This window comes from Pedobacter sp. BS3, assembly GCF_008274585.1.
GTDB lineage: Bacteria > Bacteroidota > Bacteroidia > Sphingobacteriales > Sphingobacteriaceae > Hufsiella_A.
In genome coordinates, this window is record NZ_VTRT01000001.1 from 288,358 (window position 1) to 346,028 (window position 57,671).

Sequence of the window (57,671 nt, forward strand, 5' to 3'; positions counted from 1 at the left end):
AACTATTTCAACGGTCGTAGCATGGATGTATTTCTAAGCAAACTGCGAAAGTACCTTAAAGAAGACGATAAAGTAGAAATTGTAAATGTTCACGGCCGGGGTTACAAGCTGCTGGTAAGCTGATGATATTATGCCACTAAAAGACACAACGGTTTATCTTTGATACAGCCAAACGCAGGCAGCGTTTTGAACGCTGCCTGCGTTGATAAATTACAATCTTATCTTTGCGACTTTGTGGCCAACATAGGTAGATGCAGGGATGATGTTATTTCTTCTCTATTGCACCGGAAGGCTTACTTTCCTGGTTATCAACGTTTAGAGTTGATACACTATAATACCCCGGAGTGTTGACCGAAATACTATTTTCTTTCGTTAATGCATATACCTGGCCTTCTTTCTTCAAGTCAGAAAAATAATACACAACCGATCGTACGTTTCCGGATGTAGACCATTTCAGCAAGCCGTTTTCTATCCTTACATTGCTGGCCTCAGCAGGTGCAGGGGCTATTGCCCGGCCCAGAAATGGTATAACAGATGGCGTATTGAATATAGTAGCAAGCTTGTCGGTGATGCCGATGTTATTCAGCATAATATATTTTGCGCTATATAACGCGTTCCCTACTACTTTTTTGTTTTTCCTGGTCAGGTTGAACTGCTTTTCCAATTCCGCGGTAGACTGGAATGCGGAAGACGCGGCCGGGTCGCCAAACTTGTAATAACCATACGCTATCATCAGGGCTGCTTTGTAATTATATTGCGACCACCAGCTAAGATTGGATTGAAAATCGTTAGACTGATTGCCGATTTCCTGGTATAACTGCGGCATAACCATATCAAGCCACCCTTCCTGGCACCACTTGGTTACATCGGCATATAACGTGTTATAATTATAATTTTGATTGGGCGTTGGTGAAATAGAGAATACTACGGCCGGCTTTGTAGCCAGAATAGCATCGTGTACCGCTTCAATGGTTTTGTTAACGTTTGCTCTTCTGAAATCCTGAATAGAACTATAGCCTGAACCATATTGCTGGAAATCTGTTTGGTCTGAAACCATCTGCCCGGCAGTTGAAGGGTCGGGATAAAAATAATCGTCGAATAGTATGCCATCGACATCGTATTTAGTAATAATGTCTTTAACGATGTCCGCAAGGCGCTGCCTTACCTCGGGTACCGCCGGGTTATAAATCTGAATTTTTTCGTGGCTAACTACCCATTCGGGTTTAACGGATGAATGAAGCGGCGGATAGGCAGTGCCAGTACTTGCCCGTGTAGCAATACGATAAGGATTCATCCAGGCATGAAACTCGATATCCCGTGCATGAGCCTCATCAATCAAAAATTTCAAAACATTATATCCCGGATCCTTGCCTCTTACGCCGGTAATGGCAACGCTCCAGGGCTCGTAAGGTGAATTGTAAAAGGCATCTCCCATAGGCTTTACCTGGAAAAATATCGCGTTAATGTTAAGCTGTTTAAACTTATCAAGATACTGGATATATTGCTGTTTTTGTGATGCAACATTATAGTCTTCCTGGGGCCAATCCAGTCCCCAGGCTGTTGTAAGCCAAACGGCCCGCATTTCTTTTTTGGGATAAACCAGCTCGTTTCCTGTGGTTGGGGGATTTGGCTCAGGATTTTCCGGGGCAGGCGAATCTTTTTTACAACCGTTTACTAACAAGATTATTAGAATTGCGCTTAAGACTGATCTCGGGAATCTTTTCATGTTGTTTTTGTTGAGAAAGAAATGGATGAGACCGGCTTTATTACAGCCTCAATCCATTTTTGGTTAATTTTCGTGGGTAGATTTAATCTTCTAAAACTTTCTTCGGAACTTCAATAATAGCAAATCCGGCATCTGTAGCGGCTCCGAATATTAATAACGACTTATCTTTTCCATCTTCGTCTTTCACCACAGCCCACCCGGTTTGAGAAGCGGGAGCGGTATTGGTATTACTGGATAGTGGATAACTGTATAAAGGCTTCTTATCCCCCTGTTCAAAAATGGTCAGGGCATCCACAATATTGCTTCCACGGGTAATGTCATAAAGCTGGATCACCGTTGATTCACCCGCAGATCTCGCTACGGTAATTACCAACAAATAACGTTCGCCATTGAAGGTAACAACCCTGGCATCCGAAGCATTCTTAGGTATAGAAGTTGCATTCATGGTGTACGATATGGAGCCCGAGGAGTTAACAACAGATATCGGCGTTGTATTGCCAGTTAGCAAATAAGAATCGGCATTCCCTACCTGTAAATAAGAAGACCATTGCCCGTAAGCCGTTGCGCTGTTGATGACATACGGGTCAGAAACCTGATTGTAATTGGTGATTTTTAATCGAAGAATTGGTTTATCGGTACTTATAAAATAAACATATCCGTTTCCTTCATCATCTAAATTGAAAGAAACATTATCACCGTGACGGGGGCCTGCTCCGGCAATGGTTCCTATATTGATATTGGCAATTACTTCGGGTGCAGCGGCAGGGTCTGTCCAGTGATAAATTTTCAATGGAGATGCAGCAGCTCCTGAAAGGCTCGCTATATAAGTATGGCCATTTATCTGTGCTCCCATATTCATCGTATAGGTTCCGCCGGTAACCCCCGTTGTATTGATCGGAATTCTTGTAATGATATTATTTTTCAAATCACTTACTTTCAACAAATGCGCACCTGTTGCTCCCCGGCTTATTATAAGCACATGCTCGCCATCAAATCCTGTACCCCGGGTTAATTGGCCGGTGAATGCTTCGTAAGCAGGATTACCTTGCTCATTTGTAGAATAATCATAAACTGTTGCTTTGCCAAAATCAGCCCCGAAAACAGGTACCCGCAAGCGAAGCTTTACGAAATACTCGCGGAAGCGGGGCGTATTAACTACTTTGATCTCAATGGTTTTTTCAGATTGACCTTCTTCAAAACTAATATTATATGTTTCTTGCTCTAATTTAGCGCCATCAGAAAGTGTTGCTTCAAACCGTAGCTTTGAAAAGTCCGTTAGCGTATCTAAACGTGGAAACGAAACTTCTTTTTTGTCTTCATCGACTGTTCCTTGCAAAACGGTATTGCCGTCTTCTCCGGCGTTCATTATTTTAATGGATTTTAAAACCGTTTCTTTTGAAGAAGTATCCATTGCTTCCGGGAAATCATCCTTGCAGGAAGAGAACATCAGTAATCCTAAAAAAGCGATCAGGAGCCCTGTTGTTGAAGTATTACATATCTTTTTCATCTGTTTATTTTTAAATTTTTATGATCAGATGGAAACCTGATGACTAAATCGGTGACAAATACTGATTTGATCATTTCGGTTTCATGTTTATTAATTCTGTGGCCAGCCCTCGGTTTGCTTCAATTGATAACCTTTAGCGGCATAATCGTCTATCTGAACCTTTCCAACCGGAGAGAGATATGGATTTACATTCACCTGGTTCAGAAATGGCAGTCGTCCGTTGTTACTTCTGCTTCTGTAGAAACCTTGCATGGCAGATGCATTGGCCCCGTTGTATGCTGTAATCTGACCATCTAAAGAAACAACAGACAAATCTGTAGTAATCAATGCAGGCAGTTCTGCGGGGAAATTAACCCAGGATCCTGACAATAGATCCGGATTAGCATCGGTATCCATATAATCCAGCTTGTGCCAGCGTTCCAGGTCGCCGATACGGGAATATTCAAAAGCGAATTCCATTCTGCGTTCTCTCCTGATCTCCCATAACAATTGCGAAACTCCCGGATCACGGTTAGGATCATTGGGCAAAGCCGCTAAGGTTAAATGAGCGGTTTTTACAACGCCACGGGCCGTGGCTTCTGCCGCTATGGGCCTGTCCCTGATCTTATTAATAGTATGATCCAGGTCATCCTGGCTTACAGCAGCGCCACCAAGCGAAGCCAGTTCAGCTTTTGCTTCAACCCAGTTTAAAAGCACTTCTGCATACCGTAATACCGGGCAATCGGTTTGATTATTGGTACTGATATATTCGGTTGGGGGAGCTCCCTGGTCTTCAACAATTTTTTCAATCTCTCTTGGTAAAAATTTGATAATATACAGTAAGGAGCCTTTATTCCGGGCTTGCGGCTTTCTGTAAAACGAGGCTTCAAAACGGGGATCACGTGTTTTAATGAGATTGGTTATTTCGAAGTTATTGGCATTGCCTACGCCGGAGTTTTGCCAGGCTTTTCCATCGGTGCAGATATAGGATTTGATCAGATCTGTAGACGGGCCAAATATCAGCGACTCTGCTAAATTTGAGTTTGTTGCAATAGAATGGGTAACGCCTACCGCAGCGTCGTAGTGCCGGTATAAGATACAATCTTTATTTCCTTTAAGATCTTTAGAAGTAAATAAGGCACGGTATTCTGTTACAATATTATATTTGCCACTGCTCATCACCATATCACCTGCTTCCATAGCCAGTTCCAGGAACTTTTTGGCTTGATCATTATTTTTATAATAATATTTCTGCCAGGTTCCCTCGTAAAGCGCAATCCTGGAAACAAACCCGGCAACTACATAGCGATTTACATTTTGCTCACCATCATCCAGGCGGACATTTTCTAACGCATATTTAAAATCGTTATATACGGCATCCATTACTTCATTACGTGGTGTTCTGGGTTTGTACAGATCGTCAAAGTCTACGTCGCTTACTACATGATCGTAATAAGGTACGTCGCCATAGGCAAACACTAACTGGGAGTACCGAAAGCCTCTGAAAAAACGACCGATACCCATCCAATGTGCATATGCTTCATCGGATAGTACGCCTTTCATCCGGGTTTCTATACGGTCAAGCATAATGTTCATGGATCGCAGGGAGGTCATACTCCATATAGCGCTATTGGGAACAGACCGGGTAAAGTTCTCCTGGTTACCGAGGTTAACAATGTCATCGCTAAACCGGTATCCCATTAAAGGCGTTGAATCGTAGTTGGTTAACGTACCATAACCAATAAAAAAATCAGTATAATATTTATTGGCATACATACGCACATTATCTTCACTGGTCCAGGCCGTTTCATCAGTTAAGGCAGTTAACGGCGGGCGATCTAAATACTTTTTACAGCCGGCAAAAGCGAGGGCTAAAAAGCTGATTATGAATGCATATCTGAGTTTCATTGTCTTATCTCTTTTATGTTATAAACCTATTTGAACTCCAGCGGAAGCTGACTTGAACGGAGGGTTTGATGTTCCTGTACGACCTAAGTTATAATTACCATCGGTTCGTAATATAGAATAGCCGCTAATGGTTTCGGGATCGATAGGCAAACCTCTCAAATGATCGAAGGTGAACATGTTTTCCAGGGATACATAAATTCGGGCGCTGGATAAACCGGCCTTTCTCAATAAATTACGGGGAAGGCTATACCCGAAGGTGATATTCTTTATTTTCAGGTAAGCCATATTAAGCATATAGCGTGTTTGAGGACGCATTACATAACCGGAGTTAGAGCCGTTCAGGTTCCATGCCCGTGGATAGAATGCATCGGTACGATCTTCTTTCCAGAAATCGCTGGCAATGGCCTCTGGCATAGCACCTTCTTTTGCATAGTATCCCGGTATGGCCAGTTGCCCGTCTCCCCAGATACTTCTTTTTCCTACACCCTGAAAGAAAACAGAAAGGTCAAAAGCCTTGTAATCGGCTCCTAAACGGAACCCATACTGATACCTTGGTGTTGAATTGCCGATAACCACCTGATCTCCCGGATCGCCAAAGGTGCTTTTACCCGGCGTAATGTAGCCGTCGCCATTAACATCAACGAACTTTACGTCGCCAGGACTGATCAAAAGCACCTGGTTACCATCCTCAAAATAGGTTTGGTAAACCGGGTTGTTGCCTGCCAACATGTTGGTTACTTTGGCTGCTCCATCGTATATAATGGTTGTTTGTTTGATCTTGCCGTCCGAACCGTACACAAAATCCTCTTTCTGGAATAACCGGTCGGTTACATAACCATAGATATCGCCGTATCGTTTCCCTGTAGTAAATGTGTTATTGATATTTCTGTTCTCCCAGGGCGTATTCCAGTCGGCTCCTTTGGTAATCATGGTTGTTGCATCGGCGATATTCGCATTGATGGAAAGCCTGAGGTTTTTACCAAATTGATGGCTGAAATCAACAGCCAATTCCCATCCACGGGTTCGTAAGTTTCCGAAATTTCCGTTAGGAGCGCTTGTACCAAAAGTAGCCGGTAAAGCATCTCCGGGGATGATCATATTTTTGGTATCCCGCTGAAACCACTCGGCTGTTATACCCAGGCGGTCGTTAAAGAAACGGAGATCTGTCCCGATATTGAGGTGCTGGATATCCTGCCAGCTTATATCCTGCGACACTGCACCTGGTGTGCCTATTTGAAAATACTGTACTCCGGAACTGGAAAGCCATGAGTTTTGATTTATTGCCATTGTTGGCAGGTAAAGGGAATTGGGTACCGATTGGTCGCCAATACTTCCCCACGAGCCTCGCAGCTTGGCAAAGCTTAACACCGGGTTAAGCGATTTCATGAAGCTTTCGTTAGATAAAACCCAGCCGGCAGAGAAAGACGGATACCAACGCCATTGCAAGTAACTTGGGAATTTAGAAGTACCATCGTAGCGTAGATTCGCTTCGAAAAGGTATTTATCCATGAACGCATAATTGGCCCTTCCAAAGAAACCCACCTGCGAATCCCAGTTAGCATCTCCGGTAACATCAGGTATGCCAACAGTATATTCAAACTGCGGATTATCCCTGTTAATAAGCTCTGATCTTTCTGATGAATGACTGTTCCATTTATATCCTACGATATTGGTACCCAGCATAAACTTGAGATCGTGCTTATTTTGCAATTTCAGATTATAGGTTGAATAGGCATTAAAGGTGTGTCTTGCTGACAGATAGGTATCCTGATGAAAATAGCTTTTATCTTTTGTAATATATTCTTCTACGGGGAACCTGTAAGCCGGCACACCACCCGTATCTGTTATATTACCTTCTTCATCTACGTAAATCTGGTTACCTGAATCATCTTTCCAGGCAACCGGGGTATACCAATGCCAGGCACCGGTGAAGGTTGGCATAGAAGAGGTAAATGAATTTGTTTCTGTAGAATAAGAATAATCAGCTTTTAAATCCCAGTTTTTGGTAAAGTTTATAGTTGAACCAAGGTTCAGATTCATGTACCTTTTCTGGTTAATTGCATCATTGGCATTTTTGGTATCGAAATAAGGGTCTCTTACGTCAACGCCATGCTCTTGCGCCCCAATTGGGAACAGGCGGCTCCAGCGGTAGAGGTATAACCAGGGGTCTGCTCCAAAACCGGTTGCTGAATTGGGATAACGTTTGGTGGCATCAGCATACATAGCGCCTCCGCGAAGCGTTAAAAAATCGTTGACTTTGGTAGAAACGTTGAGGTTAGAGGTAAATCTTCTGAAATCGTCATGTTTGGCGGGTTTCATCATACCTTCCTGCCCCAAATATCCAGCGCTAAAGTTGTAATAGGTATCGCCTTTTCTGCCATTTAACCCAATGTTATGTTTTTGCGAAAAGGCGTTGTCTTTGATCATCATACTTACCGGATCGTATATCCGAAGTCCGTATTTATCTGTACCGTCAAAATACCAATCCCGGTTATACACTACCGGATCGCTCGGTTTTACTGTGCTGCCATATTTGGCCTGCCATTCTTTTATCTTTTCGAAACTTTCCCTGCTAACACGCCAGAAACCGCCGGCGGGGCCGCTCGATTTCATATTCTCATGGGCTTCTAAGGTGTATTCTAAACCGTCTATACCGGCAATGTCAATATCCTTAAAAGGAGCCTGCCACGACAGGTTATTTGAATAGGTCACTTTGTTGGATTCTGTTTGGGCGCCTTTTTTGGTTGTTATTAATATCACACCAAATGCGGCCTTTGATCCGTAAATGGAACTGGAGGCAGCGTCTTTTAAAACCGAAATGGATTCTACATCATCGGGATTGATCAATTCAATACTGGGTATTTCCACATTGTCAACCAAAATCAAGGGGTTGGATGATCCTAAAACGGAACCAACCTGACCACGTATTTTCATAACCGGGTCGGAGCCTACTTCGCCGCTGGGCACAACAATTGACAGGCCGGGAACAGTTCCCTGTAATCCCCGTCCTACATCGGGTATAGGACGGCTGCCCAATACTTTGTTTACATCTACCGAAGAAACTGCACCGGTTAAATGGGCTTTCTTTTGTGTGCCGTAACCTACAACCACTACTTCATTCAGTTGGTTGAGATCTTCTTTTAATACAATGGTAACCTGGGTACGTCCGTTAAGCGCAACTTCCTGCGATATAAAACCGGTATATGTAATTGATAAAGTGGCATTTGCCTGTAAATTTTTCAGGCTAAACTCGCCGTTTATACCGGATACTACAGCTTGACCGCTTTCTTTCACACGGATGGTAGCACCGGGCAGCGGCTCGCCTTTTTCATCGGTAATAACGCCTTTAATGTCTATTAAAAGTACTGGAGCCGCTGATTGCTCTTTAAGTGGAACAATTACCACGGTTTTATTCTCAATAGAATAAGTAAAGGGCTGGTTTTTGAAACATTGGTCTAATGCATCTTTAAGAGGGATATTTTGTACATTAATATCAATGGGCTTACTGTTTTTAAGCATCTCGTATTTATACACAAAATCGTATCCCGTTTGCCGTTTAATTTCTTTGAAGATGGCAGTTAAAGTACTTTGTTTTTTAACAAGAGAAACATACTGTGCATTGGCGGCCAGAGAAACCTGTAAGGCAATGGTTAGAAGAATAATAAAGGTTATATTAATCCGCATAAGCCATCTTTTTAAAAAGGGGTTGTTTGTAATATTAAGCCATGTTTTTTCAGATGGTGGATCTTGTACATAGCAGGCCTTGCCGCTAGCATTTTTAGCATAAAAATTGTACATTTGTTAGGGTTTTATAGGTTAATTATTGGTTCGAAGCAATAGTTATTATAATCATGAAGACCCAAAAGACTTGTCGGGGGCGCTGGAACGCTCCCGATATCTTTTTATACGCAATGTATACTTATGGCATAACCAGAATCCTCCTTTCTTCATTAGTGTGCCCTGGCATAATCTTGAAATGAACGCCCTGGGTCATTTCAAGAACTTTTAATACCTCACTTATATTTTTATTACGGGATATTGAACCGCCAAATTTTACATCGGCAATTGTGCCCTGGTAATCTACCTCCACATCGTACCAGCGGCTTAACTGGCGCATAATGGTTCGTAATGGTGTGCCTTCAAAGGTAAAATCGCCGTTGTGCCAGGCTATTGCCTGATCGGTATCGGTTTGTTCTACAGTAATATCATCGTTTTGCAGCGTTGCCTGCTCTCCGGGTTTCAGTATTTTTGAGATGTTGCTGCTATTATGTATCCGTATGCTTCCTGTAAGCAGGGTAGTTTTCGTAGCATCTTCATCCGCGTAAGCGTTAATATTAAAATGTGTACCTAAAACTTCTACCGTTTGGCCTGCAGATACTACTTTAAAAGGACTGGCTTTATTGTGGGCTACTTCAAAATAAGCTTCACCGGTTAGCTGTACTACACGCTCATTACCGGTAAATGCCACGGGGTAACGCAAGGATGAAGCCGCATTAAGCCACACTTTGGTTCCATCGGGTAAATTGATCTGATACTGTCCTCCACGTGGTGTTTCAATAGTATTAAAAGCGTTGGCTGCTACAGAACCGGCATTTTTATCTACTTCATAAATGAGCTGGCCATTGGTTGCTTTAATAATCCTGATACCGGCTTGTCTGGCAATTTGTCCACTGTTACTGTCGGTCAATACTATTTTTTCTCCATTCTCAAGCGTCAATATAGCTTTATTGCCACCGGGCTTTATATCGTTGGTGTAATGCTGTTTAGCATTATTGCTAATAATATCATGACGACTATAGAAATAAACCGCGATGCCCAGAAATGCCATAGCTGCAATTGCGGCAGCCCATCTTAAGGGTAAGGATATTATTTTAGTGTTTTCACGCTGACGAATGGTATCCGTAATCTGTGAATAAACACGGTTGCGAATGATCCGTTCATCCGGATTTAGCTTATTCCCGGCATCTTCCTGCATCCGGAATTTGTCCTGATAATCCAGCAATAACCTCTCTTCTTCGGGGCTACATGTTCCGGCAGTGTATTTTTCGTATAAGGCTATATATTCTTCAGGGGTCATAACAGGTTAAATCAGTTCTACTTTTAAAGAGGATAATTAACCCGGCTTACACACATACATTGGAAAATATTTTTTAATGGGACAAAAAACTATTTAATAGTTGACCATCTGTAGCTAAATAATTACTTTTAAAATCAGATATGGCCAGTAGTTTCTTATCGGATAAAGACATTTGGCTTGCCGTTGTAAACGATGATCACCGGGCTTTTGCCGTTTTATACAACCGGCACTGGAAAAAACTATACAAAACCTTCCTCTATTATCTTAAAGATGAAACCGCTGCCGAAGAGATTTTGCATGATGTTTTTGTTGTATTGTGGCGACGGCGGAAGCATCTTAACATAGAAAATTTCAATAATTATATTTATATCACGGCCCGCTATCATGTATTTAAATACCTGAAAGCATTAAAGCTATCTCCCATAGAATATATTGAGCAATATACTGAAGAAGCCTGTCCGTGCCAGGTTAGTGAGGCGGAAGAGCGGTTAGATTATCATGATTTTGAAATTCAGCTTACTCAAAGCCTCAACGGTCTGCCAAAGCGATGCCGCGAAATTTTCTGGTTAAGCCGGATCAAAAATCTCTCTAATGAGGAGATTGCACAGCAATTGAATATTTCAAAACGTACGGTTGAAAACCAGATCACTCATGCCTTAAAGCATCTCAGGGTATCTTATGGTGAGTTTTCGGCTACTGCAGTGGGTGTATTGTTTGTTACCTTATTCTGGTAATTAAAGGGATGTTAAGATGGAAAAACGATATTCCGTCTGTAACGGGCAATGAACTTATACACTAATCGACCCAGCCATATAAAGGGAGGCAGTTGCAAAACAGGAACCAGAAAACGGCTCCAGTGTCCGCTGGCCTTCCAAATGTTGAGCATGGCATCCGCACCGCGGGAGATATTGCCTTGCAGATCAATTACATGAATTTCCTTTTCGCATTGTGCCGGGTCAATTTCAGGATGCCGACTTAAAAAATCACTATCCTGATAAGGCACCAGCAAAAACTGGTCTTTATATACTATACGACTAAGCCAGCCGGTTACACCTACGCACATGCTGCAGCCGCCATCGTACAAAACAACCAGTTGATCCGTTTTTGTCACAAAATTAATGTTCCTTAATCAGGTATTGAGTGCTGCGTAATGAAGAGGGTGGTTTCCGATTTTTGTCTTGTCTCTTGCTTCTGCAACAATACGTGCTTAATAAGTTTCACTATAGGGCGGTATACCGTAATCTTTAACAGGTTGAGAGCGATCTTTTTTCTTGAAATTCAGTTTCTGGAAAAAGGATTTAACTTTTGAAACCACATCGGTAAGTACATTTGAATCGATGTTTTTAGCGGCCTTTTGCGAAAAAAGCGTAACCAAAGCTTTTATTATAAAGTTTGATTTCCTGAAAAATACACTGTTTAATAATGTTGGAAGCACAAAGCGTGAAATGGCAGTAACAAAATCTTCGTGAATGATTTCCTGTAAAAAAGACTGGTTGCCTTTGCCTTTAAATAAGGAAAGTATGGTAGAAAACGTGGCTGCCGGACTGTGGAATTTTTCGGCAATGACACGTTCCTCTACCTCGGTTTTTAACCGGAGCACCTGGATTCTCTCCTGTAAATCTGCAAAGGTTTTAATGGAGTTTGCCATCTTCTTTTCTATGACGGAAAAAACGTTTAACAGTGAAATTATGCAGGTGCTTTTCGATGTGATTATCCTTAATCAGTATAACGATAATGGCTATAATGAGATATAACAGGGCAATTAATCCAAAACCACCTGCATACGAGTTTAAAAGTTCTGAAAAATAAAAGCCTAATGCCATGGACCCGAAAAATAAGGTCACAACAAGCAGGAGAACTACCAGCCCGTCTGTAATGAGGTTTGCTACAATAAGTATGATACGTTCAATAATGGTTAAACGTACCAGCTCTACTTTATCAGAGACGTATTCTTTTAACAGGGTAATAATATCCTGGTTGTTATTTTCCTGATTTTCTGCCATAGGGTATAAGCTTAGGATACGCAGATTAAACCTGGTCTGTTGCGCCTGTAAATTCTTCCTGAGGGTGATTGTTGTTTATTTTTGATTTGATATTTTCTATCACCTTATCTTTCAGGGCGCTAAGCTTATCAATTTCTTCGGCAGCGCTGTCTTTTATAGAATCGCCAAGATTTTTTAAGGCATCGTTTAATTTATCGCGGGTTTCAGTTCCTTTTTCGGGAGCGAATAAAATGCCTAAAGCGGCTCCTGCGGCTAATCCGGCTAATAATGCTACTGCAACTTTTGCGTTATCGTTCATGGTTATAAGATTTATGTTTATCAATATGCTATTTCAGTTCAAAAACGTAAAATGGACTAAAAGTGTTTTTATAAATAATTCTTTTCGTCGGGATGCTTCATTTTTTCCAGGCGTTCTGTAGCCATACGGCTGGTTTCATAAATGCGTACGGTTAGTATGAAATACGACAGCAGCAAAGGCCCGAATACCAGTCCGATAATACCAAAAGCCGGTATACCGATAATTACGCCAATAACGGTAATGATAGGATGCGTGTCGGCTACTTTTCTGGCAATAATAAAGCGGATCACATTATCAATGTTGGTAATGAGTATAAGTCCCCACAACAGCAATCCTACACCGTTAAAAGTATCGCCCTGTACAATGGTAATAACAGCTGCAGGTATAAATATTACCGGTGCACCGATAATGGGTAAAAATGAGAGGAATGTGGCTATTACGCCCCAGAAAATAGCATCGGGTATACCGAAAATAAAAAAGCCGATACTAAGCAGTGCGCCCTGTACAAAGGCAATAAATCCCTGGCCCAGTACATTAGAATAGGTGGTATTTTTTAATTCCTCGGCAAATCTGCGTGAGTTTTGCTCCTGGAAAGGAGAATATTTGAGCAGCGAGTTCTCAAATTCTTCATGGCGGATAAACATAAAATACAGCAGGAAATACATCACGGTAACGCCTAATGCAATATCAAAAGCGCCGCCAAGTATGGAAGGGAACAGATCGCCGATAAAATTTTTGAACCGGGCTGTCAGGTTATTGAACAGATCGGGCTGCTTGAGCTTGGAGCCCATAAAATCGTCTATGCGACTCAGGATAATACGTATTTTAAATGAATCGCGTTGAAAATCGTTGATCTTATTGATCACCATTAAGGTTAAGGTGAGTATGGGTAGCACGATGATAACAAACGAGCCGGCTATAAGCGAAGCGGCTGCCCCGATACGGCGCCAGTGCCATTGCCGGGTCAGGTGAAGGTACAATGGCCGTAAAATGGTGTACATAACCACCGTGGTAAGCAATGTCCCGGCAATTATCCGCAGCGAATAGATAATAAATGCCGCCAGGATAATTAATATGGCCAGTACAATGTTGTTGCGTTGTTTATAATTAAATACCGACATGCCCGGGTAAGTTAAAACTAAATAGTTGAACGAAGCAAATCCCGGCATTTGTCCCGGGTAATTCGAGGTTCGGGATTAAAAGTCAAAACCAGCAATGGCCTTATTAGCAACATACAAATAAATTTATTTGCGTCAATTTATGGTCTGGCATTTATTCCGGCACAGATTATTTTTTACTCAGGTTGATAGACTTCATTTTATTGTACAATGTTTTTCTATCAATGTTTAGTAATTGAGCAGCTTTTGTTTTATTGAAGTTAACCTCACGCAGCACCTGGATAATGGTGGCATATTCTGCCTGTATGGTGGCATCTTTCAGGTTGTGCGAGTTTTCTTCTGAAAGCGGTTTAAGCGCATAAGCCTTTTCGGCAGCAAATGTGTTTGAATAGTTGGCAATTTCAAGCGGTAATGATTTGATTTGAACAATGTTGCCTTCGGTTAGCAAAACGGCCCGCCTGATCACGTTTTTAAGCTCCCGGACATTACCGGGCCAGTTATAGCTTAGAAAACATTTTTGCACGTCCTCCGAAAAACCGGCTACGTTTTTACTAAGCTCGGCATTGGTGCTTTTTAAAAATGCGTCGGCAAATATTAAAATATCATTTCCGCGATTACGCAATGGCGGTAAGTGGATGCTGAATTCGTTAAACCGGTGATAAAGGTCTTCCCTGAACCGGTTATTTTGTATAGCCACGTGCAGGTTTTCATTAGTGGCAACAATGATGCGCACATCCAGCTCAATTTCTTTGAGACCGCCAATACGCTTTACCTTGCGCTCCTGCACGGTTCTCAACAGCGCTGCCTGCGTTTCGTACGACAGATTGCCGATCTCATCCAAAAATAAAGTACCTCCGTTAGCCATTTCAAAATGACCGGGCTTGGCAAACAGCGCACCGGTAAAAGCGCCTTTCTCATGACCAAAAAATTCGCTGCCGGCAAGCTCTTTGGTTAACGAGCCGCAATCCATAGCAATAAAGGGTTTGTCTTTACGACCGCTGTTCAGGTGAATGGCTTTGGCGATAGACTCTTTACCTGTACCGCTTTCGCCGGTTAAAATAACGCTGTAGTTGGTTGGGGCTATCAGCTTAATGTGCCGCATAAGCTCCATAGACGTTGCGCTTTGCCCGATGATGAATTCTTCGGGCATGATCTGACCGCCTTTTTTTATAACAGGCGAGCTATTATCTGCCGAATAATCTTTTGAAAATGCCTTTTGGGTCTCCAGCGCTTTATTAATGGTGTTTAATATCTCGTCCGGATAAAGCGGTTTGGTGATATAATCGTAGGCGCCAAGCTTGATCAGCTCAACGGCGAGCTTAATATCTGAATAGCCGGTTATAATAATTACGCCCGTTTGCGGATGCCTGACTTTAATTTTTTTGAGCAATTCACGGCCGTCGGTATCCTGAAGCCTGAAATCGCACAGCACCAGGTTATAATCTTCTTTGGATAAAATTTCCATTGCCGATGAACCGCTTGTCGCCGTATTAACCTGGAAGTTATGTTTACTTAAAAAGCGGGACAGCAGTAAACCGATATTGATTTCGTCGTCGACAATTAAAATTTTTTTCATTCCTTAAAGAAGCGGTCTATTCCACTAATGTAGGATGAAAAATTTATTTTGGGAAAAAAATTCCACAAAAAGCAGAAGATTTATTTTCCGGAGAACTTCGCGGGTCTTTTCTCAAGGAATGCGTGTATGCCTTCTTTCACATCGTCAGTATCAAAACAATTGCCAAATTCGGCAATTTCTGTCTGGAACCCGGTCTCGCTACCTGAGGCATTAATGGCCCGTATAGCTGCCGCAACTGCAAGAGGAGCCTGCAGCATAATTTTTGACAATAGCTCTTCGCAGGTTGCAATCAGTTGTTCGGGCGATACTACATAATTGACCAAGCCTATTGTAAGCGCTTCCTGTGCGGATATCATCCCAGCAGAAAGTATCATCTCGAAAGATCTGCCTTTACCTACTAATTGGGTTAAACGTTGCGTACCGCCGTAACCGGGAATAATGCCTAAGCTCACTTCGGGGAAACCTAACTTAGCGGTTTGCGATGCGATACGGATATGGCAGGCCAAGGCCAGCTCTAACCCGCCGCCCAGCGCAAAGCCGTTAATAGCGGCAATAACGGGTTTGGGCGATTGTTCAATAACATCAAATACTTTGGTATGGCCTTCGCGGGACAGGTCTGTTGCCTGTTCAGCATCGAGGGTTACAAGTTCGCTGATATCAGCACCAGCCACAAACGATTTTTGTCCGGCGCCGGTTAAGATTATAGCACTGACCCGGTTATCGTGATAAGCATTGGTAAATGCCGTATGCAGCTCTGCCAGTGTAGCTTTATTTAACGCATTGAGCTTATGCTCGCGGTTTATGGTGATGTATAATACCCGGTTTTTAATTTCCAGGATGAGATTAGCATATTCCATGATATGTTTTTTTAATTCTGAAAGGCAGCTCTTGTATTTATCTACGAAGCTAAGTAATCTCAGAGATAAACATATCTTTTGTGGTAAAATATGTATGTGACTAAACCTGTTTAAAGCGATGTAATTGCTGTTCTCCATCGTCCACGTTGCAAACGTGGACGATCTGCTACTATTTCTAAAATCCTCCACGTCTGCCGCCGCCGAATCCGCGGCTACCGCCATTACTTCTGCCGCTTCCACTTCCCGGAGAATCAATATCGCGTGTACGCTCTTTATTGCCAGATTCGTTGCGACGCTGGAAACCGCTGCGGCCTGCGAATTTCTGCAACCTGAGGTTAAATGTTAACAGGAAATAACGTCCTAAACGGTTGTTCTGGCTGTCAATAACCCGTGTACCGTTTACAGTACGGGATATGCCTGTATTCTCGTTGAGCAGGTCAAACGCCTGTAAACGTAGCGAAGCCATGTGCTTTTTTAAGAAACGGTATTCAATAAAACCGCTTAATAGTGTTGGATTAGCATTATTGGTATACAGGTATCCATAATTTAGTTCCTTAGAGAAACTATATCCCAGCGTCCATGCATCATCAAAGAAATAGTTTTTACCATCAATACCCATATTTAATGTCCGGGTGCTTGTTTTTTGAATACCAGGGGCAGAATATTTGGTAATAGTGTTATTGATATTATACGAAACGCTGAAATCGGCATCGATAATATTCTCAAGGTCGAGCCTGAAACGTGCTCCCGGCCGGATATTCCAGTTTTGCCCGTGATTTTTCAGATGGTCGGTAAATGATATGTTGTTATCATAGCTTCCTGATGCGCTAACGGTTACCGTATATTTCCGTTCAGAAAAAGGCTTGGTATAAGCTACATTACCGTTCAGGCTATAAAATCCATTCGTGTTACGGTACGTTGTAGTGTCGCCTGTACCATTTTGGTTATTGATACGATCGTTAACAATACGGTTATTGATTTGATTAAAGCTCAGGTTACTGAAAAATGAATTGCCCGAGGCAATATCGAACCGGTTATATTGCAGGCTTAGCCTGTTGGTAAATTCGGCCTTCAGGTTAGGATTACCGATAATGATATTTTTCACGTTAGAGCTGTCTACAATAGGTTGCAGTTGCGAGAAACTGGGCTCGTTGCTGGAACTGCCATACGTTGCTGTAAAATAATTGCTTCGCGAAAACTTGTAAACGAACCGGGCTCTGGGCCTGAAATGAAAATTAGTAGAAACCGTAGAAAAATTACGGCCAATATCTTCTCCGTAAAGGCGTGTTGGCTGCGCTACTACGCCAATGGTATAGTTGTAGGTTTTCTTGTTATCAAAGATATAGTTGAGTGTAAAATTGTGCGTGGTGAACTGGTAATGATAATTATTGCTTTGGTCGGTATTCCAGTTTTCATTGCCGGTAATGCGGTCAATATCGTTTACATCGCGTAAGCTTTTTGAGCTTGAATTAGTCCATTTGTAGCCTATTTCAAGACGGGTTTGCTTACCAATGGGTTCTAAGTATGATATTTTAGCGCTGAATCTGATGTTGGAGTTATCGGTACCGATATGCTGGTATCGATACGTAGTATCGCTAACGGGAATGGCTCCGGTGGAGTCGATATTCAGATAACTGTTATCAGGATTCGAGCTTCTGTTCCGGCCCGAATAATCAATACTTCCGCTTAAGCTGATGTTGCGGCCCGGCTTACTGAAACGGTGGTTAAATAAAAAGTCGGTACCGGCGCTCGGTGTTGATGAATGTGTATTATTGCTGGTATTGGATAAAGTATAATAGTTTTGTTTCTGTATCTCTGAAATGCCATGGGTTCCGCCATCAGATGATGCGTACGAAAAGTAAGGTGTTATTTTTACGAAGTTAGCCGTATCTGGCGTGTATTCCATATTCCAGGTGAGCCGCTGATTATTTTTGGTAGTACGACTGTCTGAATTGCGGCTGGTTGTGCTGATATTATTTGGATTAAAATCGGTGGTAAAAGAGCGACCCGTAACGCTATTATTTGCTCCTGAAAGGCTGTAGCTGCCATATACGCTCAGCTTTTTACCCCACTGGTCGCGGTAGTTTAACCCGATAGATTGTGTGCGGGTTAAGCCGTCGCTGTTTTTGCTGCGTTCATCGCTTCCGTAGTTTGCTCCTCGGGCTCCGCCACCACGACCGCCACCGTTAAAATTAAATACGTTGGAATTGGTATTATTGATGGATCCAAGAACCGACAATTGCCGGTCTTCTTTAAATGAGTTGCCCATAATACGCCCGACATAACGGTCGTTACTACCACCGCCAACGGTTCCGCGTCCAAAATATCCCTTGCGTTTGTTAGGCTGGATGGTAATGTTCAATATTTTTTCAGGCTCTTCGGTTTTAACGCCGGTACGGTTTGCCTCGTCGCCGTAATCGTCAATAATTTGCAGGTTTTCAATAATATCAGCCGGAAGGTTTTGCGTAGCCGTTTGCACATCGCCGCCAAAAAAATCTTTACCGTTTACCCGCACCCGCGATATTTGTTTTCCCTGGGCCGTAACATTTCCATCCTTATCTACGGTAACTCCGGGTAGCTTTTTCAATACATCTTCTACCGGAGCGCCTTCCTGAACCGGGTAAGCGCTGGCATTGTATTGTATAGTATCTTCCTTTACAACAATGGGGTTAATACCGATAACCGTAACCTCACTTAACTGATTAAACTGTATGCTTAATTTAATGGGATCCAGCTTGAACGTTTTGCCGTTATTATTACTGACCGTATAAGCCTGGCTATAGGTTTTAAAACCGATAAGTGCTGCTGTTAAGTTGAATTGGGGTGATTTTACCTGTGCAAACTGAAATCCTCCGTATGCATTACTGGCAGTAATAAGGGTATCAGACGGAGACGTAATTTTGATGTTTACTCCTGCCAGTGGCACGCCCGTAGAGTCTACAACACTGCCTTTAACCTCGTATGTTTGAGCAACAGCCCTGAATTCGCACAATAATAAAGTAACAATGGTAATAACAGGAAGAAATTTAAACATACCGTAAGGTTAAATAATTTGTCAACGTTAGAGTGTACAAAGGTAATTAAGTTTAACGGTTAAGGAATGTATCTAAAAGGTTACTTTACAAGAGAGTTCTTAGCGTGGCTTTTTTTCACGCATAGGCCGCAGAGTTTTTACGCTAAGTTCGCAAAGAGAGAACTTGGTGTTCTTAGCGTGAAATGAGATCCCCGATTAAACTCTTATCTTTGCGGATTGTTGAACATACATGCCCAGACAGAAATTTTTTGATACCGCTATAAAGCCAGAAAAAGCCGTTCTGGTAGGCATTATTACTCCGGCAGAAACCGAGCAGCAGGAGCGTGAATACCTGGAAGAGCTCGAATTTTTAGTAGATACAGCCGGGGGCGAAGTTATCGGAACGTTTACCCAGAAAATGCAGCGTCCCGACAGGGCAACATTTGTAGGCACTGGTAAGCTGGAAGAAATAAATGCTTTTGTTAAATCCGAAGAGATTGATATTGTGGTATTCGATGATGAGCTGTCGCCATCGCAGTTGCGCAATATTGAAAACGAATTACAGGTAAAAATACTGGATCGCAGCAACCTGATATTGGATATTTTTGCCAGACGGGCACAAACCGCACAGGCTAAAACACAGGTTGAGCTTGCACAATTGCAATATCTGCTTCCGCGTTTAACGCGATTATGGACTCACCTTGAACGGCAAAAAGGTGGTATTGGTATGCGTGGCCCGGGAGAGTCACAAATTGAAACCGACCGAAGGTTAATTCTCAATAAAATAGCCCTGCTGAAAGACAAGCTAAAAAGTATTGATCGCCAGAATGAAACGCAGCGCAAAAATCGCGGTCAGCTGGTGCGTGTGGCATTGGTAGGCTATACCAATGTGGGCAAATCAACCATTATGAACATGCTGTCAAAATCTGAGGTATTTGCAGAAAACAAGTTGTTCGCCACGCTGGATACCACTGTGCGTAAGGTAGTTATTGAAAACCTGCCTTTCCTGCTGTCAGATACCGTAGGTTTTATCCGAAAGCTGCCGCATCACCTGGTAGAATGCTTTAAATCTACACTTGATGAGGTTCGCGAAGCAGATATACTGGTTCATGTGGTGGATATATCGCATCCCGGTTTTGAAGACCAGATAAACACTGTAAACGAAACATTGAAAGACCTGGGAGCGGTCGATAAACCCACTATCACGGTATTTAATAAAATTGATGCCTATAACCCTCCTGCAGAAAATGAGCACGAAGCATCGGAACCGTTAACATTAGCCGATTTTAAAAAAAGCTGGATGGCCAAACATAACAGCCCGGCAATATTTATTTCGGCGCTTCAGAAAAACAACATCGAAGAATTCAGAACATTACTTTACGACAAAATAAAGGCTATTCACACGCAACGCTATCCTTACGATAAGTTGCTGTATTGATTTCAAAAAGCAATACGCTGAATATCAGTTGGGCTTTTTACTTTTGACTTTTCACTTAACACAGCATGGATATAAATCTTAGCGAAAAAAGAGCATTGGTTTGTGGCAGCACACAGGGCATTGGTCTGGCATCGGCCAAAGAGCTTGCCTCAATGGGAGCCAGCGTTACTTTACTGGCACGTAACGAAGAAAAGCTAAAGGAAGTGTTGGAACAATTACCGGTTTCGGGGGCTGCGTTACATCATTACCTGATAGCAGACTTTAGTGATTATGAACAGGTAAAAACGGTAATCAGTCATTACACACAAACACATACGGTTGATATTTTAGTCAATAATACCGGTGGCCCCAAGGGTGGCTTAGCCATTGATGCCGATATAACAGAATATCAGCAGGCATTTTCAAGTCACCTGATCTGCAACCAGGTATTGGTACAGCACGTGGTTCCGGGCATGAAACGCAACAACTGGGGGCGCATTATCAACGTTATTTCCACCTCGGTTAAAGCACCGCTGCAAGGTCTGGGCGTATCCAATACCATACGTGCCGCGGTTGCAAACTGGGCTAAAACACTTTCGTTCGAGCTGGGTCCTTACGGGATAACAGTAAATAACGTGCTGCCCAGCACATCTATGACAGCCCGGCTTAAATCACTGATAGCAAGCCGGGCAGAAAAGGAAGGGAAACGGATCGGGGATGTTGAAAAAGAGATGGTTGCCCAGATTCCGTTGGGCCGGATTGGAACGGCCGAAGACGTAGCAGCAGCGGTAGCTTTTCTGGCATCGCCGGCAGCAGGCTACATCAGCGGCATCAATATTCCCGTTGACGGTGGACGTACACCAAATCTGTAAGCCTGTACTAAAAAACAGCCACTGTTTTATCAGAAATTAATTATCAGTATATTATTAGACATTAACCAGCAAGGATTTTATTTTTGGCATTTTATTTGAAAATAATAATCAGCGATTAATTAAAATTAAAAATCATGAATGTAAGAATAGCTACAGTAGCGGTGGCAATAGCCGCTGCATCTTTTGTTTTAAGCGGATGCGATTCAATGACCAAAACCCAGAAAGGCGCTGCTATTGGCGCTGGAGCGGGCGGTACTATTGGAGCCATCATTGGTAAAAAAGCCGGTAATACTGCAGTGGGGGCCATTATTGGTGGTGCTATTGGCGGTACAGCCGGAGCGTTTATCGGGCGCAAGATGGACAGGCAGGCCGCAGAGATCAAGCAAACCGTCCCCGGTGCAGAGGTGATCAATACCGGCGAAGGCCTGATTGTTAAATTTGATTCGGGTATTTTGTTTGATGTAGATAAATCAGATCTGAAAGCCAATGCAAAAACCAATATTGCTAACCTGGCAAAGTCTATGCAAAACAATCCTGAAACCAACATTACCATAATTGGTCATACCGATGATACGGGCTCTGATGCCTATAACCAGGCTTTGTCAGAACGTCGTGCTGCTGCTGTACGTGATTACACTGTGGCGCAAGGCGTATCAGCCTCGCGGTTAACAACCATTGGTAAAGGTGAATCTGAACCTATTGCTGATAACACTACCGAGGCTGGCCGTGCACAAAACCGCCGTGTGGAAATTGTAATCGTAGCCAGCGAGCAGTTAAAGCAGGAAGCTAAACAAAGCGCTCAATAGAGACAATATTGGTCGTTTATACAGGAAGCCGTTCTGAAAAGAGCGGCTTTTTAGTTTCTGCTTATTTGGATTTGTCCTTTTGAATAACCTGCAATAGTGCAAATCTCTTAAAAAGATAAGGGTTAAGGGTTTAAGAAATAAACTGTTTAGGCGACAGTCGGGCGAAACACTTGTCGAGCGTTAGTTCTTATCATCAGCTTTTATATCTTTGTTCAGCCAGCAACCTATACCCAAGAGGAGGGTTTACTGGTTTTCCAATCAATTTAGAAGATGAAATTGAGGAAGATTTTTATTATTGGGATAAAGTATTTATCAGCTCTAACATTTGGCACTGGGTGTGATAAGCTGCCGAATGGGGTTAGTGAATACGTAATTTAAATTTTCATTATGGTTTTAAAATCGAACAAACCCAATAATAACCTGCAGAAACTTCCACCTAAGCAATCTTTGATAGAAACAATTGCCATTCTCAAACAGGAAAGCAGATCTGCCGTTGCTTTGGCAGAGTTAAAAGGATTGGCAAGAACGTTACCTAATCCGCATATTCTTGTCAATGCAGTTGTATTAAAAGAAGCTCAGGCGAGTTCCGGAATAGAAAATATTGTTACAACTCAGGATAAATTATATCAGGCGCTATACGCAAAATCCGCAAAACCAGATGTTGCAACCAAAGAAGTGTTACGATATAGAGAAGCCTTATTGATGGGAACAGATCTTATCAAAGAGAAAGGCTTTTTAAATGTAAATGGGATCGTTGCTATTCAAAAAGAATTAGAAGAAAATAATGCCGGATTTAGAAAACTGCCGGGAACAGCTTTGATCAATAATTTGACGAATGAAGTTATTTATACGCCTCCTGATAATTTTGAGACCATCAGTGAGTTAATGAAAAATTTAGAAGAGTATCTGAATGACGACTCTGATAATGTCTCTCCGCTGATAAAGCTGGCTATTCAACATTATCAGTTCGAAAGCATTCATCCGTTCTATGATGGAAATGGCAGAACCGGAAGAATTATAAATGTACTTTACTTAATTCTAAAAGGTCTATTGAATGAACCTGTTTTGTATTTAAGTTCGTTTATTATTCAAAACAAAGGCGATTATTACCGTTTATTGCAAGAGGTTAGAACAAAAAATAATTGGGAGGACTGGATCCTATACATTCTGAAAGGTATTGAGCATACGGCTATTGAAACCATTAAGCAAATCAATCAAATTAATACCTTGTTTTCCCAAACACAGCAAATGGTGCAAAAGCATTATCCGAGAATTTACTCTAAAGATTTAATTGAGCAGCTATTTATTCATCCGTACTGTAAGATCGAGTTTTTGGTAAATGCACTGAATCTGAATAGGAAAACAGCATCCACTTATCTGAAAAACCTGGAAGAGTTGGGCATACTTAAGGCTGAAATAAAGGGAAAAGAAACTATTTTTCTGCATGTACCACTTTATGATTTACTCAAAAAAGGCAAAGCATAAACGTGTCCCATTTTTACCCACGTTTTAAAAACGTGTCCTATTTCTGTCTTTTTTTACCCATGTTTTAAAAACGTGTCCTATTTTGGGACATAAGGCAATTGGCTTAGAAATATAAATAATCAAATCTTTCGTTCCCTTTTCGCTGATGCGAGCATTGCCCGCTCATACCTAAAAAAGTAATCATATCAATTTTCACCCGATCATCTCCACTCGGGAATAAACTGCAGTTCAGACTGGTGGACAAATCCTATCGGTGAAATATATTTATTTTCAGACGGCTCAAGTAATTTTGCATCCATAAAAAGTATTCCGGCTTAAAGCCGTATTAAAATAAGAAGCTGATCTTCACTATTTTTGTCTTGTGGAAAAAATCGGCTTTATAGAGATCAGAATTACAGGATCAAAAGGAAATCTTGATCTGTCACCCGATAATTATGACATTCGGGAACTGATTACTATGCTTGAAAACGCCGAAGATTTGCTTTATTCGGGCGAAAAAAAAGACAGGCCTACAATTAGTTACAGGATCGAAGAGGGCTCTGTTAAGCATATTTTCAAAACATCAATTCAGTATATCATTGGCTTTAATGCTGTTATTGGACAGATTAACCAGGTACAGAACATTGATTTTCTTGACATTGGAACAGCAAAAGCATTTGAGAACATTCAGGATATTGCCGCTAAAAAGAATTATACTTTCAATATAAAAACATCGCTTGACCAAACAAACGAAGTAAAGATTGACAGAACTACCCACTTTTACAGAACTGAGGCAATTTGGGCAGACGCCAAATTTTACTTTTACGGAAAGGTTACAAATGCAGGTGGTAAGGATAAGGCTAATATTCACATTTCAACCGAAGAACTTGGAACAGTAAGAATACAAACCCCGATTAGTTTTCTGGAGCAGTATAACGAAAACATGCTTTATAAAACCTTTGGTATTCGTGCCACAGGGAAACAACACTCTGAAACAGGCGAAATAGATACTTCAACACTAAAATTTATTGAATTGGTTGATTACCAGCCAAAATATGATGAACAATATTTAAGATCACTTCGGGAAAAAGCAAAGAAAAATTGGCTTGGATCAATTAACCCCGATAATTGGCTAAAAGAAATTAGAGGAGGTTATGAAGTATAAAAGAGCGGTACTGCTTGATACAAGTTTTTTTCTCCGCTTTCTAAACGAAAGCGACCCATTATTCAGAAATGCGGACGGTTATTTTCGTTACTTTTTGAAGAAATTGATATGTTAATTTCAACAATCAGCATAGCCGAATACTGTATCGGTGGCGACATTCACGAATTACCGTTGAAAAATTTACAAATCCTTTCAACCTGAATCACGCACAACGAACAGGCGAATTTGCAAAGATTGCTTTTCAGGAAAGAGCAAATAAAAATCTGCAAGTAAACGACCGAAAAATTATACCGAACGATACAAAACTTTTCGCCCAGGCAGATTATGAAAAAACGGTAGAATTTTACCTGTCGTCAGACGCAGAAAGCCTGAAAGTTTACAACGCAATCAAAGACAAAACTAATCCAAAGTTTCAGTTCATTAACCTGGCTACACCACATCATCATACATTCGGAATACTTGACCTGTAAGACAAGAGCGTGCCTACTCATACTTAAAAAACAGCTATTGTCAAGTTAATTATAAACTGCATAAATGTGTTTTTATGCCGTTTATTATAAATGTTTTACAAATTATTATCCCAAACCCCGAATTACTCAGGGCAGGTAATCGCGATTTTCCCGTACTGCCTGTTCCGAGAAGAAGGATTCGGGATACGGGATTCAACCCCCGAAAGCCGGGATCTCACTACGTTCATCTTTTGAATTTTTACGTTTGACTTAACACTACTTATAATCCCCTATCTGCAACCTGTGATCACAAAAGGCATATTCATTTTGCTGGTTTGAACCGATAATAACCAGCCGGTTAGCGGTGTAATGCTGTATAAGCTGAAGATACCAGGCCTCGCCCTGGGAATCGAGGTTTGAAGTAGGCTCATCAAGCAGTAAAAGCGGCGTATCCGAACAAAAAGCCAGGGCCAGTCTAACCCGTTGCTTCATACCCGACGAAAAGTGCTTGATGTATTTATGCTTTGCTTTTTCCAGACCCAGTAAAGCTATCAGCGTTGCCACGGTAACACCCGGATAAAATTTTTTGAACCGGAAATGAAAATCAATTTGCTCGGCCAGGGTAAATTCTTCGATCAGTTCCAGGTAAGGAGCAGCAACAGACAGGTAATTAAAGATATGGCTACCTTCAATTTCCCTGTCAGTATCATGATAGTTTATTGTTCCGGCTGATGCTGACAGGCTGCCTGCGATAATTTGAAGTAAGGTAGATTTCCCTGATCCGTTGGGACCCAGGATAGCGTACGATGAGCCTGAGATGAATGTATAGTTGATGTTGCGGAATATCCAGTCGCGGTTAAACCTTCTGCCTATATCATTCAGCGTAATTTGCATGCATCATCCGTTAGAAAAACCTTTCATGATACCGCGGTTAGAGTTACGGATAAAATCCAATATTTCATCACGTATTTCAGTAGGTTGTTTCTCGGCCTCAATAATATCCAATGCCGTAGCAATGTTATGGTTTTTTACAAAGAGCGTGCGGTAAATATCCTGTATTTCGTTGATCTGCTCAGACGAAAATCCTCTCCGGCGTAAGCCAACAGAGTTGATACCAACGTATGATAGCGGCTCGCGGGCGGCCTTAACATACGGCGGAACATCTTTACGCACCAGCGAACCACCGGTTACAAAAGCATGCGAGCCTATTTTAACAAACTGGTGGATGGCAACCAGACCTGCCAGTACCACGTAATCGCCAATGGTGATATGCCCTGCCAGCGTGGTGCTGTTTGAAAAAATGCAATTATCGCCAACTTCGCAATCGTGGGCAATATGGCAGTATGCCTGTATCAGGCAGTTCTTACCCACTACGGTTTTCCACCGGTCTTTGGTTCCGCGATTAATGGTCACGCATTCGCGGATGGTGGTATTATCGCCAATTTCAACGGTAGTTTCTTCGCCTGCAAATTTTAGATCCTGCGGAATACCGGAGATTACAGCCCCTGGAAAAATACGGCAGTTTTTACCGATGCGGGCCCCATCCATAATGGTAACGTTAGGGCCAATCCAGGTTCCCTCGCCAATAACCACATCCTTGTGGATGGTCACGAAAGGTTCAATAACCACATTATCGGCAATTTTTGCCTGCGGATGTATATATGCTAACGGTTGAATCATGCGTCGTTACCCTTTACTTTTACAATTTGTGCCATTAACTCTGCTTCTACCACCACACGTTCGCCTACCATGCCTATGCCTTTCATCTGGGCAATACCACGGCGTATGGGCGCCATCAGGTCGCAGCGGAAAATAAGCGTATCGCCGGGAAGCACCTTATCTTTAAACCGGGCATTTTCTATCTTAAGGAATAAAGTAAGGTAGTTTTCAGGATCGGGAACGGTATTTAATACCAGTATCCCACCGGTTTGTGCCATAGATTCAATTTGCAGCACACCCGGAAATACAGGTGCATCCGGGAAATGTCCCACAAAGAAATTTTCGTCCATGGTAACATTCTTCAATCCCACTACGTGACTTTTGGTAAGCTCCAGGATCTTATCCACCAGCAAAAATGGCGAGCGGTGTGGCAGAATGTTCATGATCTGCACGGTATCGTACACCGGTTTAGCGTTCGGATCGTATATTTTTACGTATTTCTTGCTGCGCTCTTTTTTAATCTGAGCCTTGATACGTTTGGCAAAGGCTACATTGGCGGCATGTCCGGGACGGGCAGCCATGATATGTCCCCGTAAGGGAACGCCAACCAGGGCCAGGTCGCCGATCATATCCAGCAGCTTGTGCCGGGCAGGCTCATTCTGATGGCGCAGCTCAATATTATTCAGAATGCCTTCGCGGGCTACGTCGATATCTTCGCGGTGAAATAAAGTGGCCAGATGTTTCAGTTCATCTTTGCTTACTTCTTTATCAACCACCACAATAGCGTTGTTTAAGTCGCCGCCCTTAATCAGGTTATGTTTCAGCAGCATTTCAAGCTCATGCAGGAAACAGAACGTACGGCTTGAGCCGATCTCTTTTTTAAATTCCGACAGTGATGATATGGCGGCATGCTGGCTACCCAGTATCGGCGAATTGTAGTCTATCATGCAGGTAAAACGGTAATCATCGTCAAGCGGCATGGCTACCATTTCTACCTTACGGTCGGGCTCGGAATAATGAATATTATACGGAATGCTGTAGTATTCGCGGTTGGCCTCCTGTTCTTTGTAACCCACTTCTTCAAGTGCGTTGATAAACTGCAGGGCACTGCCATCCATAATTGGTGTTTCGGGGCCGTTTACCTCTATCAGCACATTGTCTACTTCTAAGCCCACCAACGCCGCAAGCACATGTTCTATGGTACTTACGCTGGCGCCGTTTTGCGAGATGGTGGTTCCCCGCGATGTATCGGTAACATTATCCACATCGGCATCTATAACGGGCTGGCCTTCAATATCTACCCTTTTGAACTTATACCCGTGGTTTTCGGGTGCCGGTTTAAAGGTCATAGTTACGGCCTTACCGGTATGTAAACCCACACCCGATACAGAAACTTCTGATTTAATGGTTCGTTGTTTTATTTCCATATATTAGATTTTCACAGCAGTAATCAGTGATACTTATGGTTTCAGGTTATTATGTTTTGAACGCAACAGCGGTTCACTTCTCATTCAATTGCCTTATTAAGGATTCCAGTTCTTCAATTTTGCGCTCAAGCTCCGGCAGGCGCTGCAATACAACCTGTGCACGCATGTGGTTATTATAGCTTGTGGCAGGAGAGCCTGCCCATTTTTTCCCTTCTTCTTCAAGCGAACGGTTTACACCCGATTGTGCCTGTATTTGCGAGCCTTTGCTGATAGTAATGTGACCAACAATGCCTACCTGACCGCCAATAACTGCGTTTTCGCCAACCTTAGTGCTGCCCGAAACGCCGGTTTGCGATGCGATAACCGTATTGGAGCCGATCTCTACATTATGCGCAATTTGTATCAGGTTATCCATTTTTACGCCTTTGCGGATAATGGTAGACCCGATAGTTGCCCTATCGATACAGGTATTTGAGCCAATTTCTACATCATCTTCTATAATTACGTTACCGATCTGGCTGATTTTAGTATAGCTTCCGTCGGCCTGCGGGGCAAAGCCGAAACCATCGCTGCCAATAACACAACCGGCATGGATAATTACGCGGTCGCGGATCTCGCAATCCGAGTAGATCTTTACGCCGGCAAACGCGGTGCCGTCTTTACCGAACTTCACATTATCGCCTAAATAGCAATGCGGATATATTTTGCTGTTATTGCCAACAACAACACCGGCGCCGATATAAGCAAAGGCGCCGATATAAACATTGTCGCCGATTTTTGCCGTGGGGTGGATGAACGAAGGCTCTTCTATCCCCTTTTTATCCAGCTTAATGGTATTGTATTTTTCAAGCAGTACCGAAAAGCTGCTGTATGGATCGGCTACGCGTATTAATGTTGCGGCAATAGGTTGTGCTGGTACAAAATCCTGGTTTACAATAACAATAGAAGCCTGGGTGTTATAAACGTAAGGCTCGTATTTAGGGTTAGCCAGAAAGGATAATGAACCTTGTGTGGCTTCTTCAATTTTAGCCAGCTGATTTACTGTCACATCCGGATTTCCTTCAACCGTTCCGTGCAATAAAATTCCAATTTGATGAGCAGTAAATTGCATGCGGCAAATTTATAGGTTATTACTTAATGAACAAATGTTTAACAGGTTGTTAACAAATTAATTATCCTAATCATTCGGTTTGAGGCTTTTATCATAACATAAAATATACTTTTGAACCGTTTTTACCAGGGTTTCCAGGTTAGAGTTATCAGAAGCCGTGGTAATATCCTGTATGCTGCCATCTTTCATTAAAATATTGATGTTTCCATCGTCAACACGGTAAGCATTATTTTTAATGGTATCGGTAAACACAAAATACGAAGCCTCTTTTTCAGAAATACCGTATTTTGCTATGGCGTAAGCCGCTAATTTTTCTACTTCTGCCTTATCGGGACTTAAATTACTGATTTCTACATGATATAAATTACGTTCTGTTAAATTTTTGCATAACGTTGATAAAATGAAATCAGGCTCATTAACCCAAACTTTTACAGAGGTATAAATATCGTGATCATCAAGCTTCGAAAACCGCTGCAAGTGCTCGGGATCATCGTTAAAATTGGTACAATTAACAGTATTATATAAAAAATGCGCCAGGTTTGGTGTGGCAAATAGCTTTGTGCCGGCAATAGCCAGGTTTTTAGCACGCTCTAAGATCTTAACCAGCAGCCATTCTCCGGCAATCACGGTTTTATGCAGGTAAACCTGCCAGTACATCAAGCGGCGGGCAATCAGGAATTTTTCTATAGAGTAAATGCCTTTTTCTTCAACAACAAGCTGATCATCAACCACATCCAGCATTTTTATGATGCGGTCAAAGCTGATAACACCCTCGGCAACCCCGGTAAAAAAGCTATCCCTGTTTAAATAATCCATGCGATCCAAATCCAACTGCCCCGAAACCAACTGATGCAGGAACTTCTTTTCATAACGATTATTAAACACATCTATTGCCATACTTAACCTGCCTCCAAACTCGTTATTGAGATTTTGCATCAGCAGGGCTGAAATATGCTCGTGCGATACACCACCTACAATAGTGTGTTCCAGCGCATGCGAGAACGGCCCATGGCCGATATCATGTAATAATATGGCTATAATAGCTGCGTTTTCCTCTTCGGGTGTTATATTGTGACCTTTGCTGCGTAACGTTTCTATAGCCAGGCACATCAAATGCATAGCGCCAAGGGCATGATGAAAACGGGTATGAAGCGCACCGGGATAAACCAGATGGGTCATGCCCAGCTGTTTGATATAGCGAAGCCGCTGAAAATAAGGATGCTGTATTAAATCAAATACCAGCTCTGACGGAACATTGATAAACCCGTATACCGGATCGTTAATGATTTTTTTCTTGTTCAAAGTAATGGATTCCCGGATGCAAAAATTGTTAATTTTAATGAGACAAAAAACTTATTTCTTTGTTACAGCATAACAACAATTCAAATATTTAACGCAATATGCAGAATTCTAAAATACTATGGGCCGATGATGAGATTGACTTGTTAAAGCCTCATATTCTTTTTTTAAATGAAAAAGGCTACGATATAACAACAGCAACCAATGGTAACGATGCTCTTGAATTATTTAAAAGCAACTATTTTGACCTGGTGTTTCTGGATGAAAATATGCCGGGCTTAACCGGGCTGGAAACCCTGACGGAGATCAAGAACAGCAACCCGGATATTCCTATTGTTTTGATCACCAAAAACGAAGAAGAATACCTGATGGAAGATGCCATTGGTTCTAAAATAGACGATTACCTGATCAAACCGGTAAACCCGAAACAAATTTTGCTTACCATAAAAAAATTGACGCAAAACAAGCGCCTGGTAAGCGAAAAAACTACAATGGCCTATCAGCAGGATTTCAGGAACCTGGGTATGATACTAAACGATAACCTGGATTTTAACGAGTGGGTAGACGTTTATAAAAAACTGGTTTACTGGGAACTTTCACTCGAAAAACTGGAAGACGAAGGCATGCATGAAGTGCTTACCCTTCAAAAGGCCGAAGCCAATATGCAGTTCTGCAAGTTTGTAGAAAAAAATTATCTCAACTGGCTTAAAAATCCCGATTCGGGCCCCGTTACTTCCAATCAATTATTTAAAAAGAAGCTGTTCCCGGCATTAGAGAATAATAAACCCACTTTTTTTATCCTGATAGACAATCTGCGGTACGACCAATGGAAAATGATCAATTCTATTATTACCGATTATTTCCGCCTGGAAGAAGAGGATTGTTATTACAGCATTTTGCCTACCGCCACGCAGTATGCCCGCAATGCCATTTTCTCCGGCCTGATGCCGCTGGATATGGAAAAGCGTTTTCCGTCTATGTGGCAGAATGATGAGGACGAGGGCGGAAAAAACCTGTACGAAGAGCAGTTTATGGGCGATCAGATACAGCGAAGCCTGCGCAGGGATTGCAAATATTCATACACCAAAGTGTTAACATACGAACAGGGTAAGGAAGTCAACGAGAATATCAATAACCTGTTAGGGAATGATCTGAATGTTATTGTTTATAATTTTGTGGATATGCTGTCGCATGCCCGCACCGATATGGCTATGATACGCGAACTGGCTAACGATGAGGCGGCTTACCGTTCACTCACGCTGTCATGGTTTGAACATTCGCCATTACTGGATGCCCTGAAAAAGCTTTCGCAGAAAAATGTAAAAGTAATTATTACTACCGATCACGGAACCATACGCGTTAAGCATGCCAGCAAGGTTATCGGCGATCGTAATACCAATACCAACCTCCGCTACAAACAAGGTAAAAATCTGAACTTTATTGCTAAAGACGTATTTCACATCAAAAATCCGCACGATGCGCTGCTGCCACGCCTGCACGTAAGTTCGGGATTTATCTTCGCTAAAGAAGATACCTATTTTGTTTACCCGAACAATTACAACCAGTTTGTTAATTACTTCAATGAAACATTTCAGCATGGCGGGATCTCGCTGGAAGAAATGATCGTACCTTATGTAACCTATACACCCAAATGATAAAATTAAGATTGCTTCGTTATTGCGAGGAAGAATGACGAAGCAATCTATGTACTATGTAGAATTCGAGCGGCATCGAGAAAAAAGATGAGTAACCTTTGTGGCAAAAGATAAAATAATCACGTTGTGTCTTTGTGCCCAGCCTTACAATCACTTAATTTTGTGGTTCAAAATAAACAGGTGAAAATACAACTTATAGCTATCAATGAGCTTGAAAAGGCCGCACAGCAATTGCTTGATGTAGCAGGCAAGCATAAAGTATGGCTGTTTTATGGCGATATGGGCGCCGGTAAAACCACACTCATCAAAGCTATTTGCAGGCAATTAGGTATAACCGATACCGTTTCAAGCCCTACATTTTCTATTGTTAACGAATACGCCTCGCCGCAGGGCCCCGTTTATCATTTTGATTTTTACCGGTTAAAAGCAGAATCAGAAGCGCTGGATCTGGGTTATGAAGATTACCTGTATTCAGGTAATTACTGTTTTATAGAGTGGCCTGAAAAAATATCCAACCTCTTGCCGCAAAATACGTTAAACATAACCATCGGCCTTAGCGGCGATACACGGATTATTGAAGTTAAAAGTCAAAATTAAAAAGTAAAAAAGCAAATTTATCAGCCGATGCAATTGCTGAAACAATTTCGTATCTTCAAACACTCGTTTTTACTAACCGGAGAACATGATAAGTGAACTATCAGCCATTGCCAAACAAGCGCTTATGCAATTGCAGCCGCAGGAAGCAATGCTTGAAACCAAGGTAAAGAAGAACTCTCTGTTTATAGGCATTCCCAAAGAAACTTCATTCCAGGAAAATCGTATTGCGCTTACCCCATTATCCGTAGCGGCCCTGGTAAACAACGGACACCAGGTATATATTGAATCGGGGGCTGGTATGGGCGCAAACTTTAGTGATAAAGATTATAGCGAGCAGGGAGCACGAATCATTTATGATAAAAAGGAGATCTTCGCAGCAGACATCATCATAAAGATCGGCCCTCCAACCATGGCCGAGATCAATATGATGAAAACCGGTCAGGTGCTGTTTTCAACGCTTCAGATGTCATCATTAAAACCCGAAAACCTGGAGGCGATGATGAAAAAGAAGATCACGGCGCTGGCCTTTGAGTACCTGCTTGACGAGGGTGGCATACTGAGCGTTGTGCGGGCTATGAGTGAAATTGTGGGCGCTACCTCCATCCTGATCGCCGCAGAATACCTGAGCAATGTTTTTGAAGGCAAAGGGCTTATGCTGGGCGGCATTACCGGCGTTCCGCCAACAGAAATTGTCATATTAGGAGCCGGTACGGTAGGCGAATTTGCTGCCCGTACCGCTATATCGCTTGGCGCAGAAGTAAAGGTGTTTGACAGCTCGATCTATCGCCTCCGGCGATTACAAACCAATATCGGAACCCGGATCTTTACATCGGTGATACAGCCCATTGTGTTGGAAAAAGCCATTACCACCTGCGATGTTGCCATTGGCGCCATACGTGCAACCAATGGTCGCAGTCCGTGCATCATTACCGAAGAAACCGTTAGCCGCATGAAACCCAATTCGGTATTGATCGACGTTAGTATAGACCAGGGCGGGTGCTTTGAAACTTCGCGGGTTACCAACCATACGCACCCGGTTTTCAGAAAATACGATGTTATCCACTATTGCGTGCCTAATATTGCATCGCGGGTATCGCGTACAGCCACATACGCGTTAACCAATATTTTCACACCCATCTTGCTTGATATTGGCGATATGGGCGGCATTATGAATGTTATCTGGGAAAAACCGGGCGTACGCAATGCCATTTATCTTTTCCAGGGACATCTCACCAATAAAGACCTTGCAGCACGGTTCAATCTTCCGCCGAAAGACCTGGATCTGCTCATTGTTTCAAACCGCTAATATTAACGTTTTAAAACGATGTGTATGTAAATTTGTTAAGGCACTTGATATCACCATGTAAGGTCAATTATAACCGGTCTTGTTAATATATTTTTATATTAATGATTTTAAACCGGTTACCTGTTTTGACTTTTTAATTTTGACTTAACAATATGAACATCAAAATTAAACGCTTCCTGAAAAAGATCTGGGCTTTACTATTAGCCAGCTTTAACGGGTTTACTAACGACAGAGGATTAAAGCTAAGCGCTTCGCTGGCCTACTATACCGTGTTTTCGTTAGCGCCTATGCTTATCCTGATCATATCGCTAACCAGCTTTTTTTATGGAAAAGATGCCATCGAAGGGCAGGTGTTTTCACAGCTAAAGGCCTTTGTTGGCGATACGGCCGCTGCACAGATACAGGATATCATCAAAAACCTGCAACTATCCGGCAAAACCAATATTGCACTCATTGCCGGCATTGTAACCCTGGTGGTTGGCGCTACCGGTATTTTCCTCGAAATACAGGATTCTATCAACATTATTTGGCGGGTAAAAGCCAAGCCAAAAAGAGGTTGGGTAAAGATGCTTAAAAACCGGTTTTTATCGTTTTCGCTGATCATCAGTTTGGGATTTCTGCTCATGGTATCGCTAATTATTAATGGCATTATTGTAGCGCTGCAAACCAAATTACAATACTACTTCCCCGATATCACCATACTGGTTGTTAACGGACTGAACATACTGGTTACCTTCCTGGTCATTTCCTTTTTATTCGGCATTATCTTTAAGTTTTTGCCCGATGTTAAAATTTCATGGAAGGATGTACGTACAGGAGCTTTCTTTACCGCTATTCTGTTCATGATCGGGCGTTACGGCATAGGCCTGTATATCGAATCATCAGGTACTACTTCAGTGTACGGCGCTGCCGGCTCCATCATTATTATCCTGCTCTGGATCTATTATACCTCGGCTATTTTATATTTTGGTGCGGAATTTACCCAGGTTTATGCCGAGCAGTCGGGCAGCAGAATTGAGCCCGCCGATTATGCTATTCATATTGAACAGATTGAACGTAAGGTTGACGTGGATGTATTACCCCCGCAAAATCCGCAGTTAAAAAAGGATACTAAATAGCTAATTACCTGCCGTAAACTTAATATACCTAAAAAGTTACAATATGTATAAATAATTGATTAATAATCAATTAACCTATTTTTAGGTTGTTATCCTCCTGTTAAGCACACACTAAAAAGCCCGGTGGAACGTATTTTGTATTATACAAATTAAGCTTGTGTTGAGCTTACAGATTAGGATTTAAATAGATGTGTTATGAAAAAGTTGGTTCTTTTGATAGCAGTAGTGACATCGGCAGCTTTGTTTAAAAAAGCCGATGCGCAAGTTGGCGTAAATGTTAACATTAACCTGGGAGCTCCGCCCGTTTATGTGGCTCCGCCGGTTGCCCAGGTTTCCTATTATTATATGCCGGATATAGGCGCTTATTATTATGTACCTGCCCGGCGATATTATTACCATAGCAACGGCCGGTGGATCTCTGCGGCTTACCTGCCCGGTGCTTACCGTAGCTGCAATGTATATTCGGTAAGGCACGTAGCTGTATATGGCCCTAAACCCTATTTGCGACATGACTATTACCGCAGCCGGTATCAGCCGCATCAGGCTACCGTTTACCACACTAACTACTATTATTCGCAGCCATCACGCAGCTATAAAAGCTATAGTGCATACCGTGGTGGAAACAGTCACGGGCATAGCAGCCATCACAGCCACGGCCGGCATCATTAAAACAAACTGAATAGGGTGTTTCCTTATAGTTGCCTTTAGCAAGGGAAACACCCTGTTATAACATAAAAACAAGTTGTTTTCCCGGATCAATGTTCGCGTGGGAACATTTTACCACGCTGCTTCATATCTGTACCATTAATGGGCAATACATGGTTTGCTTCTGCCCACTTGTTCCATTTATCTTCAAGCTCTTTTACTTTTTGAGGATATTTTGAAGCCAGATTCTGTACCTCGGTTTTATCTGTGTTCAGATTATACAGCTCCCATGCTCCTGCATAAGGTATCTTATCTGAGCTTTTGGAAACCAGCTTCCAGCTACCGTCCCGTATAGCTTTATTCCCCTCGTGCTCCCAATATAATGTACGGTCAGGCAAAGCTTTACCTAAAAATACCGGCGCTATGTTTTCGCCGTTCAACGGGTTTATGTCATTATCCTGGTATGTTTTAGGGTACGATGCTCCTGCAATAGCCATGAACGTAGGCATAATATCAATAACATGAGCAGGCTGGTTATTTAACAGGGTTCCTTTTGGAGCTGTGTGCCCCGGCCAGCTCACAATAAAGGGTGTATGTATACCGCCTTCATGGACACGGGTTTTGTATAGCCTGAACGGCGTATTACTCAAATTTGCCCAATAGCCCCGGTAGCTTTCATAACTTTCATCTGTACCAATGGTTTCAAGCGTTGGTTTAGAACGGCTAAGATATTCTGCACAAGCGCCATTATCTGCCATAAATACTACTATGGTATTTTCTGATAAGCCGTTTTTTCTCAATGCTTCTGTAATGCGTCCAACTCCCTGGTCCATGCAATCAACCTGGGCCGCGTATATAGCCATACGTTTTACCCACATCTTTTTTTCCTGCTGTGGTATATCTTTCCACGCCGGCACGGTATCTTTAGGACTTAGCAGCACATTTTTGTCAATGATCCCTAATTGCAGCTGGCGCTTATAACGCTCTTCACGCAATTTGTCCCATCCCTGCTCATACAGTTTCATATACTTCTGAATGTCTTTTTCTTTAGCATGTAAAGGCCAGTGCGGTGCAGTGTAGGCTACATATAAAAAGAACGGTTTTTTAGCAGACGCCTGTTTGTTAATAAAAGCTGCGGCCGAATCGGCTATGGCATCTGTTAAATAAAACCCTGGTTTGGCGGTGATCAGCTTATTTCCGGTAGTCAGGGTTTTGGGCGTAAAATAACTGGCTGAGCCTTGTAAAATACCAAAATATCCGTCAAAGCCGCGTTGCAAAGGCCAGTTGCTTTTATCGCCTTTGGGGCGGATGTTAGCACATACATGCCATTTTCCGCTCGCATAAGTAGTGTATCCTGCCGGTTTAAGCACCTCTGCAATGGTCAGGCAGTTTTTATTCAGATCTCCGCGATAGCCATATTCGTGTTGATCGTAGCCGGTCATGTAACCCATACCTGTATTATGTGGATACTGGCCCGTTAGTAAGGAGGCCCTTGTTGGACAACAGCGACCGGTATTATAAAACTGTTTTAATCTCACTCCGTTCTCTGCCAGCTTATCAATATTCGGTGTATGGATCTCGCCGCCATAACATCCAATGTCTGAGAATCCCATATCATCAGCCAGGATCAACACGATATTGGGTTTAGTCTGGGCATTCAGCCCTAAACAGGCGAATATTAAAGCCAGAATAATAGCTGCATTTTTCATTAATTTGAATTTAAGTTTATAAATATGGTTACAACTGGTTACCGGAAAAGCTATGTTTCTTTCAAGTTATTTCTAAATTCAAAACATAACATAACAAAGTAAAATAATAAAAACGAAAGTGACAAAATAAAACACAATGTGGCGTTCCTCTCCCCTGGGACGAGAGCTGCTCATCCTTTGCCAGGAGATGAATACGATAAGTTTTTAACAGGTGCTTAGAGCATGTTCAAATTTTATGAATAAGATCCTTTACAGAGGCCTTCCGAAAAGCCCCTCTGCCATATTAAAATTTAAACGTATTCATGTGAGCCAATAACTATTTAAGTCATTTTGCCGACCAATTGCCTGGCTTGTTTGTGCACTGCGGGTTTTTTCTTCTTCTTTCGTCGTCCCCACCAGATGCAAAACCCGGTTATCGGTAAGCTGGTTGCAATCAATCCGCCGGTAAAGGTTACCAGTTTTCCCAGCCATCCCATCCAGGTTCCCATGTGAAGCGCCCAGTAAGTGTTTTCTATGTTTTCGTGAAGTACCGCTTTATGTGGCAGATTGATTTCATTGCCGGTGTATTTATCGAAAAATGCCGGGTAGTTTCCATCGCGGCTCTTCAGGCCAACGCGTTTGGCAAAAGCCATGCTGTAATATCCGGACGAATCCATTTTAAAGGTGGCTACTTGGGCCGCTTCTGCCCAGGGCAGTTTTTTAAAGTACGCCTGGATAATATCATTTAATTCGGCAGGTTGCTTGTCCCCTTTGAAGGCCGGCAGCTCTTTCTCCCAGGCATGCGAAGTAGCGCCGCCAAAAGTGCCAACGGTTAATTTAGCCAGCGGCTTAAACGCAATGATCAAGCCGGTAACGGTTAGCACCAGGCAAATGGATAATGCATAAAATCCGAGTACATTATGCAAATCATAATTCAGGCGTTTAAACCGTGCATTCCACTTTATTTTAAAGCTTTGCTCACGGGTGGTTTTGGTCCATTTGGCCGGCCACCACAATATAAGGCCGGTTATTAACTCTATCAGGAAAATAACAGAGGCAATATCAATGATCCATTCGCCGGTTCCATGCCATAATAAAGATGCATGAATATGCGCAGTTATGTAAAAAAAGTAAATGGTGCCATCGTCTTTCAATATCTTCCCGGTGTACGGATCCATGTAAACAAACCGTAATCCTTTTTCTTTATCAAAGGAATTGAATTTAAGGGAGCGGGCGGGATCTTTATACACGATCATGTAACCGGGATTGCGGCGTTTGGGATAAGCTTCTTTAAACCGTGCCAGAATTTCGGTCATAGGCAGGCGTTCTTTTTTTACCTCGGGCACATACAGCGCATCCTTATTGGCCGCGTCAATAATTTCATCACAATACACTACAATGGTTCCCGTAAGGCAAACTACAATAAGTATGATCGCCGAGATGAGACTGGGCCACAGGTGTATCCAGGCTACAATTTTCCCGAATGTTGATTTGGTTCCTTTCTTTGGCGGAACCTGGTTTGCTGACTTTGCACTTTTCATCCTATCTCATTTAAATACAAAAGATTAGCTACCCGGAGGCAGCTAATCTGATGCAGCTGTTTTTCATGTGTTAGAATTTGTACGATATAGAGCCGAGCACTTCGCGGGGATTTTGAGGTTGCCCGTAAAAATTCCAGTATTGCTCGTTAGTGAAGTTATTTACTTTTATCCCGATACGGTATTTAGGCTGATCGTAAAAAGCTGTTGCTCCAAAAATAGTATAGGCCGGAACGCCGAACTTATTCGAGATCTCCATGTATGTTTTACCGGCGTAGTTTACACCAGCTCCAACACCAATACCTTTAACCTTACCTTCCAGGAACTTGTAGCTGGCCCAGGCATTAAATACATTTTCAGGCGTCCATGGCATCCGTTTATCCTGGTAAGCGGCATTGTATTGGGTATATTTGTTATCGTTGTACCCGTAGCCCAGCACAAGATTAAGCCCGGTAACGGGATTAGCGATCAGCTCGGCTTCAAAACCCTTGCTTTTTTGAGTTCCATCCTGTACAGATGTACCATCGGGGAGGCTACGCACCATATCCTTTACTTTGATATCGTAATAGCTCAATGTACTGTTCAGCTTGCCGTCAAACAGTTCCAGCTTAATACCACCCTCTGTTTGATAGGCCTGTTGCGGATCCCATACCGAAATGGTTCCTGTAGCTGCATTTACCGATGGCGCTACGTTGATAAACCCGTTAGAATAGTTTCCAAACAGCGATACTTTATTCTTTATCGGCTGGAATACCAAACCGAATTTAGGCGAATATTGTACCTGTGTATAATTATCTGTTCCGGCTACGCCGTTGGTGAGTGTCTTTTTGTTTTCATAGCGGTCTACACGTAAGCTGGCAACAGCAACCAGGTAATCGGTAATGTTTACCGCATCAGAGGCGTAAGCGCTTAAAGTAAAATACGTGTTCCGGATGCCGGTAGTGAATGCCCTGGTCAGCTTATCCACCTGGTTCCGTGAGATGGGGTTCCAGGGTGTTTTGTCGTCAAGCACTACGTTATCGTACGGAGCAAATACACTATAAACCGGGTTTCCGGTTACCGGGTTAGTTCCTGTCTGGAAAGTTCCGTACTGGTAGTTGGTTACGTGGCCGTAATAATCCAGTCCGGCAACTAACCTGTTGCGTACATTACCGATCTTGAAATCGCCAATGAAATTTTGCTGCAGGTTATCGGTAGTAAGCTGGTACACGTCAAATGGCCGTATGCCGCGTGAGATATGAGTATCGTCTACGTAAGATAATACCAGGAATACGGATTGGTTTTCGCCCGACTCACCATGCTGGTAAGAAGTTTTTGAAATCCACTGATCTGAAATTTTGTGCTCTATTTCTGCCATAGCGTATACCGACGACCGTTTAGTCCCGATATCATTGCTGGAGAATGATCGGTTATGGATCAGGTTCAGGTCTTTCATGGATGTTACGGTTAGCTTATCCGAGCTTCTCACGTAAGCATTCAGGTTTTTATAGGGCGCATACACATCGGCATCAAAGCGTACGGTAGTGCGCTCGCTGGTTTTGAACGACATGCTGGCCGCAAATGCCAGGCTGCGTACAAAACCTGCATCCTGGAATGAATTGGCTGTATGGGCAGCAGTGTTGATGCGTATCAATGCGGTTCTGTCTTTGTTGAGCGGGGTATTAATATCCGCTGTAAAGCGATTCAAGCCCCAGCTACCTGTGGTATACGAAACTTCGCCGCGAAAACTCTCAAACGGACGTTTGGTAATCGTGTTTATCACACCGCCATAAGTAGCCATTACACCGCCATACAAGGTTGCTGACGGCCCTTTAAGCACCTCAACCCGTTCAATATTTACAATTTCGGTTTGTGTACGCGGGTCTACCACCAACCCGTTCCTGAATGTGGCATTGCTTCTGAAACCGCGAAGCGTAAAATCGTTGCCGCTATCGTTAACACCGTTCGAGGCCACAACACCGGGCACACTGGCAACTGCCGTATTAAAATCTACGGCCAATTGTTCCTGCATGATTTCTTTGGTTACCATGCTGTACACCTGCGGATTTTCTAAATCGGCCAGCGGAATTTTTGCCGGTGTGGTTGTAGGTTTCTTGGCAAATTTATTTTTCTGGATGTCGGCCACTACCACTTCGCGTAGCTGGTTAGCTGCCGATTTTACCGTGATCTGCCTAACGTTATTTTCCTGCCCGGATGTAACCGTAATGCTTTGCTGCGTGGTGATATAACCCGCATAAGTTATGATCAACGTGTAATTACCGGCGGGCGCATCAAATTTAAACCGGCCATCTTCTTTGGCCATGGTGCCGTAACGGGTATCTTTAAGCATTACGGTAGCAAATGCCAGGGGTTGGTTATCTGCTGTAACAACTGTACCGGTTATAATTCCTTTAGCCCGTTGTGCAAACGAACTGTTGCTTAATAGCAGCATCGTAATAAGCTGTAAGCAAGCAAGTTTTCCTGATCTGTGTATCTTTTTTATCATTTTATTATATATTTATTTAGACTTATTTTAAATTGCGGCAAATTTAAAGCCGGCTGCTGCATTTGAGGTAACGCAAAAGGGATTATTAATGACGCAAAAAGGATAATGAGAAGTATATTACGGAGCAACGATATCAGGGAATTAGTGCGGATATACGATTACCCGGAAGCCAGGGATATGCCTCATGGACTGATAGAGCGAACGGAGGCATGGGATTATAACGGTATAAAAAGTAATGTGCAGCATATATTGCTTGATGGGATTTATATTTCGCAGCGCAGGCAAAGTCAAACCCGCGATTTTATACTGGAAACCGAGCACGATTTCCCGTTCCTGAAAATGCAATTTGAAATGCACGGTCACTCTGATTTTGTCCGTTCTAAGCACGGCAGCTTTGATCTGACCATTGACGCCGGCCGGCATCAGCTATTTTTCTTTCCGGAGGTTAAGGGCCAACTGACTTATCCGCGTTTCCAGGATCGTAATACGCTGGAGATCATATTAGCTGTCAGTTTTCTGAAACGGTTGTTTAACAATAACCTGGATATTCTGAAACATTTTGGTGCAGGCATTGAGAAAAATCAGCCGGTGTTTGCTGCTAACAGTTGTATGCCGATAACTCCCGAAATGTTCCTGGTGATATCGCAGATCAGGCAATGCACCTATACCGGGTTGTTCCGTAAGGTTTACATCGAAAGCAAGGTTGTTGAATTGCTGCTGATGCAAATAGAGCAATCGGACACTTATGGCGAACAGGCTAAAAGCGCTTTGCAGAAAAGCGATGTAGAGAAATTTCATTATCTCAAAGAGCTCATTGCCGATAATCCTTATAAGCCGTATTCCCTGGCCCAGTTATCGGAAATAGGCGGAATAAACAATTTTAAGCTAAAAAAAGGCTTCCGGCAGCTATTTGGCAAAACAGTATTTGGATACATTACCGAGGTACGCATGCAAAAAGCCCGGGAACTGATTATGCAGGGCGAAAAATCCATCGCCGAAATAGCTTACCTGAGCGGATACAAAAACCCGCAGCACTTTACCGTTGCCTTTAAAAAACAATTTGATTGTCTGCCGAGCAATTTAAAACCTTAGTTGTCTGCCCAATAGATTTGAATAGCATTGTCCTATTGCCTAACTTCATGTTTATATTTTAAAACATGTCGGGTGTATGGAGAGCTAAGCTTAAAAGGGGATGTACAGCGCTATTGCTGTTAGTGCTGGTGTTTCCGTTTTCGCTAAAGGCACAGTCGCTCCATTTATTGCACCGCAAGCGCTTGTCCATACCATTTAAGGTTGTTAAAAACCTTATCGTTATTCCGCTGATGCTGAATGATAAAGGGCCGTTCAACTTTATAGTTGACAGCGGTGTGGGCCTGTTCATCATTACCGACCCAACCTTAAAAGACTCTTTGCACGTTAAAAATATCCGTCAGATTATTATTAATGGTTTCGGCGAAGGCCATGATATTTCGGCTTACATAGCACCTTCTATCGACATTAACATCGGTAATGCAATTTTGGGAAATGTATCGGCGGCCATTTTTAAAGAAGATACATTTAACCTGTCGTCATACACCGGGATGCCTGTTCATGGCTTAATCGGTTTTGAATTATTCAATAGCTTTACCGTACGTATTAATTATGCCACCAATGTATTAACTCTTTACAGACCGGAAAGCATGTTCATCCCTAAAAAAGGTGTCAGGATACCCCTGAGCATTGAAGAACATAAACCTTATATTCAGGCTTCGGTCACGCTGGATGATCAAAAAACAATACCGGCACATTTAATTGTAGATACCGGCGCCGGACATCCATTATCACTGGAAACTATTTCGGGTGTGCCGATAGAACCACCGGAAACCAAAATTGCAGCTAACCTCGGCGTGGGACTGGCCGGGCCGATAAACGGTTACCTGGGCCGCATTGCTCGTATCAGGATCGGTAAATATGAGTTGAATCAGGTCATATCATCGTTCCCGGATTATAATGATGTTACGGCAAAAATTAATTCCATTAGCCGTAACGGGAATATTGGATACGGTATTCTGAAACGCTTTAACCTGGTTTTTGATTATGCCCGTGGATATATTTACCTGAAACCGTTCAGTACCTTTAAAACACCGTTTGAGCACGATATGACAGGTATGGAACTGCTGGCGCTGGGCGATAAGTATGATCACATAGTAATCTCGAGGGTAGAGCCGGGGTCGGCCGCTGCTGAGGCCGGTTTGGAGAGCGGCGATGAAATTTTAGCGATCAATTTCAAAGCCGTAAAAACGATGAGCATGCAGGAAATCGACGACCTGTTTGCTTCAAAGGAAGGCCGTAGCTTCATGATCGATTTCATACGGCACGAAGACAAGCAAAAAGCGTACGTGATCTTAACGCTGAAGCGGCGGATTTAAGTATAGACCTGAGTTCGATTGGTTTTTATGGTATTCATGAGCTCACTGCGTCCTGTTGCTTTCCCGAGGCCTCGGAATCCTCGTCCCGAGGTTTCGCATAGGCGTCAGGTTAATTTTATGAAATGTTAATAATTAGCTGTAAATCAATCAATTGTTAAAAAAGCACAGACAGAGCTAAAAAGCCCGGAACCCCGTCACCCTGAACTTGATTCATCCCGAGACTTCGGGAGTAAAGCGGCGCTTATGCTGCTATTTAGGAGATTCCGGATCCCCCGAGTACTCGGGACGGGACGGCAGGGGCTTTTTAGCTCTTAACTTAATGACATTTTAGTGCCTTCGTGGCAATAAATCCTTATTTCCTGATCACTTGCCTGCTTTCACTATCACTTTTTCCCATCAGACTGACAATATATGTTCCTGCCGGATAAGCGCCTAATGAAAGGATCTTACTGCCTTCTTTTTCATTCAGCCCGATATGCTGCAATATCCTGCCGTTAAGGTCGGCTACTTGCAGTTGGGTAAATTTACCTGCTGCAAAGGTTACGGTAACGTTGCTGGCTGTGGGGTTGGGATAAAGGTTGAAAGTTATACGTTGTACGTTATACGTTACTGTTCTAACGCCTAATTCCGTTGTTTTTCCATCGTTATCTATTTGTACCAGTTTGTAATAGTTGGTGCCATTTAGGGGATTTTTGTCGTAAAAGGTATAAGGTGTAGGGTTTAAGGCGTAAGGTGTTTGACTGCTTACCTCCCCAATTTTTACAAAACCTTCCTTCCCTCCGCCTTTTAACCCTCCACCTCTACGATAAATCTCAAAACCTTTGTTATTGCTTCCTGATGAAGTTTTCCATTGCAATCTGGCAAAATTACCATCAGCTTTGGCAGTAAAGTTTAACAGGCTTACGGGTAGTGGGCCTTCGTTAAGCGGATTTATGGTAAGGTTTACAGTTTGGGTATTGTCCGAAGTATAGGTGCCGTTATTTACCTGGTATACGAAATTGTCGCTGCCACTATAGCCGGCATCGGGCTGGTAGATCACGCGACGTGGATTACCCCCAATGTCTGTTAAAAGCGTTCCTGTACTGGTTATTTCGTCGCTTTTAGTCGTGCCGTCGTCAGTCTGGTAAAGTTTACCATGGGCCGACAGAGTGGTAATGACGGCTGTAGCTGATGCCTGATTATCCAGATCGCTTCCACCCAGGCGAATCGGAATGCTGGCATCTTCATCCAGATTGGCGGTATAAGCCGTGTTACTATTTCCCCATTCATCGCCACTACCAGCTAGCGTCCCATCATTATGGCTTGCGCTCCGGTCGTGTATAACAGAACCGCTGCCTTCTTCAAAATTCCAGTAGCCTGCCAGGCCGGATTCTGTTCCGCTTAAGGGTGTATGCATATATTCCCGGAGTTCGGCCTGCGTGCGGGCAGTGTTCCATACCCGTACTTCGTCAATTGAACCGTTAAAAAACTCTCCCCAGACGGGCTTATAGCCTATACTTGCTTCGCCCAGACTGCTGACAGATACGGCCGAGGTGAATGTCATACTGTTATCAACATGACCATCGATATAAATAGCTACCTGCTTTCCAACCGCGTCAAACACCCCGGCTACGTGGTGCCACTGGTTATCTGCAATGTCCGTAGTTCCGCTAATACCAACGCCCGCCGCAAAACCAAGACGATTGTCGTCAAACCGGAAATAGTAACCGGGATATGCTCCGCCATATTGCTGCTTGGCAAAAATAGTGAAGTGACCGGAGCCGGAGCCTCTTTTTATCCAGGCCTCTATAGTAAAACTACCTATCCCAAGGTTCAGGGCAGGTTTATTGCCAATGAGTATTCCTTCATTATGATTACTTTCCAGCGTAATGGCCTGTCCTAAACCGGCTACCGGTTTAACCGGACTGGTATTTCCTGTCATTAAATGGGAACGCGATGTTGATAACGGGTCTGCAACGACCTGACGGGCATTAACCAAAACAAGGGCCAGGATAAAACAGCCTGCAAACAGGCGCAAAGTATTCAAGTAACGTTTTTTCATTGTTTTACACAGCAAAAATTCCGGGACTAAAATCGGTTAGAAATGCTTTTTTTACTAAAAAACAGGCGGGACAAATATGGGACAAATGATGGAAGGGTTAAAGGTAGAAGGCGGGAGGAAGGTAAAAAAGTTATACGTTTTACGTAGTACGTTTTAGGTAGCTAATAGTTCATGATTTATAGCGTATAGTAGGAAAGTCAGGAAAATCAGAAAAGACCGGAAGCTTACTCCCTCCCTTACGCCACCGCTAAAGCTAAGGCGGCACGCGGTTGGGAGGGTTGGGGTGGGCCAGGCAAGAAACAAGACATGGTGCACAGACCAGTTCCCTTTTTCCGCCAGTTGGCGGAGGCTAAAGATTCACTTTTTTACGCAGGCGCTGCCGGGCTTTGCGAACGGCTTCGGAAGTTACACCGAGCATAGCAGCCATTTCCTGGTTGGTCATGCCCAGCTTAAGCAGCGAAAGCAGGCGCAGGTCGTAGTCGGTGAGTTGCGGAAATTGATGGCGCAGGTTTTCAAGGTAACCGGGATAAGCGTTGTTAAATAATTTCCGGAATTCGAGCCAGTCCTTTTCAGTAAGAATTACCGCTTCCATCAGCTTGTTGAGATAATAAGCTTTTTGCTGTTCTGTCTGAGCCGATTCAGCTACACCTTTCCACTTCTCGGTTTCGGCCCTGACCTGTTCTACCAATTCATTTTTTTCTATCAGCTGGCGGGTGAACATCTCCAGCTCTAACCGGGCATATTCCAGCTGACGGGCCAGGGTTTCTTTTTCGGCTTCGGCCTGTTTGCTTAGCCATTTATAATACCGGATCTTATCGGCCAAAGCAAAAGCCATCAGGAGAGCTTCGCCGGTTATGCCAAATTTAAGCGAATGTGCCGTAAAGCTGTTGTACGGGATCCAGGCCATATCTTTTGCCAGAAATACCAATACTGAAATAATCAGCATCGACCAGGCCGCCAGGAAAAAACGGGCTGGCTTGAAGCCCTGCCTGAGCAAGCGGATACCAAGGTATAAAAAGTAAATGCAGGTGATAAAAACAATGCCCTGGCTGATACTCAATGCCGCGTATTTGTATCCCGTAAGGCTTACCAAACAACCACCTATCAATGCTGCAAAAAGGATTTGCAATAAGCGGAAAAGCTTTTTATCCTGCTGCCGCATGTTAAGAAACGCCGTTACAAATACAATGGCAAACAGAATAGGCAATGATGATATAATAGCCGGATGATCATTAACAGACATATGATCTGGCCACAGATAGGCATAAGCCAGCCCGTCAAAGTGCATCAGCGTTATGCCGGAAAACACCAGGTAAAGCACATAATAGAGATACGAACGATCCCGCAGGATAAACCAGAGAAACAGGTTGTAAATAACAATAGCGGCAACTACTCCGAAAAAGAGCCCGTTAATTAAAAAATTCCGGCTTTCGTGCTCCATATAACCTTCGGCAGAGATCACTGTTACCGGGAATTGACGGGGAAGCTTGATATGCAAACGTATATACGCGGTGTAATTTTCAGGTGAGACCGGGAGCTTAAAGATCAGTCCGGGAGCTTTTACTTCCCGGTGCGCAAACGGCACTTTGTCTCCGCCATAGCGACTGAACAACACCTTGCCGGCCTTAACACCGTACACCATTACACTATCAATGGTTGGATTTTTGATTTCCAGATACAGCTGCCGGACAAAGGGATTGCTTAATTCAAATTTAAGCCAGGCAAAGGTTTCTTTATCAGCAAAAACAGGCACATCCTGGTTTATGGGCTTAAATTTCTGTGGCCTAACTGCAACATCCTGAATAGTTAAGCTGCCGGAATCGTCAGTCAGCAGCAACATGCGGTGCAAGGGCCAGAATCTGCCGGAACTGTTAATCCGCAAGGTATCCTGGGCCAATGCTTTGACAGCAAAGATGAGCCAGAAACAACCTAAAAGCACTTTTTTAACAGGCATACCGATAGAGAATCTAAAAGGTTAAATCTCGAAGATGTATCTAAAAACCTGGGGTCGATTAATAATCCTGCTCAAAATAGATTTAACAAAGATTGCTTTCCCGTACGTACGGGATACCTCCTCGCAATGACGAAAAAAAGTGCGTCATTGCGAACCAAAGCGTTGGAAGTGGGCATTAGAGTGAAGCAATCTGCTAGTAATCAGCTAAATAATAATCGAATTCAGGTTAAAAAGTCAACAACGAATATAGCAATTTATACGCTCTCTTATTCGTAATGGCCTTTAACGGAAAGGATAAAGACGACACTTTCTTTCACCTCATAGACCAATCTATGCTCCTTATTAATTCTTCGGGACCACATTCCCGACAGGCTATGCTTCAAAGGTTCAGGTTTTCCTGTTCCAGTAAACGGGTGTTCTGACAGTTCTTTTAAAAGATTTAACAGTTTATTGAGAACAGCTTTATTGCCGGTTTTTTTTATGGGCGGCAATATCTTCTTTAGCTTTATTGGTAAAATCTAAATGATATTCCATATTACAAACCCAAAAATTCTTTTAGGTTTTCTTTTTTTACTCTTGTTACCTTACCCTCTTTAGCTTGCTGCCGGCTTTCCAGAACTTTCTGTACAAAATCTGGATTGTAGCTTTCTTCTTTAGACACTTCAAACTTAATTTTAAGAGCTTGCATAAAAGCCTTTAAGGCATTTACCTGTTCAACCGTTTGGGGATGTGCAATGAATATATCTTGTGCTTTCATAAGGTTACATTTTCATTTAAAACTCTTTGAGTTGCTTTTTGGTAGCATTGTATTAATGACTAAAAACGGTGTGCTTATCGATTAGGCTGCTACCTGCTTTTGCAATATGCCTTTGCATATTTCTTTATGGTTATTACCTAATGCCAGTTAGCCAAATTACTATACCATACAAAAATAGCGATAAAGTGAACTTCGTGCAATAAATTACGAAAATAGAAAACTGTAAATCTCAGAGCATTCTCCTGCATGTCAACTCATATACAGATTAAATCTATTCTTAATAGCGTCGCTTATCATTCATAGAAAAATGGCACATCCTTCTTTGGTCATAAAACAGCATTTAACAATTCCTTATTTTGAACTTATTAAAAATCTGCCTTATCTTGCCCATAAGAATTAGCCTTTAAGGGTTAATTTATAGGAATGAAAAAAATATTGTCAATAGACGGCGGCGGTGTGCGGGGCATTATCCCGGGCATGGTTTTGATTGCGCTTGAAGATAAGCTCAAGGCTAAAACGGGTAATCCCAATGCTGCCATTATGGATTATTTTGATTTTTTTGCCGGAACCAGCACCGGCGGCATATTAACCTGCCTGCTGCTGTGTCCCGACGATGCAAACCCAGGCCGGCCAAAATATTCGGCCCGTGAAGCTGTTAACCTGTACCTGAGCCAGGGGAGCGATATTTTTAAAATGAGCTTCCTGAAAAAAGTGCTTTCGGGCATAGGCTGGGTGAGCGAACGTTACGACAGCACGGTATTTGAAAATGTGCTGGAATCATATTTTGATAAGATCAGGCTGAGCCAGCTCATCAAGCCCTGCATTATAAGCGCATATAATATTGAGTTGCGCAAAACGCATTTTTTCAGGCAGCAGGCCGCTATTAAACGCGGCGATATCCGCGATTTTTACATCAAGGACGTATGCCGGGCTACCTGTGCTGCGCCAACTTATTTCAGTGTGGCCGAAATTTACTCGCTGGCCAATATCCGCTATCCGCTGCTTGACGGCGGCGTATTTGCCACCAATCCGGCTTTAAGCGCTTTGATCGAGGTTACCAAAACCAATGCCGATGCCCGTATCCAGGATCTGTTCATTGTTTCGCTGGGAACCGGAGCTTCCAAGCGCTCATACGATTATGAATATTTTAAACGAAGCAAGGCCATTGCCATTGTGCCGGCGCTGATCGATATCATGATGAGCGGTGTGGCCGAAACCAGTGACTTTTTCCTGAAACAGATATTTACATCGCTGCATAAACCTAACCAGTATATCCGTATTGACCCGGCAAGCCTCGGCAGCATCAACGAGCGGCTTGATGCTGCCTACGATGTTAACCTTAAAAAACTTCAGGCGCTGGGCGATCAGACCGTAAGTGAAAAAGATGCCCTGCTTAACCATATTGTTGATCTGCTGATAGAAGAACACGAGAATTTAGAGGCAAGAAAAATGTAAGGCAAAGCACCTTAGCCGAAAGTAAAACAGAAGCAGGAATTTAGGGCAAAACGGATTTTGATTTAAACGAGTATGTTATGGGTTATGTGTTTCGGGCCTCGTAACTCACAATTCGTAACCACAACATCCTTCTGCCTTCCCGACTATCAGCCATGAACTATGAACCATACAGACATTATCCCTTGTCAACTCTCCATTATCCACTGTCAACTGTCAACTGTCAACTGTCAACTGTCAACTGTCCATATATTATCAGCCACGCAAAACTTCTTGACGCTTAAATTGCGTTTTATGCTAAATAAATTCGCATCTTTACCACTTAGTTTTCGAGCGGGTAATTTACTATGAACAATACTGTTGCCGACCTTGGCGAGCAAAGTGAGGTTGAAGTTTACGGAGCCAGGGTACATAATCTTAAAAATATCGATGTTTCTTTTCCGCGTAATAAACTGGTTGTAGTAACCGGCTTAAGCGGCAGCGGCAAATCGTCGCTGGCATTTGATACCATTTATGCCGAAGGGCAGCGGCGGTATATGGAAACGTTCAGCGCTTACTCACGCCAGTTCCTGGGCGGCATGGAGCGTCCCGACGTGGATAAAATATCGGGATTAAGCCCGGTTATTGCCATTGAGCAGAAAACCACATCCAAAAACCCGCGGTCTACCGTAGGTACTATTACCGAGATTTACGATTTTATGCGCCTGCTCTTCGCCCGTGTGGGTGAGGCATATTCTTACATAACCGGCAAAAAGATGGAACGCATGTCTGAAGACCAGATATTCAACACCATTTTAGAGCAGTTTCACGATAAACCCATCAATATACTGGCGCCCGTAGTAAAGGGACGTAAGGGGCATTACCGTGAGCTTTTTGAGCAGATACGCAAACAGGGATTTGTGAAAGTGCGGGTTGATGGACAGATTGAGGATTTACGTCCTAAAATGCAGCTTGACCGGTATAAAGTTCACGATATTGAGATCGTGGTCGACCGGCTTATCGTGCACGAAAAAGATAAAAAACGCATCCATACTTCCGTACAGTCGGCATTAAAAATTGCAAAAGGTATTATTAAAATTACCGACAAGGATAACAACGAATACTTTTTCAGCAAATACCTGATGGATGCCGAATCCGGTATTTCGTACGACGAACCGCAACCCAATACCTTTTCGTTCAACTCGCCGTACGGCGCCTGCGAACGCTGCGATGGCCTGGGCTATATTTTTGAAATCGACGAGGCTTCGGTTATCCCCAACCCGAAGCTAAGTATCATGCAAGGCGGTTTAGCACCTTTAGGCGAATACCGTGAAACATGGATATTCCAGGTGCTGAAAGCCCTTTCCAGGAAATATGACTTTTCGCTGTCAACGCCATTAGAGAAATTACCGAAAGAAATTATCCATATTATCCTTAACGGCTCGCACGAATTGCTTACGGTTCCGGTAGAGTATAACAAATGGAACGTACAGAATTACCAGATTACGTTCGACGGGATTATTAAGATATTGGAAGAACAGACGGAGCGTCGTGGTGATGAATCTTCGGGCGACCTGGAAAGTTTTCGTGCCGTAAAAACCTGTCCGGAATGCCATGGGGCACGCCTCAAGAAAGAGTCCCTGCACATTAAAGTAGCCGATAAAAATATCTTTGAGCTGGCCTGCATGGATATTGCGCAACTTTCCGCCTGGTTCCAGGATATTGAATCACGACTCAATGAGCGGCAAAATGTTATCGCCAAAGAAATTTTAAAAGAGATACGGGCCCGTATCGGCTTCCTGCTGGATGTAGGCTTAAACTACCTCACGCTTGACCGCACAGCCAAAACCCTTTCGGGAGGCGAAGCGCAACGCATCCGGCTGGCAACACAAATAGGTTCGCAGCTGGTCAATGTGCTGTATATACTGGATGAGCCAAGCATCGGCCTGCACCAGCGTGATAATGCCCGTCTCATTGCCGCTTTGAAGAACCTGCGTGATATCGGTAACTCCGTACTGGTTGTTGAGCACGATAAAGACATGATACTGGAAGCCGACCATGTAATTGATATGGGGCCGGCTGCTGGTGTACATGGCGGTAAGGTAGTAGCCGAGGGCTCGCCGGAACAAGTTAAACAAGCTCATACCCTTACAACAGCTTACCTGAGTGGCGAAAAAGCTATTGCCATTCCGGCAGAGCGACGAAAAGGAAACGGTAAAAAGCTGGTGCTTAAAAATGCTACCGGCAATAACCTGAAGAAAGTAACAGCTACTTTCCCCTTGGGTACTTTTATTTGTGTAACCGGTGTATCCGGAAGCGGAAAATCAAGCCTGATTACAGAAACCCTATATCCCATTTTAAATCACCATTTTTTCCGGGCGAAAAAAACACCTTTGCCTTACGGGAAAATTGAGGGACTGGAGCATATTGACAAGGTTATTGAGATAGACCAGACGCCTATCGGCAGAACGCCACGCTCAAACCCTTCCACTTATACCGGCGTATTTTCAGACATCCGGAACCTGTTCGTACAACTGCCCGAAGCCAAAATACGGGGATATAAGCCCGGCCGTTTTTCATTCAACGTAAAAGGCGGACGCTGTGAAACCTGCCAGGGCGCCGGTATGAAAGTAATTGAAATGAACTTCCTGCCCGATGTACAGGTTCCCTGCGAAGAATGCGGCGGCAAACGCTATAACCGCGAAACACTGGAAGTGCGCTACCGCGGAAAATCCATCAGCGATGTGCTGGACATGAGCATTGAAGAAGCGGTTACCTTTTTTGAACCCATTCCTGCCATCTACCGGAAGGTAAAAACGCTATACGACGTAGGATTGGGATATATCAAGCTGGGGCAGGCCTCTACCACACTGTCCGGCGGTGAGGCGCAACGCGTAAAGCTGGCTACCGAGCTCTCTAAAAAAGATACCGGCAAAACATTTTATATTCTGGATGAACCCACAACCGGGCTGCATTTTGAAGATATCCATGTGCTGTTAGGCGTGTTGAATCGGCTGGTAGAACATGGCAATACGGTGCTGGTTATTGAGCATAACCTGGATGTTGTAAAAGTTGCCGATTGGGTCATTGACCTCGGCCCGGAAGGCGGTGCTGGCGGCGGACAAATACTTTTTGAAGGTACTCCCGAAGCATTAATCAAAGTTAATGAAAGCCATACAGGCAAATTCCTGAAGATAGAAATGGGGCGGTAAATCCTTTTCATGCAGAGACCGTAAAGAAAAAACCCGGCGCTCTTGGCGTGATCTCCTTTCACGCAGAGGACGCTAAGGTTTTTACGCTAAGCTCGCAAAGAGAAAACCTGGCGGTCTTGCTACTTATTCCTATATTCGTGGCTTGATGAAAATAGCCGTTCGGATAGTTTTACCGCTTTTAGCCTGTTTTATCGTTAGTCAATCACTGGCCCAGCGAAAATTAATCGATAAATATCTTTCCAACGAAAAAGATACAACCCGCAATGGCCGGTTTATTGTGCTGCCCGGTTTAGCGTATGCCCAGGAAACCGGTTTTGAATTCGGCCTGGTTGGCATGTATGCGTTTTATACCGCAAAAGATGATACCCTGACACGCAGCTCATCGGTTTCGGGTGTGGTTACATTTACCACCAAGAAACAAACCAATTTGAAATTCCAGGCCGATGTATGGTCGCCGCAGAATAAATACCACTACCTGAGCGAGATCAGGTACAAAAATTTTCCGTTCAATTTCTATGGTGTCGGAGATGCCACACATGCGACCGATAAAGATGTACTGGTACAGCAATTGATCCGGCTGTATGGTGAGGTAGAGAAAAAAATCACATCGCATTATTACACAGGTATAAGCACCGATTATCAGCACTATCAATACACAGATAAAGTTGCAGGAGGCATTTATGACGTTCCCAACCCTTCCTTTACCGGTCGTGATGGCGGTAACGTTTGGTACTGGGGCCTATCGCAAATCATAGACACCCGTAACACTAACACGTATACCACCAAAGGAACGTATGTTAAATTAAACTATAGTTATGCCCCCGGTTTTTTTGGCGGTGATAACTTTACAGGAAGCTTTATTAAGCTCGATTTCAGGACATTTGCACAATTAAAGCCTAAGCTGGTGCTTGGTATTAATGTAAATTACCAGGCGTTGCAGGGAAGCAACGCTCCATTTTATCTCATGCCGCAATTAGGTAACGACCAAATGATGAGGGGTTACTATACCGGGCGTTACCGCGATAAAAACCTGATGGCTGCCCAGGCCGAACTTCGCTATCGTTTTTTTAGTCGCCTGGGTATTGTTGGATTTGCCGGTGCTGGAAATATATACGGCATCCGCAAATTTGATATTGGCCGGCTTAAGCCTTCCTATGGCGCCGGTTTACGGTATTTCTTTGATATCGACCGCGATTTAAGCGTACGCTTTGATTACGGCATCGGCGAAAAACGCCCGGGAGAGAAACGTCAGACAGGCTTTTACGTTTCAATTGCCGAGGCGTTTTAGTTTCAATCTGGCATTGGGTATTGTGATGGATTGCTAAGTTATTATTCTTGCGTGTTATTTACGAGTTCTCATGACTCACAGCCCGTAATTTATAACATATTTCTACTTCCGATCCAGCTTCGGGACTATAAGCCATCCGCTCCTTACACCTTCTGCCTGGCCTCTTTTCTTGTTTCTTGCCTTTATGCCCTTGCTTCGCTCCATTACCGCCCTATAAGTCCCGAAATGATGTTGATGCTTAGCGCTACAATAGCCGCGTTAAAGGCAAACGAGATCATGCCGTGTATCCAGGCCAGGCGGCGAATTCTCCGGGATGAGATCTCCACGTCAGATACCTGGAACGTCATGCCGATGGTAAATGAAAAATAAACGAAATCCAGGTAATCCGGCTCACCGCCACCGGGAAAGTCGAGTCCGCCGGCAATTTCCTTTTTATTTGTAGAATTATCGCCGTAAAACAAGTGCGCATAACGCAGGGTAAATACCGTATGCACCAGCAGCCATGAGCAGATCACACAGGAAATGCATAGCAAGATATATTTGCCCAGCTCTTTCTCCGAAAGACTTTTAGTGAATTTTAACAATATGATAACCGCCGTTAGGCTGATAACGGATGCAGCAATAACCAGCAAAAATACGGTCGTCTGACTAGAATCCTGGAGTTTAAACTCACTTTTTGACTGTTTAGGATGCGATGAAAGAATAATGATCCAGGCCAGCAGCAGACTGCCTGCGCAATAGCTCAGCCAGGAAATCATTAAACGCTCCGGTTGTTGCATTTGCCCCGTTAAGAAGTAACAGATAACTGCAACTATAACAGACAGGTAAAGCCGGTGATGCGAGTCGAGTTTATTAAACCGGCCCAGCAATGATGATTTTCGTTCAGGCATTATACTATAACTTATTAAAACAAGCCAGGCTTGTTTCATATTATTATATGTAAAACTGGTAAATAAGATGGATAACCACAAAATAACCCCTAAAGAAATATTTATTGGCAGCGTATGGGAAGCCGAAATCATACAAGGCTTGTTAAACAATGCCGGCATTGATGCTTACGTATTGGATGAATCGAGCGGAACTATTGCACCCTGGCGGGTAGCTTCTGGGGGTGCCGATACAGTGAAGCTGGTTGTAGCCGATGATAAAGAACAGGAGGCCCGGCAAATAATGAGCGCATACAGGCAGGCGTAACCATGATTAAGTTAAAAATCAAAAGTCCCACGCCTATGTCAGAATTGTTCCATTGCTGAATTGCCCTGATTGTTGCTCCTTACAAATGTTCTACATTAAGGGTGTTTAGAAAGACTCATCTTACGTCTAATATCTCACATCTAATGTCTAACTAAAAGCCAGCTCCAGCAAAACCGGACAATGATCAGAATGGCGTGCCTCCGGTAAAATGGCCGCACGTTTCAGGTTTTGTTTCAGCGGTTCTGAGGCCAGGTGATAATCAATACGCCAGCCCAGGTTTTTATTGCGGGCATTTGCCCTGAAGCTCCACCAGGTATAATGATGCGGATCCTGGTTAAAGTGCCTGAACGTATCGGTAAAACCACTATTAATAAAGTTTTCCATCCATTCACGTTCGGCAGGTAAAAACCCGGATGAATTGGCATTGGCCTTTGGATTATGAATGTCTATTGGCCGGTGACAGATGTTATAATCGCCGGAAATAATTAAATGCGGGAAGTCTGTTTTTAATTTATCAATGTATTGCTGAAAATCATCCAGGTACCTGAATTTAAAATTCTGCCTTTCTTCACCGCTTGATCCCGAAGGGAAATAGGTGCTCATGATAGAGAACTTATCAAAATCGGCACGTAAAACGCGACCTTCACGATCGTAATCGCTAATTCCGCAGCCATATTCTACGTGTTTGGGTGAATGCTTGGTGAGGATAGCCGTTCCGCTATAGCCTTTTTTCTCTGCCGGGTACCAGTAATGCTCATAGCCCATTTGCTCGATCAGCAGCAGATCCATCAGCTGGTCTGGCGAAGCCTTTATCTCCTGAAGACAAACTACGTCGGCATCGGTAGCCTGTAGCCAGCCTAAAAAGTTTTTGCTTAATGCCGACCGTATACCGTTAACATTGTATGTAATTAGTTTCATCTGATGTTAAGTTAAAATTATCTTCGATGAGCTCGCTAAAGCTCGGTTAAAAAGTCAAAAGCTCCCGCACATATCCATCTGCCATTTTTGAACCAACCCGATTGAGCGAAGCTCCGGTTTCGTTTAGTAAATTTGAGCCTCCGGCTTGTACAAACACTTACGCTGACAGCCATTTATCATCTTTTCCCTCTTAAAATAATTTAATATTCATAAACAGTTTCTTCTTGAAGGTGCCCTGCATCAGCTCTTTTTCAAGCTGGCGTACTTCGCGTTTTTTCAGTACCGATACCTGCATTTTTACATCTTCAAGCGGGCGGTTATTACTATCGGTAGCAACCTGCGCAATCGAGTCGACCATGGGTAGGCCTTTAACAATCTCGCCAAAAACAGTGTAATTCTGGTCGAGAAAAGGTGTACCGCCAACGGTTTTGTAAATTTCACGCTGCCATGCCGGGATTTTGCGTCCGTTTAACCGGATTTGTTCCAGCCGGTTTAGCTCTTCGTCTGTATAAGTGCGGCCCTGTACCAGGTAAAACTGGCTCCCGTTTGAGGCTTTCTCAGGGTTATTATCCCGTGCAGCTGCCAGGGCGCCTTTTTTGTGGAATAAGCTGTCGCTGAATTCGGCTTTAATGGTATACCCCGGCCCGCCTTCGCCAATCAATTGCCCGGGTTGGGCATTTTTAGAAGTAGGATCGCCCCCCTGTA

Annotated in this window: 46 protein-coding genes (2 of these 46 only partly in view); 18 read left to right on the forward strand and 28 right to left on the reverse strand. The window is 43.1% G+C overall.

The features are described from left to right. Window positions 1-123, forward strand: the 3' end of a protein-coding gene (locus tag FW774_RS01230) for a response regulator transcription factor (RefSeq protein ID WP_149346341.1). The gene continues 576 nt to the left of window position 1, outside the view; only the last 123 of its 699 coding nucleotides appear in the window; the start codon falls outside the window, past its left edge; the stop codon is at window positions 121-123. Between the two features lie 142 nt (window positions 124-265). Here FW774_RS01230 and FW774_RS01235 read toward each other — a convergent pair whose 3' ends face one another. The 5 genes from FW774_RS01235 to FW774_RS01255 all read right to left on the reverse strand — a co-directional run bounded on the left by FW774_RS01235 (window position 266) and on the right by FW774_RS01255 (window position 10,197). Beyond that, a complete protein-coding gene (locus FW774_RS01235; protein ID WP_242457669.1) occupies window positions 266-1,681 on the reverse strand; it encodes a glycoside hydrolase family 10 protein in 1,416 nt (471 codons plus the stop codon). Between the two features lie 127 nt (window positions 1,682-1,808). Beyond that, the gene (locus FW774_RS01240; protein ID WP_149346343.1) at window positions 1,809-3,233 is read right to left on the reverse strand and encodes a DUF4623 domain-containing protein; all 1,425 of its coding nucleotides are present in this window, start codon (window positions 3,231-3,233) and stop codon (window positions 1,809-1,811) included. Between the two features lie 90 nt (window positions 3,234-3,323). After that, window positions 3,324-5,120 carry a RagB/SusD family nutrient uptake outer membrane protein gene (locus FW774_RS01245; protein WP_149346344.1) on the reverse strand — a complete coding sequence of 599 codons (1,797 nt, stop codon included), beginning with the start codon at window positions 5,118-5,120 and terminating at the stop codon, window positions 3,324-3,326. An 18-nt stretch (window positions 5,121-5,138) separates the two neighbouring features. Next, window positions 5,139-8,804, reverse strand: a complete 3,666-nt coding sequence (locus FW774_RS01250; RefSeq protein WP_187774771.1) for a TonB-dependent receptor — start codon at window positions 8,802-8,804, stop codon at window positions 5,139-5,141. 235 nt (window positions 8,805-9,039) lie between these two features. Next, entirely contained in the window at window positions 9,040-10,197 is a 1,158-nt protein-coding gene (locus tag FW774_RS01255; RefSeq protein ID WP_149346345.1) for a FecR family protein, read from the reverse strand. A 140-nt stretch (window positions 10,198-10,337) separates the two neighbouring features. On the opposite strand from FW774_RS01255, the gene FW774_RS01260 reads away from it, so the two are divergent. Next, on the forward strand, window positions 10,338-10,931 hold the full coding sequence (locus FW774_RS01260; protein WP_149346346.1) for an RNA polymerase sigma factor: 594 nt from the start codon (window positions 10,338-10,340) through the stop codon (window positions 10,929-10,931). 11 nt (window positions 10,932-10,942) lie between these two features. Here the strand turns inward: FW774_RS01260 and FW774_RS01265 are convergent, their stop codons facing one another. From FW774_RS01265 to FW774_RS01300, 8 genes are all read right to left on the reverse strand, one after another. After that, the gene (locus FW774_RS01265; RefSeq protein WP_149346347.1) at window positions 10,943-11,308 is read right to left on the reverse strand and encodes a thiol-disulfide oxidoreductase DCC family protein; all 366 of its coding nucleotides are present in this window, start codon (window positions 11,306-11,308) and stop codon (window positions 10,943-10,945) included. A gap of 96 nt (window positions 11,309-11,404) precedes the next feature. Further along, the gene (locus FW774_RS01270; RefSeq protein WP_149346348.1) at window positions 11,405-11,845 is read right to left on the reverse strand and encodes a hypothetical protein; all 441 of its coding nucleotides are present in this window, start codon (window positions 11,843-11,845) and stop codon (window positions 11,405-11,407) included. Next, a complete protein-coding gene (locus FW774_RS01275) occupies window positions 11,829-12,200 on the reverse strand; it encodes a hypothetical protein (RefSeq protein ID WP_149346349.1) in 372 nt (123 codons plus the stop codon). Before FW774_RS01275 ends, FW774_RS01270 begins: the two co-directional genes overlap by 17 nt. A 25-nt stretch (window positions 12,201-12,225) precedes the next feature. After that, the gene (locus FW774_RS01280; RefSeq protein ID WP_149346350.1) at window positions 12,226-12,498 is read right to left on the reverse strand and encodes a YtxH domain-containing protein; all 273 of its coding nucleotides are present in this window, start codon (window positions 12,496-12,498) and stop codon (window positions 12,226-12,228) included. Between the two features lie 68 nt (window positions 12,499-12,566). Beyond that, a complete protein-coding gene (locus FW774_RS01285; RefSeq protein ID WP_149346351.1) occupies window positions 12,567-13,619 on the reverse strand; it encodes an AI-2E family transporter in 1,053 nt (350 codons plus the stop codon). A gap of 166 nt (window positions 13,620-13,785) precedes the next feature. After that, window positions 13,786-15,192, reverse strand: coding sequence for a sigma-54-dependent transcriptional regulator (locus FW774_RS01290; RefSeq protein ID WP_149346352.1), 1,407 nt, complete (start codon window positions 15,190-15,192; stop codon window positions 13,786-13,788). A gap of 80 nt (window positions 15,193-15,272) precedes the next feature. Further along, window positions 15,273-16,049 carry an enoyl-CoA hydratase/isomerase family protein gene (locus FW774_RS01295; RefSeq protein WP_149346353.1) on the reverse strand — a complete coding sequence of 259 codons (777 nt, stop codon included), beginning with the start codon at window positions 16,047-16,049 and terminating at the stop codon, window positions 15,273-15,275. A 175-nt stretch (window positions 16,050-16,224) separates the two neighbouring features. Then, window positions 16,225-19,083 carry an outer membrane beta-barrel protein gene (locus FW774_RS01300; protein WP_149346354.1) on the reverse strand — a complete coding sequence of 953 codons (2,859 nt, stop codon included), beginning with the start codon at window positions 19,081-19,083 and terminating at the stop codon, window positions 16,225-16,227. A gap of 229 nt (window positions 19,084-19,312) precedes the next feature. On the opposite strand from FW774_RS01300, the gene hflX reads away from it, so the two are divergent. The 5 genes from hflX (at window position 19,313) to FW774_RS01325 (ending at window position 24,786) form a co-directional block, all read left to right on the forward strand. Continuing rightward, window positions 19,313-20,500 carry a GTPase HflX gene (gene hflX, locus FW774_RS01305; RefSeq protein ID WP_149346355.1) on the forward strand — a complete coding sequence of 396 codons (1,188 nt, stop codon included), beginning with the start codon at window positions 19,313-19,315 and terminating at the stop codon, window positions 20,498-20,500. A gap of 65 nt (window positions 20,501-20,565) precedes the next feature. Further along, window positions 20,566-21,351: an SDR family oxidoreductase gene (locus FW774_RS01310; RefSeq protein WP_149346356.1), complete on the forward strand. Its 786-nt coding sequence runs from the start codon at window positions 20,566-20,568 to the stop codon at window positions 21,349-21,351. A gap of 134 nt (window positions 21,352-21,485) precedes the next feature. Next, complete coding sequence (locus FW774_RS01315; RefSeq protein ID WP_149346357.1) at window positions 21,486-22,157, forward strand: OmpA family protein; 672 nt, start codon at window positions 21,486-21,488, stop codon at window positions 22,155-22,157. A gap of 387 nt (window positions 22,158-22,544) precedes the next feature. Beyond that, a complete protein-coding gene (locus tag FW774_RS01320) occupies window positions 22,545-23,642 on the forward strand; it encodes a Fic family protein (RefSeq protein ID WP_149346358.1) in 1,098 nt (365 codons plus the stop codon). Between the two features lie 361 nt (window positions 23,643-24,003). Then, window positions 24,004-24,786 carry a hypothetical protein gene (locus FW774_RS01325; RefSeq protein WP_149346359.1) on the forward strand — a complete coding sequence of 261 codons (783 nt, stop codon included), beginning with the start codon at window positions 24,004-24,006 and terminating at the stop codon, window positions 24,784-24,786. Window positions 24,787-25,511: 725 nt separating this feature from the next. Here the strand turns inward: FW774_RS01325 and FW774_RS01335 are convergent. From FW774_RS01335 to FW774_RS01355, 5 genes are all read right to left on the reverse strand, one after another. Continuing rightward, window positions 25,512-26,129, reverse strand: a complete 618-nt coding sequence (locus tag FW774_RS01335) for an ABC transporter ATP-binding protein (protein ID WP_149346360.1) — start codon at window positions 26,127-26,129, stop codon at window positions 25,512-25,514. Window positions 26,130-26,132: 3 nt separating this feature from the next. After that, window positions 26,133-26,915, reverse strand: a complete 783-nt coding sequence (gene lpxA, locus FW774_RS01340) for an acyl-ACP--UDP-N-acetylglucosamine O-acyltransferase (protein ID WP_149346361.1) — start codon at window positions 26,913-26,915, stop codon at window positions 26,133-26,135. Next, window positions 26,912-28,321, reverse strand: a complete 1,410-nt coding sequence (locus FW774_RS01345) for a bifunctional UDP-3-O-[3-hydroxymyristoyl] N-acetylglucosamine deacetylase/3-hydroxyacyl-ACP dehydratase (protein ID WP_149346362.1) — start codon at window positions 28,319-28,321, stop codon at window positions 26,912-26,914. Before FW774_RS01345 ends, lpxA begins: the two co-directional genes overlap by 4 nt. 73 nt (window positions 28,322-28,394) lie before the next feature. Beyond that, a complete protein-coding gene (gene lpxD, locus FW774_RS01350; RefSeq protein ID WP_149346363.1) occupies window positions 28,395-29,432 on the reverse strand; it encodes a UDP-3-O-(3-hydroxymyristoyl)glucosamine N-acyltransferase in 1,038 nt (345 codons plus the stop codon). A 66-nt stretch (window positions 29,433-29,498) separates the two neighbouring features. Then, complete coding sequence (locus tag FW774_RS01355; protein ID WP_149346364.1) at window positions 29,499-30,734, reverse strand: HD domain-containing protein; 1,236 nt, start codon at window positions 30,732-30,734, stop codon at window positions 29,499-29,501. 98 nt (window positions 30,735-30,832) lie between these two features. On the opposite strand from FW774_RS01355, the gene FW774_RS01360 reads away from it, so the two are divergent. From FW774_RS01360 to FW774_RS01380, 5 genes are all read left to right on the forward strand, one after another. Beyond that, window positions 30,833-32,386, forward strand: a complete 1,554-nt coding sequence (locus tag FW774_RS01360) for a bifunctional response regulator/alkaline phosphatase family protein (protein ID WP_149346365.1) — start codon at window positions 30,833-30,835, stop codon at window positions 32,384-32,386. Between the two features lie 180 nt (window positions 32,387-32,566). Next, on the forward strand, window positions 32,567-32,983 hold the full coding sequence (tsaE, locus tag FW774_RS01365; protein WP_149346366.1) for a tRNA (adenosine(37)-N6)-threonylcarbamoyltransferase complex ATPase subunit type 1 TsaE: 417 nt from the start codon (window positions 32,567-32,569) through the stop codon (window positions 32,981-32,983). A gap of 85 nt (window positions 32,984-33,068) precedes the next feature. Then, on the forward strand, window positions 33,069-34,289 hold the full coding sequence (locus FW774_RS01370) for an alanine dehydrogenase (RefSeq protein ID WP_187774772.1): 1,221 nt from the start codon (window positions 33,069-33,071) through the stop codon (window positions 34,287-34,289). 152 nt (window positions 34,290-34,441) lie between these two features. Further along, on the forward strand, window positions 34,442-35,407 hold the full coding sequence (locus FW774_RS01375; RefSeq protein ID WP_149346367.1) for a YihY/virulence factor BrkB family protein: 966 nt from the start codon (window positions 34,442-34,444) through the stop codon (window positions 35,405-35,407). Window positions 35,408-35,602: 195 nt separating this feature from the next. Further along, window positions 35,603-36,076, forward strand: a complete 474-nt coding sequence (locus FW774_RS01380; protein WP_149346368.1) for a hypothetical protein — start codon at window positions 35,603-35,605, stop codon at window positions 36,074-36,076. An 86-nt stretch (window positions 36,077-36,162) separates the two neighbouring features. On the opposite strand, the gene FW774_RS01385 is transcribed toward FW774_RS01380, so the two are convergent. The 3 genes from FW774_RS01385 to FW774_RS01395 form a co-directional block, all read right to left on the reverse strand. Further along, window positions 36,163-37,761 (reverse strand): arylsulfatase, encoded by a 1,599-nt coding sequence (locus FW774_RS01385; RefSeq protein ID WP_149346369.1) that lies wholly within the window; start codon window positions 37,759-37,761, stop codon window positions 36,163-36,165. 320 nt (window positions 37,762-38,081) lie between these two features. Next, window positions 38,082-39,281 carry a PepSY-associated TM helix domain-containing protein gene (locus FW774_RS01390; protein ID WP_149346370.1) on the reverse strand — a complete coding sequence of 400 codons (1,200 nt, stop codon included), beginning with the start codon at window positions 39,279-39,281 and terminating at the stop codon, window positions 38,082-38,084. A 70-nt stretch (window positions 39,282-39,351) separates the two neighbouring features. After that, entirely contained in the window at window positions 39,352-41,763 is a 2,412-nt protein-coding gene (locus FW774_RS01395; protein WP_149346371.1) for a TonB-dependent receptor, read from the reverse strand. A 105-nt stretch (window positions 41,764-41,868) separates the two neighbouring features. On the opposite strand from FW774_RS01395, the gene FW774_RS01400 reads away from it, so the two are divergent. Together FW774_RS01400 and FW774_RS01405 are read left to right on the forward strand one after the other, a co-directional pair. Continuing rightward, complete coding sequence (locus FW774_RS01400) at window positions 41,869-42,855, forward strand: helix-turn-helix transcriptional regulator (protein WP_149346372.1); 987 nt, start codon at window positions 41,869-41,871, stop codon at window positions 42,853-42,855. Window positions 42,856-42,920: 65 nt separating this feature from the next. Next, a complete protein-coding gene (locus tag FW774_RS01405; RefSeq protein WP_149346373.1) occupies window positions 42,921-44,171 on the forward strand; it encodes a PDZ domain-containing protein in 1,251 nt (416 codons plus the stop codon). Window positions 44,172-44,523: 352 nt separating this feature from the next. Here FW774_RS01405 and FW774_RS01410 read toward each other — a convergent pair whose 3' ends face one another. From FW774_RS01410 to FW774_RS01425, 4 genes are all read right to left on the reverse strand, one after another. After that, a complete protein-coding gene (locus FW774_RS01410; RefSeq protein WP_149346374.1) occupies window positions 44,524-46,212 on the reverse strand; it encodes a LamG-like jellyroll fold domain-containing protein in 1,689 nt (562 codons plus the stop codon). A 349-nt stretch (window positions 46,213-46,561) separates the two neighbouring features. Further along, window positions 46,562-48,166, reverse strand: coding sequence for a 7TM diverse intracellular signaling domain-containing protein (locus FW774_RS01415; protein ID WP_149346375.1), 1,605 nt, complete (start codon window positions 48,164-48,166; stop codon window positions 46,562-46,564). A 266-nt stretch (window positions 48,167-48,432) separates the two neighbouring features. After that, window positions 48,433-48,657, reverse strand: coding sequence for a Txe/YoeB family addiction module toxin (locus FW774_RS01420; RefSeq protein ID WP_317132751.1), 225 nt, complete (start codon window positions 48,655-48,657; stop codon window positions 48,433-48,435). Window positions 48,658-48,701: 44 nt separating this feature from the next. Then, window positions 48,702-48,923, reverse strand: a complete 222-nt coding sequence (locus FW774_RS01425; protein WP_149346376.1) for a DUF2683 family protein — start codon at window positions 48,921-48,923, stop codon at window positions 48,702-48,704. Window positions 48,924-49,346: 423 nt separating this feature from the next. On the opposite strand from FW774_RS01425, the gene FW774_RS01430 reads away from it, so the two are divergent. The 3 genes from FW774_RS01430 (at window position 49,347) to FW774_RS01440 (ending at window position 54,854) form a co-directional block, all read left to right on the forward strand. After that, complete coding sequence (locus tag FW774_RS01430; RefSeq protein WP_149346377.1) at window positions 49,347-50,378, forward strand: patatin-like phospholipase family protein; 1,032 nt, start codon at window positions 49,347-49,349, stop codon at window positions 50,376-50,378. A 344-nt stretch (window positions 50,379-50,722) separates the two neighbouring features. Next, the gene (uvrA, locus tag FW774_RS01435) at window positions 50,723-53,566 is read left to right on the forward strand and encodes an excinuclease ABC subunit UvrA (protein WP_149346378.1); all 2,844 of its coding nucleotides are present in this window, start codon (window positions 50,723-50,725) and stop codon (window positions 53,564-53,566) included. Window positions 53,567-53,711: 145 nt separating this feature from the next. Continuing rightward, window positions 53,712-54,854: an outer membrane protein assembly factor gene (locus tag FW774_RS01440; protein WP_242457670.1), complete on the forward strand. Its 1,143-nt coding sequence runs from the start codon at window positions 53,712-53,714 to the stop codon at window positions 54,852-54,854. Window positions 54,855-55,057: 203 nt separating this feature from the next. On the opposite strand, the gene FW774_RS01445 is transcribed toward FW774_RS01440, so the two are convergent. Then, window positions 55,058-55,744 (reverse strand): DUF1345 domain-containing protein, encoded by a 687-nt coding sequence (locus tag FW774_RS01445; RefSeq protein ID WP_242457671.1) that lies wholly within the window; start codon window positions 55,742-55,744, stop codon window positions 55,058-55,060. 67 nt (window positions 55,745-55,811) lie between these two features. Here FW774_RS01445 and FW774_RS01450 point away from each other — a divergent pair, with 67 nt between their 5' ends. Next, window positions 55,812-56,048 carry a DUF2007 domain-containing protein gene (locus FW774_RS01450; protein WP_149346379.1) on the forward strand — a complete coding sequence of 79 codons (237 nt, stop codon included), beginning with the start codon at window positions 55,812-55,814 and terminating at the stop codon, window positions 56,046-56,048. A gap of 147 nt (window positions 56,049-56,195) precedes the next feature. On the opposite strand, the gene FW774_RS01455 is transcribed toward FW774_RS01450, so the two are convergent. Together FW774_RS01455 and FW774_RS01460 are read right to left on the reverse strand one after the other, a co-directional pair. Continuing rightward, window positions 56,196-56,966, reverse strand: coding sequence for an exodeoxyribonuclease III (locus FW774_RS01455; RefSeq protein WP_149346380.1), 771 nt, complete (start codon window positions 56,964-56,966; stop codon window positions 56,196-56,198). A gap of 190 nt (window positions 56,967-57,156) precedes the next feature. After that, window positions 57,157-57,671, reverse strand: the 3' portion of a protein-coding gene (locus tag FW774_RS01460) for a peptidylprolyl isomerase (protein ID WP_149346381.1). The gene runs 217 nt beyond the window's last position; only the last 515 of its 732 coding nucleotides appear in the window; the start codon falls outside the window, past its right edge; its stop codon occupies window positions 57,157-57,159.

Excerpts from the sequence above, each read along its gene's own strand:
- FW774_RS01240 (WP_149346343.1), bottom strand. The coding sequence starts at position 3,233 with ATGAAAAAGATATGTAATACTTCAACAACAGGGCTCCTGATCGCTTTT.
- FW774_RS01280 (WP_149346350.1), bottom strand. The coding sequence starts at position 12,498 with ATGAACGATAACGCAAAAGTTGCAGTAGCATTATTAGCCGGATTAGCC.
- FW774_RS01290 (WP_149346352.1), bottom strand. The coding sequence starts at position 15,192 with ATGAAAAAAATTTTAATTGTCGACGACGAAATCAATATCGGTTTACTG.
- FW774_RS01415 (WP_149346375.1), bottom strand. The coding sequence starts at position 48,166 with ATGCCTGTTAAAAAAGTGCTTTTAGGTTGTTTCTGGCTCATCTTTGCT.
- hflX (WP_149346355.1), top strand. The coding sequence starts at position 19,313 with ATGCCCAGACAGAAATTTTTTGATACCGCTATAAAGCCAGAAAAAGCC.
- FW774_RS01285 (WP_149346351.1), bottom strand. The coding sequence starts at position 13,619 with ATGTCGGTATTTAATTATAAACAACGCAACAACATTGTACTGGCCATA.
- FW774_RS01345 (WP_149346362.1), bottom strand. The coding sequence starts at position 28,321 with ATGGAAATAAAACAACGAACCATTAAATCAGAAGTTTCTGTATCGGGT.
- FW774_RS01335 (WP_149346360.1), bottom strand. The coding sequence starts at position 26,129 with ATGCAAATTACGCTGAATGATATAGGCAGAAGGTTTAACCGCGACTGG.
- FW774_RS01310 (WP_149346356.1), top strand. The coding sequence starts at position 20,566 with ATGGATATAAATCTTAGCGAAAAAAGAGCATTGGTTTGTGGCAGCACA.
- FW774_RS01250 (WP_187774771.1), bottom strand. The coding sequence starts at position 8,804 with ATGCGGATTAATATAACCTTTATTATTCTTCTAACCATTGCCTTACAG.
- FW774_RS01245 (WP_149346344.1), bottom strand. The coding sequence starts at position 5,120 with ATGAAACTCAGATATGCATTCATAATCAGCTTTTTAGCCCTCGCTTTT.
- FW774_RS01425 (WP_149346376.1), bottom strand. The coding sequence starts at position 48,923 with ATGAAAGCACAAGATATATTCATTGCACATCCCCAAACGGTTGAACAG.
- FW774_RS01360 (WP_149346365.1), top strand. The coding sequence starts at position 30,833 with ATGCAGAATTCTAAAATACTATGGGCCGATGATGAGATTGACTTGTTA.
- FW774_RS01440 (WP_242457670.1), top strand. The coding sequence starts at position 53,712 with ATGAAAATAGCCGTTCGGATAGTTTTACCGCTTTTAGCCTGTTTTATC.
- FW774_RS01380 (WP_149346368.1), top strand. The coding sequence starts at position 35,603 with ATGAAAAAGTTGGTTCTTTTGATAGCAGTAGTGACATCGGCAGCTTTG.
- lpxD (WP_149346363.1), bottom strand. The coding sequence starts at position 29,432 with ATGCAATTTACTGCTCATCAAATTGGAATTTTATTGCACGGAACGGTT.
- FW774_RS01385 (WP_149346369.1), bottom strand. The coding sequence starts at position 37,761 with ATGAAAAATGCAGCTATTATTCTGGCTTTAATATTCGCCTGTTTAGGG.
- FW774_RS01455 (WP_149346380.1), bottom strand. The coding sequence starts at position 56,966 with ATGAAACTAATTACATACAATGTTAACGGTATACGGTCGGCATTAAGC.
- FW774_RS01430 (WP_149346377.1), top strand. The coding sequence starts at position 49,347 with ATGAAAAAAATATTGTCAATAGACGGCGGCGGTGTGCGGGGCATTATC.
- FW774_RS01275 (WP_149346349.1), bottom strand. The coding sequence starts at position 12,200 with ATGGCAGAAAATCAGGAAAATAACAACCAGGATATTATTACCCTGTTA.
- FW774_RS01370 (WP_187774772.1), top strand. The coding sequence starts at position 33,069 with ATGATAAGTGAACTATCAGCCATTGCCAAACAAGCGCTTATGCAATTG.
- uvrA (WP_149346378.1), top strand. The coding sequence starts at position 50,723 with ATGAACAATACTGTTGCCGACCTTGGCGAGCAAAGTGAGGTTGAAGTT.
- FW774_RS01320 (WP_149346358.1), top strand. The coding sequence starts at position 22,545 with ATGGTTTTAAAATCGAACAAACCCAATAATAACCTGCAGAAACTTCCA.
- FW774_RS01410 (WP_149346374.1), bottom strand. The coding sequence starts at position 46,212 with ATGAAAAAACGTTACTTGAATACTTTGCGCCTGTTTGCAGGCTGTTTT.
- FW774_RS01445 (WP_242457671.1), bottom strand. The coding sequence starts at position 55,744 with ATGCCTGAACGAAAATCATCATTGCTGGGCCGGTTTAATAAACTCGAC.
- FW774_RS01260 (WP_149346346.1), top strand. The coding sequence starts at position 10,338 with ATGGCCAGTAGTTTCTTATCGGATAAAGACATTTGGCTTGCCGTTGTA.
- FW774_RS01450 (WP_149346379.1), top strand. The coding sequence starts at position 55,812 with ATGGATAACCACAAAATAACCCCTAAAGAAATATTTATTGGCAGCGTA.
- FW774_RS01375 (WP_149346367.1), top strand. The coding sequence starts at position 34,442 with ATGAACATCAAAATTAAACGCTTCCTGAAAAAGATCTGGGCTTTACTA.
- lpxA (WP_149346361.1), bottom strand. The coding sequence starts at position 26,915 with ATGATTCAACCGTTAGCATATATACATCCGCAGGCAAAAATTGCCGAT.
- FW774_RS01405 (WP_149346373.1), top strand. The coding sequence starts at position 42,921 with ATGTCGGGTGTATGGAGAGCTAAGCTTAAAAGGGGATGTACAGCGCTA.
- FW774_RS01390 (WP_149346370.1), bottom strand. The coding sequence starts at position 39,281 with ATGAAAAGTGCAAAGTCAGCAAACCAGGTTCCGCCAAAGAAAGGAACC.
- FW774_RS01295 (WP_149346353.1), bottom strand. The coding sequence starts at position 16,049 with ATGGAATATGCTAATCTCATCCTGGAAATTAAAAACCGGGTATTATAC.
- FW774_RS01270 (WP_149346348.1), bottom strand. The coding sequence starts at position 11,845 with ATGGCAAACTCCATTAAAACCTTTGCAGATTTACAGGAGAGAATCCAG.
- FW774_RS01255 (WP_149346345.1), bottom strand. The coding sequence starts at position 10,197 with ATGACCCCTGAAGAATATATAGCCTTATACGAAAAATACACTGCCGGA.
- FW774_RS01315 (WP_149346357.1), top strand. The coding sequence starts at position 21,486 with ATGAATGTAAGAATAGCTACAGTAGCGGTGGCAATAGCCGCTGCATCT.
- FW774_RS01400 (WP_149346372.1), top strand. The coding sequence starts at position 41,869 with ATGAGAAGTATATTACGGAGCAACGATATCAGGGAATTAGTGCGGATA.
- FW774_RS01395 (WP_149346371.1), bottom strand. The coding sequence starts at position 41,763 with ATGATAAAAAAGATACACAGATCAGGAAAACTTGCTTGCTTACAGCTT.
- FW774_RS01300 (WP_149346354.1), bottom strand. The coding sequence starts at position 19,083 with ATGTTTAAATTTCTTCCTGTTATTACCATTGTTACTTTATTATTGTGC.